The organism is Planotetraspora phitsanulokensis, from assembly GCF_016863295.1.
In the GTDB taxonomy this organism is placed as follows: domain Bacteria; phylum Actinomycetota; class Actinomycetes; order Streptosporangiales; family Streptosporangiaceae; genus Planotetraspora; species Planotetraspora phitsanulokensis.
Genome location: NZ_BOOP01000040.1, coordinates 1 through 56,975 on the forward strand (window position 1 = coordinate 1; position 56,975 = coordinate 56,975).

Here is a 56,975-nt window from a genome sequence, read left to right on the forward strand (position 1 = left end):
GGTCTCGAAAGACTAGCGGTGCCCTGTTCGGACGTGGAAATCGCTCGATGACGATTGGGTTTCGCCTTCGGCCGCACGCCTGTGCCCCGCGGAACGTCCGGCGAATTGTCGTCGTTCTCAAAGATCGCCAGTTAAGGGTGAATGGCGCATTATGTTGCTGCGTGTTCTTACCGAGCGATGCGGGAGCCCCACTTTGCAGCCGGCATGGTCCGATCCGCCGTTCCAACCCCTTGCCGCAGGTGATCCGCGCGAGATCGGCGGCTACCGCGTTCTCGCCCGGCTGGGCGCAGGTGGCATGGGCAGGGTGTACCTGGCCAGCACCCAGAGCGGGCGGCGGCTGGCGATCAAGGTCATCCGGCCCGAATACATGGAGGATCCCGAGTTCCGCCGGCGCTTCCAGCAGGAGATCGATGCGGCGCAACGGGTGCAGAGCATCTACACCGCCCCCGTCGTCGACGCCGACACCCGCGGGGCGCAGCCGTGGCTGGCCACGGCCTGCATCCCCGGCCCCTCGCTCGCCCAGGCGGTGCGGGAACTCGGGCCGTTGCCGGTCGACACCCTGCGCGTGCTGGTCGCTGGCATCGCCGAGGCCTTGCAGGCCATTCACCGAGCCGGAATCGTACACCGCGACCTCAAGCCCGCCAACGTCCTTCTCGCCCCGGACGGGCCCCGGGTCATCGACTTCGGGATCGCTCGCGCGGCCGACAGCACCCCGCTGACCCGCTCCGGGCTGCGCATCGGGTCGCCGCAGTTCATGTCACCTGAGCAGGCCCGGGGAGAAGCGGCGAGTCCCGCCAGCGATCTCTTCGTCCTGGGCGCCACGGCCTATTTCGCGGCCACGGGCCGTACCCCTTTCGGAGAAGGCCCGGACGCCGGGGTGCTCTACCGGATCGTGCACGAGGAACCCACACTCACGGACTGCCCCGAGCCGGTCCTGTCGCTGGTGCGCGGATGCCTCGCGAAGGACCCGGAGAGTCGTCCCTCGGTCAAGCAGGTCATCGAGACGATGACGAGTGACACGGAGTCGACGAGGCCCGACTGGCTGCCACCGACGCTGGCTCACACCCTGCACCTGTACGCCGCCCCGGTGGAGACGCCGCCGGACCCGCCCCGCCGGTCGCGGGTCCGTCGTTTCGCGATCCCCGGGGCCGTCATCGCCGTCGTGCTCGCAGGCGGCGTGGCGACCGTGGTGCGGGTCGCGCAGGAACCGGAGGCCAAGGCCGCCGCGACGAGTTCGCCCGTCCCCCAGAAGGGGTCGCCCGGCGCGAGCCCGGCGGCGAGCCCGTCCGCGTCCCGTACTCCGGTCCAAGCGAAGACGCCGGCTCCCGGCCGGTATCGCATCAATCGACAGTTCTATACCGGGAGCGAATGGATTCTCACCCTGAACTACTTCGACGTGCACAAGGAATCTCTGACGGCGTACGTCGATTACCGCCCGCGGGGCCGGTCGCGACAGCTCACCTGTAAGGACGAACTTCCCACCGCCAGTGTGCTCATGCTCGCCGGCGGCCAGGCCGTCACTTCGAAGGAGACCTTCTGTTCCGCCCATCCGCACCGGAAGGACTGGACGGTGAAGGCCGGCAAGAGGTTCACCGACCACGCGGTCTTCCCGATGCCCGATGATCTCAGCAAACCGTTCACCCTGGAGTGGCAGCCCGGCCTGAGCCTCAGCGGCAAGGTCAAGGGAATACTCCTTCGCCGCCCGTGAAAAGGCGGGACCGGGCGCGGTGGCCGCCACCGCGCCCGGTCCCGTCCCCCGTACGTCAGACCTGGTGCACGGTCCCCGCGTACCGCTGGGCGAAGCGGGTGCCGGTGCTCGCGGTGACGGTGAAGTCGTACCGGCCGTCATCGGTCCGCCACGTCGTCTCGGCGTGCCGTCCGGGTCCGACCCAGATGGTCTGCTCCTTGTCGGCGAAGTCGTTCGGCGTGATCGTGAAGGCGACCTCCGCGCCGCCGTCGTTGACCAGCTTCAGCTCGACCGAGGCCTTCTCCGGGCGGCCCATGTGACGGAGCTTCGCCTCGACGGACGGCACCGCCACGTCGTCCTGACCGGCGCGCACGACCGTGCCGGAGAAGCGGCGGACGAAGCCGTCGGCCCCCTGCACCGTGAAGTCGTAGCGGCCGTCCGTCTTGGTGGTGTCCCACACGTAGGTGTGCGACGACCGCGGGGCGACCGTGAACGGCGTGCCGACGAAGGGCAGCGCGACGTTCGGCAGGACCGTGAAGTGGAAGGCGACCGTGCCGCTGTTGGTCAGCGTGCAGGTGACCTTTCCGCTCTCCCGGTCCACCGAGACGTCCGCCCAGGGCAGGTAGGGCAGCGGACGGTGCGGACGGACCCCGGACTCCTGGGCGGCCATGGACTGCTGGCCGTTCGCCGGCAGCTTCACTCCCGGCAGCGAGTTGTTCGCGTCGGCCTTGGCCATCAGCGCCACCGTGTCGGGCAGCCGCGGGATGCTGTAGTCGGGCTTGGTGAAGTCGAAGCAGCTCGTGAGGTCGCCGCACACCGCGCGCCGCCACTCGGAGATGTTCGGCTCCTTCACGCCGGTCACGTGCTCGAGGAAGCGCACCACCGAGGTGTGGTCGAACACCTGGGAGTCGACCCAGCCGCCGCGCGACCATGGTGAGATCGCCCACAGCGGGACCCGGCTGCCGAGCCCGATCGGCTTGCCGTTCGCGAACTCGTCCGGCGTGCCCGGCTCGGGGATCGGCGGGATCACGTGGTCGAAGTAGCCGTCGTTCTCGTCGTACATCAGCAGGAAGACGGTGTGCTTCCAGACGTCCGGGTTGGAGAACAACGACTGCAGCGCGGTGTTGACCCAGTGGGCGCCGTAGTCCGGGCTGGCCGCCGGGTGCTCGCAGAACAGGTACGGCGCCACGAGCCAGGAGACCGTGGGCAGGGTGCCGTCCTTGCAGTGCTTGTCGAACGCGGTCAGGTCCCACTTCGTCATCGCGTTGACGTAGCGCGGGTCGTCCTTCGGGAACGCGTGGAACTGCTTGAAGTACGACAGGGCGTTGTCGTCGTAGTCGCCGTTGCGGTCGTCCGACCCGTCGGGGTTGTGGTAGACGCGCCAGCTGACGCCGGCCTCCTCCAGCCGCTCGGCGTACGTCGTCCAGTCCGCCACCGGGTTGCCGGTGACCGGCGTGTTGTCGGTCCAGGGGCCGGTGGTGCCGTCGACGCCGGGGCCGGCCGTGCCGGTCCACAGATAGAGGCGGTTGGGGTCGGTGGGCCCGTTCAGGGAACAGAAGTAGCCGTCGCACAGGGTGAAGGCGTCGGCCAGCGCGTACTGGTAGGGGATGTCCTCACGGGTGAAGTAGCCCATGGTCCGCTCGCCCTTGGCGGAGACCCACTTGTCCATGGCGCCGCCGTCGACGGCCGTGTGCCCGGTGTCCCAGTCGTGCGGGAGACCGCCCGCGTTCTGCGCGTTGTACTTGGTGGTGTCCATCCGGAAGGGCAGCAGGTACCCCTCGGCGCGCCCTCGGGCGGGCTGGCGGAACACGGAGTCGCCGTTGGGGAACTCCAGCGCCTGCCGGTCGCCGAATCCCCGCACCCCGTTGAGGGTGCCGAAGTAGTGGTCGAAGCTGCGGTTCTCCTGCATCAGGATCACGACGTGCTTCACGTCGGCGATGCTTCCGCGCCCGTTGTCGTGTCCGTTGTCGGAGGCTTCGGCCGTGCCGCTCATGCCGGCGACGGCCGCCGCCGCTCCGGCCGCCGCGGTTGCGCCGATGAAGGCGCGACGACTGATGTCACTCATGGGTGGAGGTTCCTTAGGTCGGTCAGCCGCGTGCGGCGTTGAGGGAGAAGGTGACGACGGCCGCGGCGTGGTCGGACGGCCAGCCGTTGGCGGCGGTTCCGGGCACGGGCCGCGGCCAGCCGGTGAACAGGGAGTGGGCCTCGACGACCTTGAGCGATCCCCGGTACTGGATCTGGTCGATCCGGTCCTGCGGCTCCGCTTTCCCGTCCTCGCCGGTCGGGCGAACCGGCGACCACGTGACGCCGGGGTCCTTCGCGGGGTTCGCGTTCGCGTCGCGGAAGGCGTCGACGAGGCCCGCCTTCTGCAGGGCGTCGGTGACCGGCCAGCGGAGCCGGCCCACTCCCCCGTGCGCGGTGGCCGTGCGGGACGTCCAGTCCAGGTGGGACGGCGAGGCCAGACCGGCCGCCAGGACCACGGGAACGCCGGACGACAGGTCGTCCTTCATCGCGGCGAGCAGCGCCTGAACCTGCCGGTAGCGCAGCGTCAGCCGCTCCGCCGCCTCCACCTGTGCCGCCGTCCGGCCGGACGCCAGCGCGTACGGGCCGTAGTCGGCCTCGTCGAGCTGGGCCGTCCACAGCCGGATCGTGCGGCGGCCGGGCAGCTCGACCGTGACGGCCGCGGCGGGCAGGGCGGCGGTCGGGGCCACGACGTCGCCGAGCGGGTAGCGGCTGACGACGCCGAGGCTGCCGCCGCTCTGGTAGTGCCGCCAGCCCAGCGCCTTGGCCAGGGCCTGCGCGGCGGTGCCGCCGGTCTCCTGCAGCGCGACGATGTCGAGGCCCTGGGTGAGCACGAGGCGCAGCTGCTTTTCCAGCGTGCCGTCGACGTGCGATCCGCCGTCCCAGAGGTTCAGGGTCGCGATCTTGAACTGGACCTTGTCGCCGGTCCCGCGCACGGGCACCTGGACCGTGAGGGTCTCGCCGCCGATCACGCTGTCCTGAACGCCGACCACGAGTCGGCCCGGCGTCTTCAGCGGGATGACGGGCGCACTGCCGGTGACCTCACCGGCGGTGGTGACGGACAACCAGGAGGGCCCGCTGATGCGGCGGAAGGCGGCCGAGCCGGCCGCGTTCCCCTCCGGCCTGATCCAGAGCCCGCCCAGCTGCACCGAGACGGTCTCGCCGGCCGTGTACGGGGCGGCGGTGACGGAGTCGACCACGGCGTGCGGGCGCGGGATGACGGGCCGGACGGTGAAGCTGAACGGGGCGGTCTTGGCGAGGATGCCGTAACCGTCCTTGGCCAGCAGGTACGCGGTGAACGGGCCGCCGCTCAGGCCGGAGGTGTCCAGGGTGATGTCACCGGAGGCGCCGGGGGTGTACTCCCACACGAGCGAGCCGCCGTTGCCGGGCTGCCTGCCGCCGTCGTAGATCCCGATCCAGTTGGTGGGGTCGGGGGTCTCGGTGGCCCAGTGGAAGGTGAGCTTGTCGCCCTCGAGCGGGGCGGTCGGGGAGGTCAGCGTGATGGAGTCCGTCGACACGCCGGCGAAGCTGAACGGGGCGGTCTGGGCGAGGATGCCGTAGCCGTCCTTGGCCAGCAGGTACGCGGTGTACGGCCCGCCGGCCAGCTTCGAGGTGTCCAGGGTGAGATCGCCGGACTCTCCGGTGACATAGGCCCAGACGATCGCGGTGCCGGTGCCCGGCTTCCGGTCGCCGTCGTAGATCCCGATCCAGTTCTTGGGATCGGGTGCGTCCGTGGTCCAGTGAAAGGTCAGCCGATCGCCCTTCTGGGGGGCGGTCGGCGAGGTGAGCGTGACGGTGCTCCCGGAGGTCACGGCACGTGAGAGGGGTGACACAGGTACGGTCCTCTCTGCCCGGACATCACCTCAGCGATGCCGGGTGTGAGCAAGTTGTCTAGATAACTTGCTCAAGTAAGCCCGCTCTGGACGGCGTGCTCGTGAACGACGAGTGACCATTATCTTGGGAGTGGTGGAAGAGAATCGGGCACGGCGGGTCGTCGACGCGCTTCGCGAGCGCGGCATCAACGGAACCCTCGCGAGAGTCGGCGTCTACCAGTTCGGCGTTCGGGTCACCCTGCCCGACGGGCGCGAGGCGGAATGGGACACCGACGGCACGGCGGGCCTCGAGGCCCAGGTCATGCGCAACGGGATGCTGGTCGGGTTCGTCCCCGTGATCGAAGGGTCGGAGGACTTCGACGAGCAGCAGGTCATCGACGCCATCGCGCGCACCGACTACGACCAGCCCATCGCCAGGCAGCGCCCGGTTGCGCCGCCGCCCGGCGAGCCCCTGCCACGGGTGGGCGGCCTGTTCAGGCGCTTCCTGGACGGCTTCCGCTACCGCTGACGTCGCCCCCTGCCTGCCGGGTCAGGGCAGCAGGGGCAGCCGGCTGCCCTGCAGCCAGGTCCACAGGAACGTGTCGAGCGGCCGCGAGGCGTACCGCTGGACGTGGCCCGCGAACCCGGCGGTGGTCACCACGCCGTGCCGATGTGCGGTCGTCCAGTCGCGCAACATCGGGAAGAACACCGCGTCACCGAGCGTCCTGCGCAGGGCGTGCAGGGTCAGGGCGCCCCGCTTGTAGACGCGGTCATCGAAGATCCGGTCCGGGCCGGGGTCGGTGAGCACCAGGTCCTGCGGCAGGTCCGAGAGCCTGCGGTGCCAGCGTCGGGCGTGCTCGTCCGCGTGGTCGCCGCCCGAGTCCTCCGACCACAACCACTCGGCGTACGCGGCGAAGCCCTCGTGCAGCCAGATGTCGCGCCAGTCGGCCAACGTCAGGCTGTTGCCGTACCACTGGTGCGCCAGTTCGTGCGCGACGAGCCGTTCGTGCCGGCGCCGGCCGTCCACGTGGTTCACCCCGAAGACCGACACTCCCTGCGCCTCGATCGGGATCTCCAGCTCGTCGTCCACGACGACCACGGTGTACGCGCCGAACGGATAGGGCCCGAACCGCTCGGTGAAGGCCGCCAGCATCTGCGCCTGGCGGCCGAAGTCGTGTCTCACCCGGGCGGCCAGCCGGGCCGGGAAGGCCAGGTGCTGCGGAACCGGCCCCGGCAGCTCGACGCGCTGGTAACGCCCGATCTGGATGCTCGCGAGGTACGTCGCCATCGGCTCGTCCTGCTCGTAGACCCAGGTCGTCCCCGAGGCCGCCCTGCGCCTGGAGACCAGACGGCCGTTGGCGACGACCTGATAGGGCGCGCCCGCGGTCACCGAGATCCGGTACGTGGCCTTGTCGCCCGGCCGGTCGTTGCAGGGGAACCACGACGGCGCGCCGGTCGGCTGGCTGGCCACGAGCGCGCCGTCGGTCAGTTCCTCCCACCCCAGCCCGCCCCAGTGACTCCGCACGGGACGGGGGGTGCCGGAGTAGCGGACCTCGACGGTGACCGGTTCGCCCGGGGGCAGCGACCTGCCGGGCGTGATCCGGAGCTTGCCGTCGCGATGGGTGTGTGGCAGGCGCTCCCCGCCGAGCAGGACCTGCGCGACCCGGAAGACGCCCAGATCCAGCGTGAGCCGGTCCAGCGGCTCCACGGGGATCACCGTGAGCCGGGCGATGCCGTCCAGCCGGTTGGAGGCAAGCCGGTAGTCCAGCGTGAGGTCGTAGTGGCCGACCCGGTAGCTCTCGTCGCCGTGGTCGGGGAAGTAGGGGTGGAGCACGCTCACGTTCCGTCGGGATCCCAGCATCAGTCGGAGGGAGCCCACGCCACGATCGGGTTGCCGAACCAGCGGGTCTGGGGCGGCACGGACTCGCCGCGCATCACCAGGGACGCCGGGCCCACCGTGGTGTCCGCCCCGACCGTGGCCGCGGGCAGGACGACCCCGTGCGGGCCGAGCGTCGCTCCCTTGTGCAGGACAACCGTATCGATGCTCATGACCCGATCATGGAACAGATGGGTCTGCAGAACACATCCCCGGTTGACGCACGAGCCGTCGCCCAGCTCGATCAGGTCCGCTTCGGGAAGCCAGTAGGTGTTGCAGGTGACGCCGCGCCCGATGCGGGCGCCCAGCGAGCGGAGCCACAGGTTCAGCGGGGCGGTGCCCAGCCACGGCTCGGCGAACCACGGAGCGGCCAGCACCTCGACGAAGTTGTCGGCCAGCTCGTTGCGCCACACGAACGAGCTCCACAGGGGCCGGTTGCCCGCGGCGATCCGGCCGACGATCACCCACTTGGCCAGGCTCGCGACCACCGCGGCCACGAGTCCCGCGCCGAGGAGGACCACCCCGCCCAGCAGGGCCGCGACGCCGAAGCCGTACGACACCGCGAGCCGTTCGAGAGCAGCGAGGACGAGCACGGCGAGCGCCACCGTGGCCATGGCGGGGACGATCCGGCACAGTTCGACCGCCGCCCGCGCGACCTTCAGCCGCCGCGGCGGATCGTAGGTGCGGCTGCGGTCGCCGCCCTCCACCGTGCGGCGGAGCAGAACAGGCGGCATGCCCAGATAGGACGAGCCGACCTTCGCCTTCTTCGGGGTCGCCGACAACACGCCGACCAGGCCGTCCTTGGGGACCTTCCGGCCGGGAGCGGTCATCCCCGAGTTGCCGAGGAAGGCCCGCTTGCCGATGCGGGCGTTCGCGACCCGCAGGCGGCCGCCTTCCAGCTCGTACGGGGCGACCATGGTGTCGTCGGCGAGGAAGGCGCCGTCGCCGACGGAGGTCATGGACGGCAACGCCAGCACGGTCGACAGCTCGACGTCCCGCCCGACCTTCATGCCGAGGGCGCGCAGCCACGACGGCGTGAGAACACTGGCGTAGAGCGGGAACAGCCAGACGCGTGCCATCGCCATCAGGTGGCCGGTCGCCCACGCCTGCCACGCCTGGCGGCTGTGCACGGGATGGCTTCCCTCGCGCAGGCCGACCGCGAGCAGCCGGACGCAGACGAAGATCGCCAGCGCGAACGCGGCCATCGACACAAGCGTCGCGAGCGGCACGGCGTACATGGCGGAGGCGAGCGGCGACGCGCTGTCCCGCAGGAAGGCGACGAGGACGGCGAGGCCGGGGACGGCCGCGACCACGGGGAGCAGGCTCAGCACCAGCGCGGACACGCCGTAGCCGGCGACCCAGCGCCGCGTGCGCGCCGGACGCTCCTCGGGCTTGCGCGCCTTGCCCTGCCGTACGGCGGGGGCACCCGCCCAGCGCTCACCGGAGGGAACCGTGCCGATCACGGCGGACCCGGGGGCGATCTGGGCGTTCTTCCCGATCTTGACGCCGGGGAGCAGGGTCGAGCGGGAGCCTACGGTCGCGCCGGGGCCGACGCGGATCTCGCCGACGCGGACGAGGTCGCCGTCGTGCCAGTATCCGCTCAGGTCGACCTCGGGCTCGACGGCGGCGTTCGCGCCGAGGCGCAGCAGCCCGGTGATCGGAGGCAGGGAGTGCAGGTCGGCGTCCTTGCCGATCTTCGCGCCGAGCGCCCTGGCGTAGTAGGTGACCCATGGGGCGCCCGACAGGCCGGGGACGCCCAGGCGGGCGGCGAGCTGCTCGGCGAACCAGAGCCGCAGGTGCACGTGGCCGCCGCGCGGGTAGGCCCCCGGCCCCACCCCGCGCAGGAGCAGGCGGGCGCCCCCGGCGGCGATGGCCATGCGCCCCGCGGGTGTGAAGAACAGCAGCCACCCGGCGAGCACCCAGCCCCACGAGACGGCGGGAGCCCAGGGCAGGGAGACGACGTTGTTGATCGTGGCCAGCGCCGTCAGCCAGCGCAGCGCGCCCACGGTGAGGAGCGGCACCATGAGCACCGCCTGCGCGATCGCGGACCTCCTGGGCATCGGCGTGACGACCCGGTCGGTGGTGGCGATCTCCTCGGTGCGCGGCGCCGACAGATGTGCCGCCAGCCCGCCCAGCGTCGGATGATCGTAGATGTCCCCGACGGCCGCGCCCGGATACTCGGCGCGCAGGGCGGAGACCAGCCGCGCAGCCGCCAGGCTGGTGCCGCCCTCGGTGAAGAAGTCGGCCGCGGGGTGATCCGGGGTCACGCCGAGGACCTCGCCCCAGCGCTCGGCCAGCCACAGCTCCGGGCCGGACAGCTCGGCGCCGGGAGCCCGCTCCTCCGACGCGCCGATGGGGAGCGGCCATGGGAGCGCATCACGGTCGATCTTGCCGGAGGTCCGGGTGGGCAGGGCGTCGACGATCGCCAGGCGCGGGACGAGCGCGGCGGGCAGAGTCTCCCTCAGCCGGCTCGTCGCCTGGTCCTGGTCGAAGCCCGCACCGGGAACGAGGTAACCGATCAGGAGCTGGTTGCCCCCGCCGGCGGTGCGGACCGCCGCCGCCGCGCCGGCGACGCCCGGGAGCGCCTGCAGCGCGGCGTCGACCTCGCCGAGCTCGATGCGGCGGCCGCCCAGCTTGATCTGCTCGTCGGCCCGGCCGTTGAAGATGAGTCCCTCGGCCTCGGCGCGGACCAGGTCGCCGCTCCGGTAGGCCCGCGCCCAGCCGAGCGACGGGAGCGGGGCGTATTTCTCCGCGTCCTTGACCGGGTCGAGATAGCGGGCGAGACCCACCCCGCCGATGACCAGCTCGCCGGTCTCCCCCAAGGGCACCGGCTCGCCGTCCCGGTCGACGACGGCCAGATCCCATCCGTCGAGCGGGAGGCCGATCCGGACCGGGCCCTCCCCCGTCATCCGGGCCGCGCAGGCGACCACGGTGGCCTCGGTTGGACCGTAGGTGTTCCAGACCTCCCGCCCGGGCACCGCGAGCCGTTCCGCCAGCTCGGGCGGGCAGGCCTCGCCGCCGAAGATCAGCAGGCGGACGCGGTCGAGCGTCTCGACGGGCCACAGGGCCGCCAGTGTGGGCACCGTGGACACGATCGTGATGCCCCTGTCGACCAGCCACGGCCCGAGGTCCATACCGGTCCGCACGAGCGCACGAGGTGCGGCCACCAGGCAGCCGCCGTGCCGCCACGCCAGCCACATCTCCTCACAGGACGCGTCGAACGCGACCGACAGCCCGGCGAGCACCCGGTCACCCGGCCCGATGGGCCGCCCGGACAGGAACAGCCGCGCCTCCGCGTCCACGAAGGCCGCCGCGCTCCGATGGGTCACCGCGACGCCCTTGGGCTTGCCCGTCGACCCGGAAGTGAAGATCATCCATGCGTCGTCGTCCAGGCCGGGAGGTCCCGTACGGCCCTGCGGGGTCCCGGTGACGTCGAGAGTCTCTCCGAGGACCGCGCAGACGTCCGCCTCGGAGAAGACGAGCTCGGCCCGTTCGTCCGGATCGTCGGCGTCGACGGGGACATAGGCGGCGCCGGCGGCCAGAACGCCGAGGATCGCGATATAGAGCCCAGCCGTGCCGGACGGACGGCGCACTCCGACGCGGTCGCCGGGGCCGATGCCCGCGGCACGCAGCTCGGCGGCCGTCCGGTCGACCTCGGCCCTCAGGCCGAGATAGTCGAGACGGGTGTGGCCGTCGTCGAGCGCCAGCGCGTGGGGGTGACGCCGTACCGTGCCGTCGAGAATGTCGATCAGCGTCCTCGGCCGGGGAGCGGCCCCGCTCGACAGGAAGACGGCGCGGGTGTCCCACAGGAGATCGGCGTCGTGACCGGGCTCGGCGATGAAAGGACGCAAAACAAGTCTCCTTCGATGTCCGCGTACCTGGCAGTGGCTCCCCGAGGGGATCGCGCGTACCGCGCGGGCATCGAGCCCTTCGCCGTGATCGTTCCGTAGTGTCCAGAACGGCCAACGATATGGATCTATTCCATGAACATCAGGCGAATAGCCGGATTCGCCGTGACCGTCGGCCTTCGGAGGGCCCCGCATCGGTCGTGGCGGATGATTGTTGCGAGAGTATCCCTGGACCCCTGAAGCCCCAGGAACCACTGTGGGAGGAACCATGCCGAGGATCTGCGTCACCGGAGCGAGTGGGAAGCTCGGTCGGAGCGTGGTGCGCGACCTGCTCGAACACGGCTTCGAGGTGGTGGCGACCGATGTCAGGCCCGGACCGCCCGATCTCGGTGCCCAGGTTCTCGTCGCGGACCTGACCGAGTACGGCCAGGCCGTCGAGGTTCTGCAGGGCGTGGACGCCGTCGTGCACCTGGCCAATATCCCGGCGCCGGGCCTGCGGACCCCCTCGGAGACCTTCAACGACAACACGGTCATGAACTCGAACGTTTTCCTGGCCGCGGCGCAGCTGAAGATCGGCCGGGTCGTGTGGGCCTCGAGCGAGACGACCCTGGGCCTGCCGTTCGACGTGCCTCCGCGCTACGCCCCCGTCGACGAGGCCCACTACCCGTACCCGACCTCGACCTACGCGTTGTCGAAGGTGGTCACGGAGACCCTGGCCGAGCACGTCTCCGGATGGTCGGGCATCCCCTTCGTGGCGCTGCGCTTTTCGAACGTCCTCGGCCCCGACGACTACCAGGCGTTCCCCGGTTACTGGGACGACGCGCGGCTGCGCCGCTGGAACCTGTGGGGGTACATCGACACCCGGGACGCCGCCGCCTCCTGCCGGCTGGCCCTCGACGCGCCTGTGCAGGGTGCCCGGAGCTTCATCATCGCAGCGGCCGACACCGTGATGAACCGGCCGTCGGCGGACCTGCTGAAGGAGGTCTACCCGGGCGTGGAGCTGACCCGTGAGATCGGGGAGTTCGAGACGCTGCTCGCCATCGACGACGCCAGGGAGGTCCTCGGCTTCGTGCCGCAGCACACCTGGCGCGACCACGTGACGCCGTAGCGCCGGAACTGCGGGCCGCCGGCCCGGGCGACCCGGCCCGGTGGTCACGCTCCTCGGTCGGGATCCCCCGTCAGCAGGCGCGCTCCTTGGGCGAATAGCGGAGCAGGACGACGTCTCCGATCGGCCGCGCCTCGAGGAGTCGCATCCGGGCGAGCGGGCCCCCGGGATAGTCCGCGGGGCCGAGGAACCTCGGCGCCTGCGCCTGGCCCACCAGCAGGGGGGCGACGGCCACGTGCACCTCGTCCGCCAGGTTCGCGGACATGAGCTGTGTGTGGACGGTGCCTCCGCCCTCGACCATGAGGCGCCTGACGCCGCGACGGCCGAGTTCGTCGAGGACGGCCGGCCAGTCGAGCTCCGGACCGGTACTGACCACGTCGGCCAGGGAGCCGATCGTGTCGAGCAGCTTCGCCACCGCCGAGTCGACCGTGAAGACCAGCTTGTCCCCGCCGCAGTGCCACAGCGCGAGGGCGGGGTCCAGGTCGCCGGAGCCGGTGACCACGACCTTCATCGGGTATTCGGGCAGGCCCTTCGCGACCCGCGCGGCCCGGCGCTCGGGTGAGCCGACCAGCAGGCGGGGATTGTCGCGGCGCACGGCCGTGGCCCCGAGGAGGATCGCGTCGACGCCGGCGCGGACGTCGTCGACCCGGTCGAAGTCCAGCGCGTTGGACAGGAGCAGACGCTCGGGGCTCGTGTCGTCCAGATACCCGTCGACGCTCACCGCGGCGGAGAGCAGCACATACGGACGGGGGTTGCCCGCCTGGGGGGTGTTCGCCGTGTTCGCCATGGCTCCGGTGTTCCCCGCTCTCGGCGTCAGCTCGCGAGTCCGGTGAGGGCGATCGTGTGTCCGGTGCGGTCGATCTTGGCACGCAGGTAGCGCATGTTGCTCTCGGTGGCGAACACCCCGGTGGGCACCCGGCGCCGCACCGCGACGCCGAGCCCGGATAACTGGCGTGCCTTGTCGGGGTTGTTGGAGAGCAGGTCGATCGCACCGATGCCCAGCACGCCGAGCATCTGGGCGGCGACGGTGTAGTCCCTGCCGTCCTCGGGCAGCCCGAGGGCCGCGTTGGCCGCGTAGGTGTCCAGTCCCTCATCCTGCAGCGCGTACGCGTCGAGCTTGTTGTACAGGCCGATGCCACGGCCCTCCTGCCGCAGATAGAGCAGGACCCCACCGGCCGCGGAGACGCGCTCGACGGCCTCACGCAACTGCGGTCCGCAATCGCAGCGCGCCGACCCGAACACGTCGCCCGTGAGGCATTCGGAATGCAGGCGGACCAGCGGGATCTCCCCGAGCTCACCGAACACCAGGGCGACGTGCTCGCCGGCGTCGGTCAGACCCCGGAAGGTGACAGCCTCGGCCGTTGCGCTGAAGCCGTCGCCGAACCGCAGGGGGATGCGGACCCTGGTTCGGACGGCGGCTTCCGCGGGCGTGGAGCTCATGCTGGTCTCCGATCGAATGGGTGTTCAAACTCGAACAGGGGTAGAACCGTACTCTTTGCTTCGAATTCGAACAACCCTTTCGGACCCCACCGCATGACAGCCGACAAGTCACCGAATGTGCCACGAGCAGTCAACCCGCGTGGACCGACAGCCGGCCGAGCAGCGCCGACAGTCCCGAGGCCAGACCGGCGAACTCTTCCCGGCTGAGGCCGCTGACGAACACTTCACGGACCAGGGCGGCATGCCCCGGCGCAGCGGCGCGGAGCGCGGCCCACCCCTCATCGGTGAGCGAGGCGATGACTCCCCGGACATCGGTGGGGCAGGCCCGACGCCGCACCAGGCCCGCCTTCTCCAACTGGGCGACCTGATAGGTCAGGCCGCTCTTGGAGGTGAACGCGGCGCCCGCGAGCTCGGTCATCCGCAGCTCTCCGTCCGGCGCGTCCGACAGCCGGACCAGAACCTCGTACTGCGAATGGGACAGGCCCGAGTCGTCCTTGAGCTGCTGCTCGACCAGGCGGTTGATGATGGCGCCCGTCGCGAGAAATGCCTGCCAGGCGCTCAACTCGTGCTCGTCGAGCCACGCGGGTTCGTCCATGTCCTCACGGTACAACCAGTTGTTCAAACCCGAACCAACAGCCCGGCACGAACGGACGGCACAACCGTCCCCTGGGCCCGGCGAGGCCACGGAGCGAACCGGGACGGCGAAGGCGGCCGGCCGTACATGGCCCGGGTGGCGGCCTAGACTCCGGCTGTGAAGAGCGACGACCTCGAGTCGATGAGCGTGCTCGCCGATCCCGTACGGCGGGACCTGTACCGCTTCGTCGCCGCGCAGGGGCGGGACGTCGGGCGGAACGAGGCGGCCGAGGCGACCGGCGTCCAGCGCACGCTCGCCGCCTTCCACCTCGACAAGCTGGTCGACGCCGGTCTGCTGGAGGCGGATTTCCGCCGGCTCAATGAGCGCAGGGGGCCGGGCAGCGGACGGCCGGCGAAGGTCTATCGCAGAAGCGGGCCGGAACGGACGGTGAGCCTTCCGCCCCGGGACTACCGGACCCTCGCCCTCGTCCTGGCCGAAGTGGTCGACCGGCTCGACGGCGACAGCGAGGGGCAGGACGCGGCCCGCCGCACAGGTGAGCGCCTGGCGGCGGCGAGCGAGAACACCACGCTGACGGACGTCCTGGTCGAGCGCGGATACGAGCCGTACGAGGAGGACGGGCGGATCAGACTGCGCAACTGCCCGTTCCACGTACTGGCCGAGACGCACCCCGTGCTCGTCTGCTCGATGAACCTCGCGATGTGCGAGGGCCTGCTTCGCGGTCTGGGCGAGGACCGGCTCACGGCGGCGCTCGACGCCCGCCCCGGCGAGTGCTGCGTCGTGTTCGCCGCGAAGGACGTCTCCGGGTAGGGCCCCGAAAACCCTTCTAAAAACAATCAAGGCTGACATAGAATCCGGCCATGCATCTGGCCCAGCTGAACGTCGCGCACCTCATCGCCCCCATCGACGGTCCCGAGCTGGCGGACTTCGTCGCCGCGCTGGAACCCATCTATGCCATCGCCGACTCGGCGCCCGGGTTCGTCTGGCGCATGAAGCAGAGCGACGACCCCACCGAGGTCATCACCCACGAGTACGGCGACGACCTGCTGGTCAACGTGTCGGTGTGGGAGTCGCGCGAGGCGTTGTGGAATTTCGTCTACCGCAGCCCCCACCTGGAGCTACTACGCCGCCGCCGCGAATGGTTCCTCCGTACGGCTGTGCCGTACACGCTGATGTGGTGGGTGCCCGAAGGACACGTGCCGACGCTCGGCGAGGCCATGGAGCGGCTCGAGTCGCTCCGGACCCGGGGGCCGGGGCCGGAGGCGTTCACGTTCAAGGAGTTCTACGAGCCCGGCGCCGCGGGGGCGTCCCCCTCCCGCGCGGAAATCCCGCAGTGACCTGCCCGTCAATCCCGCAGTGACCTGCCCGTCGTGCGCGCGGCCGGGAGCTCTCGCACGACGGACCCTCAGCAGGAGTCAGGCTGGCGGAACGCCCGGCGCTCAGCCGCCCGGACCGACCTCGTTGTTCGGCGCGCCGTCACCCACTGTCGGGAGGTCGCCCCGCTCGACCGGCGTGCGCGGCGGCTCCGGAGTCCCGGTCCCGTCACCGGCGACGTGCCGCGCACCGGCGACCGCGTCCTTCAGCGTTTCCCGCGTCACCTCGTTCAGCATCCCGTTGAGCAGGATGAAGTGATCGCCCCGGACCACGATGTACTCGTGGCGAGCACCGGCCTTCCGGTACCAGCCCACCTCGTCGTGCTCGCAGGTGACGGGGGCGTCGACGGCGTTGTGAACGGGCCTCTCCACGCACATGTCGTCGCCGAACGCGCCGCGGTCCACCCGCAGCTCCACTGTCCGCCCCTCGGGTGAGGAGTAGAAGGCGCCGAACCCCTCCTCGTTGACGACGCCCAGCGACTGCCCGGCCAGCGTGTAACCCGGCACGTCCACCACATAGATGAGATCCGCGGCGACGCCCTGGGCACGTATCCGCTCGAGATCCGCCGCCGGCAGCGATGCCCCGGAGTCGCGCCCGACGAAGGCGACGAGGCCGAAGACGGCAAGCACGAGGACGACGACGCCCGATGCCACAAGCAAGATCGATCGGATCTGCACCCGGCCATCCTGTCGCATGCTCTGTCCGTATCGCCAGCCGGGCGCCCACTGTCGTGAACCCGCGGTCGGGTGACAGACGCCCCCGATCCCCGGTTACTGTGCCGCGAGTGGGAGCCTTTCACCGCGATAAGCCAGGCAGCCGATCTCGGACGCGCCGACGTCAAGGGAGCGCTGGCGACGAGATACCGGGTGTCGCTACCCGCGTGGGAGGTCTTCGCACACGCGCCGCTGTGGTTGGCCGCCGCCCTGGACGAGCTCAAGGCGGCCGATCGGCAGATATGGGTGGACATCTACCTCGGACTCGACGGGAGACCGCGGCGAATCGAGGCCGGCGTCAGCTTTCCCGCACCGAACGGCACCGCGCAGCGAAGCCTCAAACTGTCGGAGGACCTGACCCAGGTCGGAAAGCCCATCCTCGTGCAGGCTCCACGCCCTGAGGACATCACGGTCACCCCTCCATCAGGACTTTTCCCGGTGACCCCACCTGCGTGAGCGCGCCGGTTCGACTGAACCCGGACGCGGGATCCCTCTGGCCAGGCCTCAGGGGAATGCGACAATCAGCGACATGGCCGCCTTCAAACGACTCACCGTCGAGGAAGCACGGACACTCAGCCGCGACGAACTCCTGCCGCGCGTCGAAGCCGAACAACACCACTGGGACCGGCTCATTTCCCGCGGCCAGATCCGCGTCGGCGAGGACGAGGCCTACAAGACCTTCCTCCGCATCACGCACGTGGTCATCGATCCCATGGCCAGAGACGAACGCCACGACCCGGACTTCTGGACGAAGCCCCTCGGCGAGCTCGGCGAACTCTGACCCGCACGTCCCCATGGGACAGGGGCTCGCATCTCGGCCGCCGCCACCGATAGCGTTAGCCGACACTTACGCTTGGAGGGCTCCATGAAGTACGTGATGTTCTACGACTCCGGTGACGACGTCGCGTCGAAGTCACCCGCCCACTTCGCCGCCCACCGCGCCCGACTCGACGAGTTCCACGACCAGGGCACGCTGCTGATGGTCGGCACCTTCGGCGACCCGCAGAACGAGGGCTCGATGGCCGTGTTCACCACCCGCGAAGCAGCCGAGGAGTTCGCCAGGGAAGACCCCTTTGTCCTGAACGGTGTGGTCCGCAACTGGTACGTCCGTGAATGGAATGAGATCTTCGCATGACCCGATCCCCGGCGAGCCGTACGCCCGGACGTCGCGTCCTCCTGACCTGAGACCGACCGGACTCCTGGCCTGAGACCCGACCGGGTGGAACAGGGCCCTTTCGATTCTCACGGAATCACGAGCGGCTTCCGTGAGAATCGAAACCCCGGTGCCGTACCGCGAGGCCGCCCCGACCGCCGCGGTTCGCGCAGCGGCCGCACCGATCGAGATCTCCTCCACTAGAGTTGATCCGGGTCGTGACTGGCGCTGAGGTGGAGCACCACCGGGGAGCGGCCCGACGGGCATCGTCGAAGCCGTGCGCCTGGGCGAGATCACCTGACGCCTGGGAGAAGCCCGTGCCTCACACTCAGACCGCTCGTCTCATGGACGGCACCGGCCTTGCCCGCAAGATCCTCGATCACAGCGCGGCCATGGCCACTGCCATCACACGACAGACCGGCACGCCCCCCTGCCTGGCGACCGTGCTGGTAGGAGACGACCCCGCATCGGCGACCTATGTCCGGATGAAGCGTGCACGATGCGAGAAGGCCGGCATCGCCTCCAGGCACCTGCACCTGCCTGCGACGACCACGACGGCGGAGCTCGTCGACGCCATCACGTCATTGTCAGAAGACCCCGAGGTGCACGGCATCCTGCTGCAGCACCCAGTGGGTGCTCACATCGACGAACGGGCCGCGTTCGAGGCCATCGCCCCGCACAAGGACGTCGACGGGGTCACGATGCGCTCGTTCGCCGCGATGAGCTTCGGCCTGCCCGGCTTCGTGTCCTGTACCCCGGGTGGCATCATGCGCCTGCTGGACCACTACGACGTCGAACTGGCCGGCAAACGCGCCGTCGTCGTCGGCCGCAGTGCGATCCTCGGGAAGCCCGCCGGGATGCTGCTGCTCGCCCGGGACGCGACCGTCACGTACTGCCACTCGCGCACCCGCGATCTGGAGTCGATCGTTCGGGAGGCCGACGTCCTGGTCGCCGCGGTCGGCCGCCCGGGCTTCATCCGCGGCGAGGACATCAAAGTCGGCGCCGTGGTGATCGACGCCGGTTACAGCCCCGGCAACCTCGGCGACGTGGACTTCGACGGCGCCGTGACCCGCGCCCGCCTCATCACTCCAGTGCCGGGCGGTGTGGGTCCCATGACCATCGCCATGCTGCTTTCCCAGACGGCCGACGCGGCCGCGCTGCAGTCGGGCCTCGCGCCCGCTGAGCTCGTCCCGCCGTCGTCGCCGGAGTGACAGCGCGGCGGCGTCGCCGGAGTGACAGTGCGGCGGCGTGACGGTGTCCCGCGTGCGACAAAGCGCGGCGGCGTCCTACCTGCGACAAGCGCGGCAGGCCACCGATCACCCGCGCCTTTGCCCTCGTCTCACCGTTTCCGTGGCCGTCCTTTCCTGATCATCCCTCCAGGATCCGGTCACGGATCGGCGCGGACCCCTAACGTGGAGTGAGTGAAACGACACCCCTACGTCGCACGCCCTCGGTCGCGCCTCGCCTACCAGTTGACGTACGCGATACGCCATCCGAAGAAGGTCTGGCCGCATCTGAGGCGCCTGGCCCGGGACGCGAAGCTGAGGACCACGACACGGGACCACGTCTCGTACTACCGCGAGGTCATGCGGGCCGACATCCAGGAGATGACAGCGGACGGCGCGATCGGCAGCCACCGTCGGTCGAGCTGGCTGCGAGTCGGCAAGATGCAGTTCGACTACCTGGTCAAGCACGGGCTCACACCGCAGGATCGGGTCCTGGACATCGGCTGCGGCAATCTGCGGCTCGGCTGGCGCCTCATCGAGCATCTCGATACCGGCAACTACTACGGCATCGACATCTCCCCCGAGATCCTGATGGCCGCCGCCGACACGCTCACGGAGCGCGGGCTGCAGTCGAAGCTTCCGCATCTGAGCCTGGTGAAGGACCTCACCTTCGCGTCCCTGCCCGAGGCGCACTTCACCGTGATCCACGCGCACAGCGTGTTCTCACACAACCCGATCGACGTGATCGACGAATGCCTGAGAAATGTCGGCCGGATCCTCCACCCGGACGGGTTCTTCGACTTCACCTTCGACCGAACGGAGAAGGCCGAGCATCATGTGCTTCGCGAGGACTTCTACTACCGGACGGAGACGCTCATCGGCCTCGCCGAGCAGCATGGCCTGAAGGCCGAATTCATGGCCGACTGGGAACGGTCGCGGCACAAGCAGTCCAAGTTGCGGGTCACGCATCCCCGATGATCGGGTGAACCGGGGACACAACCGGCCGCCAAATCCCGCAACGGTGCGTCCTCCGGCCTGAGACCATCGCGGCGGACATGGGCCTCTGTTTCGATTCTCACGGAATCGCGGGCGACTTCCGTGAGAATCGAAAGCCGACGCAGTACTGGTCGCGTACTCCCCTCCCGCTCCGAGAGGCCGTGCGTTCAACGGCTGCGCGAACCGATCGCGATCTGATCAACCTTCTGGTGCGGGACCCTGCGGTCACGGTGCAATGAGACCGTGAGTCGGCGACAAGGCACCTTTTCTCAGACACTTCGGTACGCGAGCGACAATCCGGCAGTCACCCTCTCCGCCGTGGTGGCCGGATCCGGGGCGTTCGGGTTGACGATCGTGGGGGCACTGTCCGCCGACAACCTGACCGTCGTGGCCGGAACAGCCGCCGGCAGCGTATTGCTGATCACCACGCAGTTCCTGTGGGCGTCCCGGAGAAGGCGCAAGGCGCTGGATCAGGCGGGAGAGGATCCGGGTGAGCGGCTGCGCCGTCGGGTCGAGGGCGTGAGCGCGGCGTTCGCCGAAGCGGTCACCCTCATGGACGACCTCCGGCGCGACGTAGAAGCTCAGCAGGCCACCCGCCAGGCGCTGATCACCGAGGCCGAACGCCAGCAGCAACTTCTCGCGGTCAACAGGGGCGAAGCCGAGAGGATCCGCGAAATCCTCCTCGGTGAGACCAAGGAGACCCTCCGCGCCGAGCGGAGGCGCGAATGGATGTTCTTCGTGTTCGGCTTCGCCGCCTCCACCGTCGTGTCCATCCCGATCGGCATCCTGGTCAACCGCATCAGCTGACCGGGCTGGGACCGGCCGTCCCCACCCCTCCTCCCGGCAGAGCACCAGGTGCTCGTGGTGCAGCACGCCGTCCCGGGAGAACAGCTCAACGGACGGAAGGGCCCGTCACAGCGCGGACGAAGATGAGGCGCTGGAAGCCCACTGGCACCCGTTTTCAGGCGTGGCGACAGCCCTGCTTGCCGCTCATGCCGGTCAGGGGATCAGAACGATCTTGCCGATATTGCGGCGTTCAGTGATACGACGATGTGCGTGTGCGGCGTGCGCGAACGGGACGACCGTGTCGATGCGCGGGGTGATGTCTCCCGCGCGTGCCAGGGAGACCAGGGCCTGGAGTCCTTCGCGCAACATCGTCGCCTGATCCCACAGATGACCGAGATTGACGCCGCTGATCGTGTGATTGCGATCCATCAGCCCCAGCGGGGTGACCAGCGGTACGCCGACCGCCTGCCGCAGGAGTCGGCCGAGGCTGCGCCGCTCACCACTGGCCAGATTGGCGAAGCCGTAGGCGACAAGCCGGCCCGCCGGGCGCAGCAGGGACAGCCCTTTCTTCCAGTCGCGGCCGCCCAGGGGATCGAGCACGACATCCACGCCTTGGCCGCCCGTCAATTCGCGGACCCGTCGGACGTAGTCGTCGCTGCGGTAGTCGATCGGATGAGTGCAGCCTTCCGCGCGCAGAACGTCATGCTTGGCAGCGGAGGCGGTGCCGTAGGTGACGACGCCGTGGATTGTCCCGCACAACTGCAGGACGGCGATCCCGACGCCACCGGCCGCCATGTGAACCAGCACTCGCTCGCCCGGCTGTACGGTCGCGACCCGGACCACCATGTGGTACGCGGTGAGGTAGTTGACGGGGATGGCCGCCGCCTGTTCGAAACCCAGTTCGTCGGGGATTTCCACTGCCTGCTCGGCCGGAAGGCAGGCGACGTCGGCATGACCGCCGAAACGCACCAACGCCATGACACGTGTCCCGACCGCAGGTGCGGTCACAGCGGTCATCGCCGGACCGAGCTTGTCGACGACGCCGGCGATCTCATAGCCGACCACACACGGCGGCTTGGGCGCGTCCGGGTACAAGCCCTGGCGGGCCATCACATCGGAGAAGCTCAGTCCAGCGGCCTTCACCCGGACCCGGATCTCACCTGGTCCCGGCTCAGGATCGGCCGTCTCCCGCACCGCCAGCACCTCGGGCGGGCCGACCTTGGTTATCCATACCGCTCGCATCAGGCTCCCTCAGCTCATGCTTGCCGGAGCCCGCCGCCATCCGCACTTGGCAGGATAAACCCCGCTCCCCTGCCGTCCAACACCTTGAGGGAACCCTGGAGATCGACAGCTCGGAGTCGGCTGCGCGTACGTCTACGGCCACTCAGCGAACGGGCAGGCCCGTCACCGCGCGGCCGATGATCAGGCGTTGGATCTCCGAAGTCCCCTCGAAGATCGTGAAGATCTTGCTGTCGCGGTGGAAGCGCTCCACCGGGTGCTCACGGGTGTAGCCGGCGCCGCCCAGGATCTGGATGGCCTGCTCGCTCACCCACACCGCCGTCTCGCTGGCCACGAGCTTGCTCATCGAGCCCTCGGCGTTGTCCAGCGGCCGCCCGTGCCTGGCCATCCAGGCCGCACGCCAGGTCATCAGCCGTGCCGCGTCGATCCGGGTGGCCATGTCGGCGAGGAGGAACGCCACCGCCTGGTTCTCACCGATCTTCCGGCCGAACTGCTCGCGCTCCCTGGCGTAGTCGCGCGCGTACTCGAAGGACGCCCTGGCCAGGCCGACGGCCATGGCCGCGACGAGCGGCCGGGTCGACTCGAACGTGCGCATGGCGGCCTGCTCGCCGCTTTTGGCCCCGGCACGGACTCTGGCCAGGCGGGCGTCCAGCTTCTCCTTGCCGCCGAGCAGGCACGAGCCCGGGACGCGCACGTGGTCCAGGACGACCTCGGCGGTGTGCGAGGCGCGGATGCCGTGCTTCTTGAACTTCTGCCCCTGGGACAGGCCCGGCGTGCCCGGCGGGACCACGAAGGACGCCTGGCCGCGAGTGCCGAGCGACGGGTCGACCGAGGCGACGACCACGTGCACGTTGGCGATGCCTCCGTTGGTGACCCAGGTCTTGACGCCGTTCAGCTCCCATTCGTCCGCCGCCTCGTCGTAGACCGCGCGGGTGCGGATCGAGCCGATGTCGCTGCCCGCGTCGGGCTCGGACGCGCAGAAGGCGCCCAGCTTGATGTCGTCGACGGAGCCGAACATCTGGGGCAGCCACTCCCCCATCTGCTCGGGCGTGCCGTTCGAGGCGAGGGACGCGGCGGCGAGGCCGGTGCCGACGATGGACAGGCCGATGCCCGCGTCGCCCCAGAACAGTTCCTCGAAGGTGGCCGGCAGGCCGAGTCCGGACTCCTCGAACCACTGCGAGGCGAAGAAGTCGAGAGAGTAGAGGCCGATCTTGGCCGCCTCCTGCAGGACCGGCCAGGGAGTCTCCTCCCGCTCGTCCCACTCCGCCCCGGCGGGACGGATGACGTCACGGGCGAACTCACGCGCCCAGTCACGTACCTCGCGAACGTCGTCACTCAGTTCGGGGTTGAAGCCCGTCGTGTTGTCGGTCATCGAGTCCTGCCCATGGAAAGCCGAAAGCGGATCAACGGAGAGGAATGCTACCGACCGGTAACCGGCTCCGAAAATTCACCCCCCGGTTAGGGAGTGGCCGACCCGTCGTCACAACCCCCTGCCGGCGTACTGCGGCACCGTCACCATCGGCGGGCGCTCGGCCACCGTGACGTCTCTGACCAGTGGATCGTGACCGGACAGACCTCGGCGGAACTGGGTCACCCGGGCCGACGGGACATGCAGGGAAACGATCTTTCCCTGCCGTTCGAGACGGGACCACGCGGTGTGCATGATCTGACCGGCCATCCCCCCGAGCGCCTCGGTCGACTGGTGGGAGTGCACCCGCCTGCCCAGGTCGACCTGGGCCAGGGCGTCGAGCCCGGCGAACTCGAGCAGGTCGATCAGTAAGGCCAGCTCGACGCCGTACCCGCTCACGAAGGGCACCCGCTCCAGCGCGCTGCGCCGTCCGGCGTACTCCCCCGACAGCGGCTGGACGAAGCCGGCGAGCAGCGGCCAGTGGAGGTTGAGCAGCGGCCGCGCGACGAGCTCGGTGACCCGCCCGCCCGCGCCCTGCACCCCGGACAGCGGCCTGTCGTAGCAGCCCTTCACGTACGCGACCGAGGGGTCCGTCAGGAGCGGCCCGAGCAGCCCGGTCACGAACGAGGTGCGGAACTCCCGCAGGTCGGCGTCGATGAAGACGACGAGGTCGCCCGTCGTCACCGCGAGCGACTTCCACAGCGCCTCACCCTTGCCGTCGAGGGGTTCCAGCTCGCACAGGATCTCGTCCTGCGCGAAGACCTTCGCCCCGGCCTGTACGGCCTGCGCCGCGGTGTCGTCGGTCGACCGGGAGTCGATGACGACGAGCTCGTCGACCAGGGGCACCGATTCGACGAGGTCACGCCGGATCGCACCGACGATCTCCCCCACCGTCTCGGCCTCGTCGCGCGCCGGGAGCACCACACTGATCCGCGTGGCCCCCTTGGCCGCCATCAGGGTGCCGACCGGCCAGTCGGCGGAGGACGTGGTGCGGCTGCGCAGCCAGGATTCGACCTCAGGCAGCACGCATGATCCTCTCGTCGCCCTGTGAGTCCACGGCCATCACCCTACGGTGCGCCGGTCCGACTCCGGAGCCCCGGGGACCCGGACGAGAGGGTGGTCAGGACGACGCATGGCGGTCGAGGAAGGCGTAGACGTCCGCCTCGTCGACGCCGGGGAACGAACCGGGCGGCAGAGCGGCCAGGATGTGCGAGTTCGCCAGGACCGAGGGCCAGGCGTACCCCTCCCACCGTTGCGCCAGATCAGCGGGCGGCCGCCGGCAGCACTCGCCGTTCGGGCAGTTGGACTTGGTCCTGCTGGTCGTCTCCCTGCCGCGGAACCAGCGCGACTCCCGGTACGGCACGCCGAGCGTGATCGCGAAGTCCTTCTCGTGCGAAGGGTCGACGTGGGCGACGCAGAAGTAGGTCCCCGTGGGGGTGTCCGAGTACTGGTAGTACAGCGAGAACCGGTCGGGCGACTGGAACACCTGCCGGCCGGACCACCTCAGGCAGAGTCGCTGCCCCTCGATGGCCCCCTGCTCGTCGGCGGGGAAGACGATTCCGTCGTTCTCGTAGGCCTTGTAGATGATCCCGCCCGCGTCGTTGCGCACGAAGTGGCACACGAGGTCGAGGTGACGGGTGGCGAGGTTGGTGAACCTGTGGGCCGCCATCTCGTAGGAGACCGCGAAGACGTCCCGGAGGTCCTCGACGGACAGCGCCTTGTCCTGCTTGGCCTCCAGCAGGTACGGCACGGCCGCCGTCTCCGGGACCAGGACGGCCGCCGCGAAGTAGTTCGCCTCGACCCGCTGGCGCAGGAAGTCGGCGAAGTCGCGGGGCTTGTGGTGCTGAAGCGCGAAGTGGCCGAGGGTCTGCAGCAGGATCGTCCGGGGCGTGTGCATTCCGAGCTGTTCGCGCTTGAGGTAGATCCGCCGGTTCCTGAGGTCGGTCACCGACCGGGCGGAGCGCGGCAGGTCCTGCGCCTGGTGGACGGTGAACCCGAAGTGCGAGACCAGCGCCTGGACGGTGCTCTCCGACAGCGCGCCCATCCGGTAGCCCACCGCCGCGAGGGCCTCGGCGGCGGCCTGCTCGATGTCCTCGAAGTAGTTGCCCAGCTCCCGCTGCTCGCGGCGCAGGTCGGCGTTGGCCGCACGCGCCTCCTCCGGGGTGGCCGTGCCCTTCGCCTCGCGCGCCTTGAGCTCGTCGAACAGGCCGAGGATGTGCTCCAGCACGTCGTTCGGCACCCGGGCGGAGACCTTGAGCCGGCTCAGTCCGAGGCTCGTGTAGAGCGGATCGCGCTGGGCCTCCTCCAGGGCGATCTCCAGCTGGGCCCGCCGGTTGGGCGCCTGCCTGCGGAGCAGTTCCTCGACGGGGACGCTCAGCGCGGCGGCCAGGGCCTTCAGCAGCGACAACTTCGGCTCGCGCTTGCCGTTCTCCAGGAGGGAGAGCTGGCTGGGCGCGCGCCCCACGCGCTCACCCAGCTCGGAGAGGGTGAGCCCACGTTGCCTGCGCAGGTGCTTCAGGCGTTGACCGAAGGCCAGAAGGTCCAGCTCCTGCGTCAAAGACAGTGGTTCTTCACCCAGCAAGGACGGCATGGCTCGATCCTAGGCGGAATTTCCTCCATTTTTCCAGCCTCTCCCGTGCCTCTGTGCTCAGATTGGTCTAGTCCATGCGGAAAGACTTGCGATTCTTCTCCTTGAAATACCGGCAGGTATTCGATTTAGGGGAATTCTTTTCGTTCTTTCGACACATCTCGCCTTGTTGATCTCTATCGCCGGGAAGAAACTCGGAACAAGCACCCAGGTGACGGCAGAGCACGCAACGAGGGAGTGACGGACATGTCGGACCGCATCGCCGCAGAGGCCGAGCAACTACGCCATGAATGGGAGACCGACCCCCGCTGGAAGGACGTGGAGCGCACCTACACGGCCGAGGACGTGGTCCGGCTCCGCGGCTCCGTGCAGGAGGAGCACACGCTCGCCCGGCTCGGCGCCGACCGGCTCTGGCGCCTGCTCACCTCCGAGGAGTACGTCCACACCCTCGGCGCGCTGACCGGAAACCAGGCGGTCCAGCAGGTGAAGGCGGGCCTGAAGGCCATCTACCTGTCCGGCTGGCAGGTCGCCGCCGACGCCAACCTCGGCGGGCAGACGTACCCGGACCAGAGCCTCTACCCCGCCAACTCGGTGCCCGCCGTGGTCCGCCGCATCAACAACGCGCTCCTGCGCGCCGACCAGATCACGTGGTCGGAGGGTGACGACGACGCCCCGCACTGGCTGGCGCCCATCGTGGCCGACGCCGAGGCCGGCTTCGGCGGCGTGCTCAACGCGTTCGAGCTGATGAAGGGCATGATCGCCGCCGGTGCGGCGGGTGTGCACTGGGAGGATCAGCTCGCCTCGGAGAAGAAGTGCGGCCACCTGGGCGGCAAGGTGCTGATCCCGACCGGTCAGCACATCAAGACCCTCAACGCGGCGCGCCTCGCGGCCGACGTCTGCGGAGTCCCCACGCTGGTCATCGCGCGGACCGACGCCCAGGCCGCGACGCTGATCACCAGCGACGTCGACCCCCGCGACCGCCTGTTCACGACGGGCGAGCGCACGGCCGAGGGTTTCTACCGGGTCCGCAACGGCGTCGACGCCTGCATCGCGCGGGGCCTGGCCTACGCGCCCTACTCCGATCTCCTCTGGATGGAGACCTCCACGCCGGACCTCGACGTGGCGCGCGAGTTCGCCGAGGCGATCAAGGCGCAGCACCCGGACCAGATGCTGGCCTACAACTGCTCGCCGTCGTTCAACTGGAAGAAGCACCTCGACGACTCGACCATCGCCAAGTTCCAGCGCGAGCTCGGCCACATGGGGTACAAGTTCCAGTTCATCACCCTGGCCGGCTTCCACTCGCTGAACTACTCGATGTTCGACCTCGCCCGCGGTTACGCCGAAGAGGGCATGACCGCCTACGTCGGGCTTCAGGAGGCCGAGTTCGCCGCCGAAGGACGTGGTTACACCGCCACCCGCCACCAGCGCGAGGTCGGCACCGGATACTTCGACCTGGTCAGCACGGCCATCGCGCCGGACTCCTCGACCACCGCCCTCAAGGGCTCCACCGAGGAGGAGCAGTTCGCCGAGGCCCACTGATCACTGATCAACTCGGGCACAGTGATCGATGAGGCTCACTGACCCCGGCGACGGCACTGCCGGTCGGAAACCCAGGCCCCGTCACGGAGCCGCAGGTCACCCCTCGGGATCTGACGGCCACCGGCGGGGCCTGACCGTGCCCGGACGCGCACGCCCGGGCCGGCGCAGGGTGACGCGCGTCAGGCCCGTTCGGCCCGGGCGTACCAGCGGCCGTCGACCGAGTCGAGCCGGAGCGGCCGGCCGAAGCAGTCCGACAGAGCGGGACCGGTGAGGACCTCCTCCACCGGACCTGCCGCGAGCACACGCGTGTCCTTCATCAGCAGCGCATGGGTGGTGGTGGCGGGCACCTCCTCCAGGTGATGCGTGACCAGGACGGTCGTCAGCCCGTCACGCGTGCTCGCGAGGTCTTCCAGCGCCTCGATCAGGTCCTCCCGCGCGGGCAGGTCGAGGCCGGCGAACGGCTCGTCGAGAAGCAGGATCGCCGGGTCGGCCATCAGCGCCCTCGCCACCCGGATCCGCGCCTTCTCCCCCTGGGAGCAGACCAGAAAAGGGCGGTCGGCCAGCTCCTTGCAGCCGAGATCGGCCAGCATCCGGTGGGCCCGCTCCCTCTCGGCGTCCCCGTACCGGTCCCAGAGCGGCGCGCTGGTCCCGGTGTGCCCGGTGAGGACCACCGTCAGCGCCGTCGCGGCCTCCTCCTCGAGGAGTGCCTCGTCGACCAGCCGCTGGCTGGCGGCCACCAGCCCGATGTCCCGCCGCAGCTCCCGCAGGTCGGTCCGGCCGAGCCGCCGCCCCAGCACCGTGGCGCTTCCCGAGCTCGGGTGGCGTACGGCCGCGGCCACCGAGAGCATCGTCGTCTTGCCGGCGCCGTTGGGTCCCAGCAGAACCCAGTGCTGCCCGTGATCCACCCTCCAGTTCACCTCGGACACCAGGGTGCGGCCGACCACGCGGACGGTCATGTCGTTCAGTTCGAGCGCTGCCTCCATGCGCCCAAGGATGCACCACGCCCGTGTGCGGTCAGCCTCACGGGGGGACGGGGGTCGGGCTCGGAGTGGGGCTCGGCTCTGGGCTGGGCACGGGCGAGGGGCTCGGCTGTGGTGGAACGCCGCTGTCGTCGGGGGACGGCTGGGGGCCGGCGGGAGACGACGGCGCGGGCGTCGGCGGTCGCGACGGGCCGCAGTCCTTCGCCCGGCCCGCCCGGGAGAAACACGGGTCCACCGGCGGGAGCGACGGCCACGGCGCCTCCACCCTCACGACGGGAACGGCCGCCGTCGCGGTGACGGTCGTGCGGATGACCGGGTTCGGCTCGGTCGCCGACGGACGCGGAGGCGGCGGCGTCTGCTGGGGAACCGACGCGCCCTCGTCCCCCGGCATCACCACGGGGGCGGGGGGCGGCGGCTCGGTGTCGCCTCTGAGGCGCGCCACCCCGGACCCCGTGGCCACCACGGTCATCGCGGCGATCGTGACCGTCGCCAGGGCCGCGAACCCGGCGTGGGTGACGTGGCCGCCCGCCCTGCGGCGCGACGTCCGGCCGGCCGGACGCTCGGCCGTGTCCTGCTCGTCGTTCTCCGGGTACGGCACCGCCTGCCAGATCTCCGCCATGATGCGGCCGACGGCGTGGCGGACGTCTCCCGGCATGGCGATCCCGCCCACCGCGAGCAGCGCGGACAGCAGTTCCCCGGCGTCGGGGCGTTCGGCGGGCTCCTTGCGCAGCGCCGCGGAGACGCTGTCCCAGAGCAGCCTGGGCACGCCCGCGATGCGCGGCTCCTCCACCAGGATCCGCCGGCTGACCACGTCGAGCTCCCCCGTGCCGAACGGATGGAGTCCGGTGGCGGCGAAGGCGACGAGGCAGCCCCACGAGAAGACGTCCGAGGCCGGGATGGCGGGGCCGCCGGTCAGCCGTTCGGGGGCGACCCAGCCGGGGCTGCCCATGATCTGGCCCGCCTGGGTGTGGGCGGTGGCGGTGTCCACGTCGCGGGCGATTCCGAAGTCGATGACGTAGGGACCGCGGGGAGAAAGCAGCACGTTCGCCGGCTTGAGGTCGCGGTGGACCAGGCCGGCTTCGTGGGTGGCGAGCAGGGCGGCCGCCGCGCCGAGCGCCACGCCGTACGCGAGATCGGGGGTGAGCGGTCCGCCGTCGACGACCACCTGGGAGAGCGCGGGCCCGGGGATGTACTCCGTGACCAGGTAGGGCCGGTCGCGGTCGAAGCCGTCCTCGATCACGGTCGCGGTGTGGAAGGGCACCACGCGCCGGGAGAACTCGGCCTCCTCGGCGAACCTCGCGCGGAGCGTGGGGTCCGACAGGTGCATCGAGTGGGGGGTCTTCACCGCCACCAGGCCGCCCTCGGGACGCTCGGCCAGGTAGACCACGCCCATGCCGCCGCTGCCGAGACGGCCGAGAAGCAGGTACCGCCCGATGATCACCGGATCGCCCACCGTCAGCGGCCGCACGCCCCGGGGCATGCCGTTCTGGGGGCCGTTTCCGCCACGCGCCATCCGGAAGCTGCCTCTCTCACGGAAGTACCGCACAGCACACTGTGCTCTCTTGGAACGCGCCAGGGGCGGTACTGACCGGAAGCGGCATGCGAGGTAAGGCCAATGGCACCTTTAGGTAAGGGGAATACGGGAAACCGCAGGTCACAAGCGTCTCATTGGTTACAAATGGCTACATCACGCGGCTTCCTGCCCCGGTTGCGCGGACCGCGCCTCGACCGCTCCGATGAAGCGGGAGATGTGCTGGAAGACCAGTCGCGCCTCGGGGACGACGTCGGCGAGGATCGCGAAGACGTGGGGCATGCGGTTCCACTCTTCGTAGGTCACCGGGACGCCGTTCTCCCTGGCGCTGAGCGCGACCCGGCGGCCGTCGTCACGAAGGATCTCCGTGGAACCCGTCACGATCATGAGCGGGGGGATGCCGGTGTAGTCGCCGAACACGGGCGACACCAGGGGGTCGCGGCAGTCGAGGCCGTCGGTCCAGCGCCGGGCCAGCCAGTCCACCCGGCCCGCGGGCAACAGGGGGTCGGCCCAGCAGTTGACCCGCCTGCGCACGTCACTGAGGTCGGTCCAGGGCGACATGCAGATCGCGGCGGCGGGCAGCGGGCGCCCCTGGTCACGCAGGGAGAGCAGGGTGGCGAGGGCCAGGTGGCCGCCGGCCGAGTCGCCGGCGAACAGGATGTCCTTGGGGGCGTGCCCCCGGTCGAGCAGGAACTGGTAGGCCTCGAGGGCGTCGGTCAGCGAGTGGGCGAGGGTGTGGATCGGTCCCTGCCGGTAGTCGATCGCCAGCACCGGCCGCTTGGCGACCGCCGACAGCCTCCAGGTGATCGGGCGATGCGTGGCGGCGGAGCAGATGAAGTAGGCGCCGCCGTGAAAGTACAGCAGCACCTTGCTCTCATCTACGTCGTCCCCGCCCCTCACCCACTCGCCCGCGCAGGACTCGAATCGCTCCTGTCGTATCGTGACGTGCTTGGGGAGGATCCCGGGAACCCGCTCGCCGAGACAGATCAACCGGCTGGCCACCGCCATGCCGGTCGTGTTGCGGAGGAGGATGGTGGAGATCGGTTTCATCGTGCCGCGCAGGACCCCGTTGAGCGCTGCCGCCTGCCAGCTGACCGGATATTCCGGATGAATGTCCGTGTCGATCTCATCCGACATGCAAACCTCCCAAAAGGGACATACCCGGCTAGGCAATCGTTCTACCGGTTGGTACGTTTCTCCCGCCTTACAGAGTTGTTACAGAGCGGTAACGTTCACAGTGCGAGGATCCCCCCGATATGAGCGAATATGCCGGAATCCCGCTGGTGAGGAAGCTCGGGATCAGGCCGGGGCATCTCGTCCGGCTCTTCGGGACCCCGCCCGATCCTTCGGAACTGGGCATCGAGGGCGACGACGGCCCCGGGCCGTACGACGTGATCCTGCTCTTCTGCCGCGACGAGGCGGCGCTGGCGCGGTGGTTCCCGGCGGCACTGGAGACGCTCGCACGCGACGGCGGGCTCTGGGTCTGCTGGCCGAAGAAGTCGAGCAGGGTGGCGACCGACCTGTCCGACGACAGAGTCAGGACCTTCGGCCTCGGCCAGGGCCTGGTCGACAACAAGGTCTGCGCCGTCGACGCCGTCTGGTCGGGGCTGCGTTTCGTCTATCGCCTGGCCGACCGATGACTTAAGATCAGCGGGTTCCCCGGCCTTGGAGGTGCCCGCTCTTCACCCTCTATGTGCGGCTGATCGGTTTCGGCTTCCGCAGGCACGCGACCTACTGGGCGGCCGCGGCGGCGGGCGCGTTCACCAACACCGTCTTCGGGATCCTCCGCGCGTACGTGCTGATCGCCCTCTGGCAGGCGCGGCCCGGCCTCGGCGGATACGGGGTCGTCGAGGCGGTGACCTTCTGCTTCCTGACCCAGTCGTACATCGGGCCGATGCAGGTTTTCGGCGGAGGCCTGGACCTCCCCCAGCGGATCCGCACCGGAGACGTCGCCCTCGATCTCGTGCGCCCCGCGTCGCTCCAGCTCTGGAGCCTTTCCGAGGACCTCGGGCGGGCCGCCTACCTCTTCGTCGCCCGCAGCGTCCCGCCCACCCTGGTCGGCGCCCTGCTGTTCGGCATCGTGCTCCCCGCGGGCCTGGCCACATGGGCCGCGTTCATGGTCAGCTTCGTCCTCGGCGTCGTCGTCAGCTTCGGCTGGCGTTACCTGGTCGCGCTCGCCACCTGCTGGGTGATCGACGACCGCGGGCTCTCGGTCCTCTCGATGATCCTGACCACGTTCTTCAGCGGTCTCATGCTGCCGCTGGTGATCTTCCCCGGCTGGCTGGGCACGCTCGCGCGGGCGCTGCCCTGGGCGGCCATGGTCCAGGTGCCCGCCGACGTGTACCTCGGGAAGACCCCGGTCGCCGGCTCCCTCGCCTTCCAGGCGTTCTGGGCGGCCGTCCTGCTCGGCGCCGGCGCCCTGGCCACGGCCGCCGCCCGCCGCAAGGTGGTGATCCAGGGTGGTTAGGACGTACCTGCTCCTGGTGTGGGCCTGGACCCGCGCCGCCGCCCAGTACCCCGTCTCCTTCGCCCTCATGACCGTCGGCGGCTTCGTCACCAGCGGCCTCGACATCGCCGTGATCTGGGTGATCTTCACCAACACCACCAGCCTCGGGGGCTTCGACCTCAGCGAGGTCATGTTCCTGTACGGCACGGCCGCCCTGTCCTTCGCCCTCGCCGACCTGTTGTTCAGCAACGTCGAGCGGATCAGCCAGCACATCAGGGCCGGCACGTTCGACGTGATACTCATCCGGCCGGTGAGCCCGTTCGTGCAGATCGCGACCGAACGGTTCGTGCCGCACCGGATCGGCAAGGTGATCCAGGGCGCCGCGGTCCTCGTGTTCGCGCTGGCCCGCCTCGACGTCCCCCTCGAACGCGGCTGGATGATCCCCGTCATGGTCGCCTCCGGCACGGTGATCTTCACGGCGCTCTGGGCGCTGGGCGGCGCGGCGCAGTTCCTGCTCACCAACGCTCCCGAGGTGGCCAACGCCTTCACCTACGGAGGCGCGACCCTCACGCAGTACCCCCTCAGCGTCTACGGGGGAGAACTCGTCCGCGGCGTCACCTACGTGCTGCCGCTGGCGTTCGTGAACTGGCAGCCGGGACTCTACGTGCTCGACCGGGACGATCCGCTCGGCCTGCCGTACTGGCTGCGTTTCCTCTCGCCGGTCGCCGCCGCCGCGATGGCGCTCGTCGCGGTCCTCGCATGGCGCGCCGGCGTCCGCCACTACCGATCGACAGGGAGCTAGATGATCGAGGTCGACCGCCTCGGGCGGACGTTCAAGGTGCGCGGGACGGTCGTGCACGCCGTCCGGGACCTGTCCTTCGCTGTCGAGGCAGGAGAGTTCGTCGGCTACCTGGGCCCGAACGGGGCGGGGAAGTCGACGACGATCAAGATGCTCACGGGCATCCTCGCGCCCACCTCCGGCCGCCTGCGGGTGGCCGGGCTGGACCCCTCACGCCGCCGTACGGCTCTCGCGCGCAAGATCGGCGTTGTCTTCGGCCAGCGGACGACGTTGTGGTGGGACCTGCCGCTCAAGGACAGCTTCGAACTGGTCCGACTCCTTTACAAAGTAGATCGCGCGGTGTTCCGCAGGAGACTGGACGAGCTGTGCTCGCTCCTCGACCTCGGGGACTTCCTCACCACTCCGGTGCGCCAACTCAGCCTCGGGCAGCGCATGCGGGGCGACATCACCGCGGCGCTGCTCCACGACCCGCCGATCCTGGTCCTCGACGAACCCACCATCGGGCTGGACTTGGTCAGCAAGGCGGGCGTGCGCGACTTCCTGCGGCGGCTCAACGCCGAGCACGGCACGACGATCCTGCTCACGACCCACGACCTGGGCGACATCGAGCAACTGTGCCGCAGGGTGATGCTCATCGACCACGGCCGGCTGGCCTTCGACGGGACGGTCGCCGGCCTTCGGGCGATCGTGCCGGGCGAGGCCTCCATCGAGGAGGCCGTCACCCACCTCTACCTCAGTAGCCGACGGTCTCCTCGTACTCCTCCTCATCGTCCCGCACCGGACCCGCCCAGCGTGACGGCATGAGCACGGGAACGAACAGGGCCACACCGAGCATGCCCAGAATGCCGGTGGACAGCAGGGTCAGCATGCCCCGGCCGGCCTCCGCGACCTCCACCTGGACGGACGGGCCCGTCGGGGCGAGCCCGGTGGCCCGGGAGACATCGAGGATGTAGACCACGGTCCAGGCCAGCAGCACCAGGGACGGGACGAACGCGGCCAGCGGCGAGACCCTGGTGACGAGCACGACGGCAAGCAGGAGGCCGACCAGGGCCATCACGCCGATGGCGGTCAGAATCCGCCAGTCCCTGGACGGATCGAGGTTCTGAGCCGCGCCTCGGATCACCTCCTGAGACGCCCAGCCGGCGCCGAGGAGAACGGCCGCGGTCATGAAGACGCCCAGCAGCAACCCGAAGAAGTGCCGCATGCACACCACCTTGTCCAGAGGTTCGCGGCAACCATAGCGACAAAGCGCTACAAAGAGCACCCCACTTGAAGAGTTCGGTCAGACTGGTCCCAACCTGGAGTCCTGCCGAGGAACCGGACCCCTTCGCCTACTCCGCGAGTCCCGTTAGCATCCTCGTGACGCGAGGAGATCGACATGCTTCCCGAGCACGGCAGGACCGCGCAGGACCTGCTCGCCGAACTGTCCGCACTGAAGGCCGCCGATCTCCCGGTCCGCGGCGGCAAGGTGACGGCGTACGTCTACGACACGGGACGGCCGGAGGTCCACGAGACCGCCCACCGCGCCTACGCCGAGATGCTCGAGGTCAACATGCTCGACCCGACGGCGTTCCCCAGCATGGTGGCGATCGAGAAACAGGTCGTCGGCGCGGTCGCCGAACTCCTCGGACGGCCGGGCGCGCCCGGGATCTTCACCAGCGGCGGCACCGAGTCGATCATGCTGGCGGTGAAGGCTGCCCGCGACCACGGCCCGGGCGGCGGGGAGATCGTCCTGCCGGTCACCGCCCATCCCGCGTTCCACAAGGCGGCCCACTACCTCGGCCTGGACGTGGTGCCGGTGCCGGTGGACCCGGTCACGTTCACGGTCTCCCCCGCGGCGGTCGAGGCGGCGATCACCGGCAGGACCGTGCTGGTGGTGGCGTCGGCGCCGTCCTACCCGCAAGGTGTGATCGACCCCGTCGAGGAGATCGCCGCGCTGGCCTCGGCGAGGGGGGTGCTCTGCCACGTGGACGCCTGTGTGGGCGGCTGGCTGCTCCCCTGGCTCCGGGAGGCGGGCGCCGCCGTCCCGCCGTTCGACCTGAGCGTGCCCGGCGTGACGTCGATCTCGTGCGACCTGCACAAGTTCGGCTACGCCCCCAAGGGCGCCTCGGTGCTGCTGTTCCGCGACGCCGAGCTGCGCCGGAGGGCCTACTTCGCCTCGGCGGCCTGGCCGGGCTACACGATCATCAACGCGACGGTGCAGAGCTCCCGGTCGGCCGGCCCGCTCGGCGGCGCATGGGGGACGCTCCAGGCCCTCGGGGCCGAGGGCTATCGGGAGCTGGGCCGTACGACCCTGGAGGCGACCCGGCGGCTGGTCAAAGGAGTGGCGGCGATCCCGGGCCTGCGCGTGCTGGGCGAGCCGGAGGCGTCACTGGTCGCGATCGCGGGATCCGACGACGTCGACGTCTTCGTGGTCTCCGACGAGGCCAGGCGACTCGGCTGGTTCCTCCAGCCGCAGCTGTCGTACGCGGGGATCCCCGCCAATCTGCACATCACCGTCACCGGGGTCACGCTCGCGGGCGTCGACGCCCTGCTCGAGGTGATCGCCGCCGCCACCGAGGCCGCGCGGACCCGGGGGCCGGCCGTGGTCCCCGACGGCCTTCCCGAGCTGATCTCCGGGCTCGACCTCGACGCCCTCGACGACGCGACCTTCGCCGAGCTCGCCGCGTCCGTGGGCGTCGACCTGCGGGGTTCCGGTTCGGACGGCGCCGCACAGCCCGAGATGGCCGTGGTGAACGCGGTTCTCGACGCCCTGCCCGCCGCGACCCGCGAGGCGATCCTGGTCCGCTTCCTGTCGGTCATGTACTCCTGACGCCCGGACTGGAAGCGCCCGACCTCACGCGTCCCTGAGCCGCCCAACGGCGGCGAGTGCGGCACGGGCGCCGGCGGCGTCGTGGACGCGGAAGACCCGTGCTCCCTGCACGGCCGAGACGGCGAGGGTCGCCAGCGTCCCCTCATGCCGTCTCTCGACGGGCAGCCCGCCGAGCGCCTCCCCCACGAAGTCCTTGTTGGACACGGCCACCAGTACGGGCCAGCCCGTCGCGACCAGTTCCCCGAGCCGCCGGGAGACCTCCAGCGAGTGCCAGGTGTTCTTGCCGAAGTCGTGGGCGGGGTCGATGAGCACCGCGTCCCTGCGGACCCCCAGGGAGACCGCCCGCTCGGCCAGGGCGGTGGTGTAGCCGATCACGTCGGCCACCACGTCGGCGTAGCCGATCCGGTGCGGCCTGGTCCGCGGCTCCACCCGGCCGGCGTGGGCGCACACCAGCCCGATGCCGTACGCGCCGGCGACCTCCGCCAGCCCGGGGTCGACCCCGCCCCAGGTGTCGTTCAACAGGTCGGCGCCGGCGTCCGCGACCACCTTCGCCACCTCGGACCGCCAGGTGTCGACGCTGATGATCACATCGGGATGGCGGGCGCGGACGGCCGCGACCACGCCGGCTACCCGGTCGATCTCCTCCGCGGGGCCGACCACGTCGCCGGGCCCGGCCTTCACCCCGCCGATGTCGACGATGTCGGCGCCCTCGTCGATCAGGCGCGTGGCCGCGTCCACCGCGGCGGTGAAGCCGAACGTCGCCCCCCTGTCGTAGAAGGAGTCGGGTGTCCGGTTGACGACAGCCATGACGGCGAAGTCGCCCGGCCCGAACGTGCGGCCCCGAAGACGCAGAGCAGAGGGAGTAGACATCGTGGCCACACTACTCACTCGGCGCCGACCGCGCGTTCCGGTGGTGGAACGGTCCAATCATCGTGCCGCGGATCAGGCGGCCGAACCGCCCTCGGCCATGGTCAGGAAGTCCTGCGCCACCGCGGTCAGCCGCTTGCGGGCGTGCACCACAGCGATGATCTTCTTGAGCTGGGGATCGAGGGATCGGACCACCAGGCCCGTCCGGGCCGCCTGGTCCGCCATGCCGCGGTACCACAACAGGGACGCCTTGCCGTCCCGGACCGCGCGCAGCCAGCCGCCGCGCTCGTCCGACTCCACCGCCGGGATGGGGCGTACGCCGTAGGTCGCGAAGATGTGGTCGAACTCCCGCCGCCGGGGGCTTCCCGGCGCGGGCAGGACCAGCCTGAGGCCGTTCAGCCGGGTCAGCGGGACCGGATCGGGCAGGTCCGCGCCGGGGGGCGAGATCAGCACGATCTCCTGGCGTTCGACCGGATGGCTGACGAGGTCGGTCGGCACCGGGAGGTCGGTCAGGCCGAGGTCGGCGCGCTGCTCGCGCACGGCGTTCACCACGGCGTCACGCCCCTCGCACCGCACGATGTGCACCCGGACGTCCGGATGCTCGGCCACGTACGCGGGCAGCAGGCGCCCCGCGAGGCCGGGCTCGAGACTCGGGGTCGAGGCGACCCGGAGCTCCGCACCCGACGACGGGGTGTTCGTCGCCAGCGCCTCGATCTCATGGACGGCGTCGAGCGCCTCGCGCGCGAGCTTGACGACGCGGCGGCCCTGGGCCGTCACCACCACGCCCCTGCCCGAGCGCGCGAAGAGCGTCATTCCGAGCTCCCGCTCAAGGTCCCGAATCGCGCGGGAAAGGGCGGGCTGCGCGATGTAAAGCGATCTTGCGGCATCGGTCATGGTGCGGTGCTCCGCGGTGGCGACCACATAACGGAGCTGCTGCAGATTCATACGAAAAACGCTAGGGCAGACGAGCCCGGCGATTCCGGAACATCGCAGAGATCACCTCGGACGATTACGCATTGTGCCCGGTTGCTGCTACTTCCGTGACGGGTGAGAAATCAGTGACATTTGTCGTACATTCGGCGCACTTGGGCGGGGTGTCGCCGGACAGCGCACCCGAAGATCCACACATGCCTCACTTCTTGTCGAAACCCGGAAAATGGCTTCTTTTCGATAACTATCGAGAGGGATGAAGAATAACGCCGGACTTGTCCGAATTTATGGCTACAATCCCGTGCCAAGCTTTTACGGGAGGGGAGCCAGTGGTGAGTCAAGCCTCACGGGGGACGGCTGACAAGACCGGAGGCAAGCAGGGACCACGTCCCACCGGCGGAAGACCTCGATTCGTGCGCCCGGTGACGACCGGCTCCTTGATCGGGTGGACGGCTCTGTCCGCGGTGATCCCCGGAGCGGCGCACCTGAGAGCGGGCAAACGGACGGCGGGGTTCGTCCTGCTCGTCGTCTTCGGCGCCGTGCTCGCCGGCCTCGTGGTCTTCGGCCTGCAACTCACCCAGAACGCGGGCGTCGCGCTCAGGGACAGCACCCTCAACGCCGTCATGATCGGCGCGGCGGTGTGCGCGCTCGCCTGGTTCGCGCTGATCCTGTTCTCGTTCATGGCGCTTCGCCCCAGCCGTCTCCCCCGGGGCGGCCAGGTGGTAGCGGGCATCATGGTCGGCGTCCTGTGCATCGCGGTGACGGCCCCCTTCGCCTTCACCGCCAGCACGGTCAAGACCGCGAACGACCTCCTCGACGCCGTCACCGCGCCCGACATCGCCTCACCCGGTGTGACCGCCTCCCCCATCAGGGCCGAGGACCCGTGGAACGGGCGCAAGCGGGTGAACTTCCTGCTGCTCGGCGGTGACGCGGCGGGCAACAGGATCGGCGTGCGGACCGACTCCATGACCGTCGCGAGCGTCGACATCGCCAGCGGCAACACCGTCCTGATCAGCCTCCCGCGCAACCTGCAGTACGTGCGCTTCCCCCCGTCGAGCCCGCTCCACAAGCAGTTCCCCAACGGGTTCGACGCGGAGGGCCAGGGCCTGCTCAACTCGGTCTGGTACTACGCGGACAACAACCCCCAGGTCATGGGTGGGAAGAACCGCGGCGCCCAGGCGCTGCGCGACGCGATCAGCTACACGCTCGGCCTGCACATCGACTACTACGCGATCGTCGACATGTTCGGCTTCGCGGCGCTGATCGACGCCGTCGGCGGCCTGAAGATCCGGGTCGAGCGCGACGTCAAGTGGGGCGGGCACTTCGGCACGGCGGGCACGATCAAGGCGGGCTACCGGCAGCTGGACGGCGAGCAGGTGCTCTGGTACGGCCGGTCCCGCGTGGACAGCGACGACTACTCCCGGATGGCCCGTCAGCGCTGCGTGATCGGGGCGATGGCGCAGCAGATCACTCCGGCCACCTTCCTCGCCAACTTCACCAAGATCGCCGCGGCGGCCCGGCACATGTTCCGCACCGACATCCCCCGCGACCTGCTGGAACACCTGGTCCCCCTCGGCCTGAAGGTGAAGGCCGCCAAGATCACCAGCCTCCAGTTCGTGCCCCCGCTGATCTACAGCGGCGACCCGGACTGGAAGAAGATCCGCACCCTCACCACGGAGGCGATCCGGGAGTCGACGGCCGACACGGGAACCGTCGCCGCCGACGCGACGGCGGGGGCGACCCCCAGCGCGACGAAGACGAAGAAGCCGCGCGCGACGCCCACGTCCAACCAGGACGCGGCCAAGAGCCTCGACGAGTTGTGCGGCTTCTAGCCAGGCGACTTCCAGACGGGCGACTTACAAGACGACTTCCAGACAGGCCACCCGGTGTCCCCGCCCCGGCGGGGCACCATGACAGGGGCGGAAGGAATCGGGGAGGCGGGGATGGCGGCACCCCTGTGGGTCGTGTCGGGGCCGCCCGGCTCGGGTAAGTCGACAGTCTGCTCGATCCTCCTGCGCAGGCTCCGTCCCGTGCCCGCGCTCCTGGACAAGGACACCGTCTACGGCGGATTCGTCGCGGCCACACTCGCGGCCAACGGCCGGCCGCAGGGCGAGCGCGAGGGCGCCTGGTACGACGAGTACGTCAAGCGGCACGAGTACGCCGGGCTGACCACGACCGCCCGGGAGATCCGCTCGCACGGCTGCCCGGTCATGCTCAGCGGGCCGTTCACCGGCCAGGTGCACGACGCCGCACGCTGGCGCGAATGGGCGGCGGAACTCGGCGGCCCCGACATCCATCTCCTCTGGATCCGGTCCGACGGTCCCACCCTGCGTGACCGGCTCGAAAGACGGGGCTGGCCGAGGGACGCGGGAAAGCTCGAGCGGTTCGAGGAGTACCTGAGGGCGATCCGCGTGGACGAGCCGCCCGCCGTGCCGTACATCGAGGTCGACAACCGCCTCGGCGCACCGGCACTCGAAGACCGGCTTCGTGACCTGACTCCCTAGCGCGGCGGCGTTCGCCCTGATGCACCGTGACGCCGCCGCGGGCATGTCACCCGATGATCCTCGTGATCGTGGGGACGGACGGCGCCGTCGAGCGCGGTCCGCGAGCCCGTGCGGCTCGAGGACGACGGCCTCCTCGCCGTCCTCGGCTGACCCGCCGCCGGCCTACCGCGAGTAGTGCTCGACGACGAGCTGCTCGTCGACGGGAAGCACGATGTGCTCGCGGACGGGCCGTTCGACCAGCGTGAACCGCAGCTCCTTGTGGTCCACCGAGAGGTAAGGAGCGATGCGGTCGTCGGCGTAGACGCCCTCGGAGGCGGCGACGAACGGCTGCATCGCGCGGGACCGGGCCCGGACGGCCACGACCTGGCCCGGCTTGACGAGGTAGCTGGGGACGTCGACCTTGCGGCCGTCGACCGTGATGTGACCGTGGTTGACGTACTGCCGGGCGGCGTAGATGGACGGGGCGAGCCCGGCGCGCAGCACGAGGGAGGCGAGCCGGGTCTCGAGGATGACCAGCAGCTCCTCCCCGGACCGGCCCGGCCTGCGGACCGCGAGGTCCCAGTACCGGCGCAGCTGCTTCTCCGAGACGTCGTAGTACCAGCGCAGCTTCTGCTTCTCCAGCAGCCGCATCCCGTAGTCGCCGCCGTTGCGCCGGTTGGTCTTGCGACCGTGCTCTCCAGGCGGGTACGGCCGGGCCTCGAAGTACTTGACCGCCTTGCGGGTCAACGGAACGCCCGCCCGGCGCGACAACCGCACCTTCGGCCCTGTGTAACGCATGTACGCCGCCTTCCCAAGTTAGCTAATCCTTACTAAGGTAAGCCTAACCTAATCGTCTGACGGCACTCAAGGAGAGTCATGCAGCACCCCGTCGCGGCGGCCCCGATCCCCGAGCGGGTCAGGACCCTCGCCGCCATGGCCGCTCCGACCCACGTGTCCATCGCGGAGGCCGACCTGCCCGCCTGCCAGGCCCGCGGGGGCGTCGACGCGCAGGGCAGGCCCGTGCTGCTGGTCAAACCCGGCGAGGCCCTGTACGGCTCGGCGCCGGAGACCGTGGTGACCGTCGACCTCGTGGCGACACGCGTCGTGGCGGGCGGCGAGAAGGCCCGCGGCCTGCTGAAGGTGCGGGGATGGACCCAGACCGTGCCCGAGGACGAACTCCGCGACACCGCGATCGCGATCGCCGAGAGCTGCCCGGACGAGGACCTGTTCACGGCGCTGGAGGGCGGCGCCCCCCGGCTCGTGCGCGTCGACGTGGCCCACGTCGTCTACCTGACCGGGCAGGAGTCCGGACTGCTCGACGCCGAAGAGTACCTGGACGCCCGGCCCGACCCCTTCCTGCACGCCGCGGAGCGCATGATCCGTCACATCAACGAGGCCCACCGGGACCAGCTGGCCCAGGCGACCGCCGTCCTGATGGGAGAGCCCGCGGCCGACGCCTGGCTCTGGGAGCTCGACCGTTACGGCGCCACGATCAAGTCGGCCGCACCGGGGGCGGAGCCCGCCGCGGCTGAGGACCGGTTCGTCCGCCTCCCCTGGCCGATTCCCGCGGCCAGCCCGCAGGCACTCGAGTACGCCCTGCGCTGCCTGCTGTTCCCTCGTCCGCACGACCACGCGCGGGGCCGCTGAGACGGTCGGCGACCACACTGCTGCGACGTCGGCCCCGCTGCTGAGACTGTCGGCCTCGCCGTTGAGGCGGCCGGCGGCCCCGCGCTCAGGCGGTCAGCCGCCGGCCGCGTCCACCGCGTCGGCCGACAGGACGTGGTCGAGGACCATGAGCGCGCACCCGGTCAGGCCCGCGCCGGGGCCGAGGGTGCTGCGCTCGATCCTGAGGCTGCGGGTCGCGAGCTGGGTCGAGCGCTGGTAGATGACCTCACGGACGCCTGACACCAGCGGCTGGAACATCTCCGCGATGTCGCCCCCGAGCACCACGACGGCCGGATTGAGCAGGTTCACCGCGCCCGAGATCACCTCGCCCAGCCAGCGCCCGGCCTGCCGTACGACCGCCATGGTCTCCGCGTCGCCCGCGCGGACCAGCGCGGTCACGTCGGCCATGGTGAGGACCTCGCGGCCCTTGGCACGCAGGTCACGCAGGATGGCGGTGCCACTGGCGACCGAGTCGACGCAGTCGAGGTTGCCGCACCGGCACAACACTCCCCCGCCGTCCCTGACCGGGATGTGACCGATCTCGCCGGCCGCGCCCAGGGCGCCGCGCAGGATGCTTCCCCCGGAGATGACACCCGCACCGATCCGGGTGGAGATCTTCACGAAGAGCAGGTCGTCGAGCTCCGAGGCGTAGACGACGCGGTGCTCCCCCATCGCGATGACGTTCACGTCGTTGTCGACGAGCACGCGGACGGGAAATCGCTCGGCGATGATCGGCGGAATGACCACACCGGTCCAGCTCGCCATCACCCGGGCGCTCTCGGTGCGCCCGGCGGCGAACTCCACGGTCGCGGGCACGCCGAGGCCGACTCCCACGACCGGCGCCTGCCCGTCGAGCAGTTTCTCCCACGTGTCCATGAGCAGGGGCAGCACGACGTCGGGCCCCTCCTCGACGTCGATGTCGAGATCGGTGCGCAGCAGCACGTCACCGGCGAGATCGCAGATCGCGATCTGGGTACGGCTTGCGCCGAGCGAGGCCACCGGGACCACGCCGCCCGCCGCGTTGAAGCGCAGCCGGACCGGCGGGCGCCCTCCGGTCGAGGGCCCCTCCGCGTCCTCCACGATCAGGCCGCGGCCGAGAAGCTCCGACACCCGCAACGCAACGGCGGGCCGCGACAGCCCCGTCACGCGCCCGATGTCGGCGCGCGTGAGGGCCTCCCCGCTCCTGATGAGCTGGAGGACTTCCCCGGTGGTTGCAAGTCGTGACATCTACGGAAGTGAAGCACAGCGACACACCTAAGTGCAATGACTTATTCATCTTCAGTTACAAAAGTCGGCTTGAAAGACAACATATCTGCCGCTAATGTCCCGAACATGCCCGTTCAACCCTCTGCCGGCAGGCAAGCCGTCGACCTGATCATCTTCGGCGGCACCGGGGACCTGTCCATGCGGAAGCTCCTCCCGGCGCTCTACCACTGCGACCGCGACGGGCGGCTCGCCGAGGAGACCCGCATCATCGCCATGTCGCGCGGCGGGCTGGACGACGCCGACTTCCGCGGCAAGGTGGACGCGGAGGTGCGCCCCGCACTCGGCGCCGCCGAGGGCTGGGACCGGTTCGTGAACCGGCTCCACCACGTCTCCGTCGACGTCGGCGGGCCGGCCGAGCAGGCCGGCTGGGACGCGCTGACCACCATGCTCGCGGGCCGCGAAGACCACGATCGTGTCTTCTACCTGGCCAGCCCGCCCATGACGTTCGGCCCCTTCTGCCGCAGCGCGTACGAGGCCGGGCTGGTGACGCCGCTTTCCCGGGTCGTCCTGGAAAAGCCCCTCGGCCGTGACCTGGCCAGTGCCCAGGCCATCAACGACGAGGTCGGCGAGATCTTCGACGAGCGGCAGATCTTCCGCATCGACCACTACCTGGGCAAGGAGACGGTCCAGAACCTGCTCGTGCTGCGGTTCGCCAACGCGTTCCTCGAGCCGATCTGGAACTCGTTGTGGATCGACCACGTCCAGATCACGGCGGCGGAGACCGTCGGCACGCCCGGCCGCCGCGGCTACTACGACCACGCGGGCGCGCTGCGCGACATGGTCCAGAACCACCTGCTCCAGCTGCTCTGCCTGGTCGCCATGGAACCGCCCTCGAAGAACGACCGCGAGGCCGTCCGTGACGAGAAGGTCAAGGTGCTGCAGTCGCTGCGGCCCATCGTCGGCTCGGAGGTCGACCGGTTCACCGTCCGGGGCCAGTACACCTCGGGCCGCCTCGGCGACGAGACCGTCCCCGGTTACCTGGACGAGCCCGACAGCACCCGGCCCACCGCCGCGTCGCACCGGGTGGAGACCTTCGCGGCCGTCCGCGCCGAAGTGAAGAACTGGCGCTGGGCCGGCGTGCCTTTCTACCTGCGCACCGGCAAGCGACTGCCGGCCCGTCGGTCGGAGATCGTCGTCCAGTTCAAGGACGTGCCGCACGCGATCTTCACGGGTGCGGCGCCGAACCGGCTCGTCCTGCGACTGCAGCCCGACGAGGGCATCCACCTGCGGCTGATGGCCAAGGAGCCCGGCGCGGGCGAGGTGACGCTCCGCCCGGTGCCGCTCAGCCTCAGCTTCGCCGACACGTTCACGGCCCGAGTCCCGGACGCGTACGAGCGGCTTCTCACCGACGTGCTGGCCGGCAACCCCACCTTGTTCATGCGGCGTGACGAGGTCGAGGCCGCCTGGCGCTGGATCGACCCGATCATCGCGCACTGGGAGACGTCGGGGATGACGCCCGAGCCCTACCCCGCCGGCACCACCGGCCCCGCCGGTGCGCACGAACTGCTGGCCCGCAGCGACCGCACGTGGCACGAGGAGGCATTCGAGTGACGAACCGCGTGATCGACCAGGTCACCGACCGGATCCGCAGGCGGAGCGGCGACAGCCGTGCCGCCTACCTGGAGCGCGTCGGGCTCGCGGGACGCGAACTGCGCGAACGCGGGCCCGCCCGCGGCCATCTCGGCTGCGCCAACCTCGCGCACGGGTTCGCCGGCGCTCCGGAGGGGGACAAGCGCGACCTGCGCGGCTCTGCCAAGCCCGGCGTGGCCATCGTCACGTCGTACAACGACATGTTGTCCGCGCACCAGCCGTACGAGACCTACCCGCCGGAGTTGAAGCGCGCGGTGCGTGCCGCGGGCGGCGTCGCGCAGGTCGCGGGCGGCGTCCCGGCGATGTGCGACGGCATCACCCAGGGCCGGGCCGGCATGGAGCTGTCCCTGTACAGCCGCGACGTCATCGCGATGGCGACCGCGATCGCGCTGTCGCACGACATGTTCGACGCCTCGCTGCTCCTGGGAGTCTGCGACAAGATCGTGCCGGGGCTGCTCATCGGCGCCCTGCACTTCGGCCACCTGCCCGCGATATTCGTGCCCGCCGGGCCGATGACCTCGGGCCTGCCGAACAAGGTCAAGGCGAGGGCCAGGCAGCGGTTCGCCGAAGGCCTGATCGACCGGGCGGAGATGCTGGACGCCGAGGCGAAGTCGTACCACTCGCCCGGGACGTGCACGTTCTACGGCACCGCGAACTCCAACCAGCTGCTCATGGAGGTCATGGGCCTCCACCTGCCGGGCGCGACCTTCGTCAACCCGCACACCGAACTGCGGCACGCCCTCACGGAGGCCGCCGGCCGCCGCGCGGTCGAGATCACCGCGCACGGTGACGAGTACACGCCGGTCGGGGAGGTCGTCGACGAGCGCGCCATCGTCAACGCGGTGGTCGCGCTGCTCGCCTCCGGCGGGTCGACCAACCACACGATGCACCTGGTGGCCATGGCCGCCGCCGCGGGCATCGAGCTGACCTGGGACGACATGGCCGACCTGTCCAAGGTGGTGCCGCTGCTCACGCGCATGTACCCGAACGGGCAGGCCGACGTGAACCACTTCCAGGCCGCGGGCGGCATGCCGGTGCTCATCGGTGACCTGCTCGACGGCGGCTTCCTCCACGAGGACGTCCTCACCGTCGCGGGACGCGGGCTCGGCCACTACCGCTCCGCACCGGCGCTCAAGGAGGGCACGCTCGTCTGGGAGGAGCGCGCCGAGGGCAGCACCGACCACGACGTGCTGCGGCCGGTCGCAGAGCCGTTCTCGGCCGACGGTGGCATCCACATGTTGTCGGGCAACCTCGGCCGCGCGGTGAGCAAGGTGTCGGCCGTCAAGCCGGAGCACCTCGTCATCGAGGCGCCTGCCCGGGTGTTCGACGACCAGCGCGACCTGCTCGCCGCGTTCGAGTCGGGCGCGCTCGACGGACAGGACTTCGTCGCCGTCGTCCGCTACCAGGGCCCGCGCGCGAACGGCATGCCGGAGTTGCACAAGCTCACGCCTCCGCTGGCCGTCCTGCTCGACCGCGGCCAGAAGGTGGCCATCGTCACCGACGGCCGCATGTCGGGCGCCTCGGGCAAGGTGCCCGCGGCGATCCACCTGTCCCCCGAGGCCGCCGACGGCGGGCCCATCTCGCTGATCCGCGACGGGGACGTCATCCGGCTCGACTCGGCCGCCGGGACCCTGGTCGTCCAGGCGGACCTGTCGGACCGCACACCCGAAGGCGCTCCGCTCAGCGACGCGGAGTGGGCGGGCACCGGCCGGGAGCTCTTCTCGTCCTTCCGCCGCATGGTCGGACCGCCCGACCGGGGGGCGAGCGTGTTCGCGGGAGGTGCCCGATGACGTTGCCGTGGCTGGTCGCCGACGTCGGGGGGACGAACGCGCGATTCGGCCTGGTGACGCGCCGCGGCGGGCCGCCCGAGCACGTCGCCGTACTGAACGTTGCCGAGTACAGGAGCCTCTCCGATGCCGTAGCCGCCTATATCGCAGATCATGCGGGCGGAGTTCGGCCGGGGGCAGCGTGCCTGGCGATCGCCGGTCCGGTCGAGGACGACCGGTACCGGCTGACGAACGCGGAATGGTCGGGCTCCGTCGACGACCTGCACATCCCGCACGTCGACCTGCTCAACGACTTCGAGGCGCTCGCGGTGTCCCTCCCGCGCCTCGCAGGCGACGATCTCGTGTCGCTCGGCGGGCCTCCCCCCGCCGCCGGCGACACCAAGGCGGTCCTCGGGCCGGGCACCGGTCTCGGAGTGAGCGGGCTGGTGCCGGTGCGCGGAGGCTGGGTGCCGGTTCCCGGCGAAGGGGGCCACGTCTCCGTCCCCGCCGTGACCGACCTCGAGATGGAGATCGTGCGGGCGCTGCGGGCGGACGGCCTGCCGTACGTGGACGCCGAGCACCTGCTGTCCGGCACAGGGCTGCCCCGACTCCACCGGGGTCTGGCGCTCGTGCGCGGAGTCGCGCCGATCGCGACCACCGCGGCGGAGGTCGTCGAGTCCGCCGACCCGCTCTGCGTCGAGACGGTCGACATCTTCCTCGCCCTGCTCGGCGGATTCGCCGGGAACGTCGCCCTGATGCTCGGCGCACGCGGCGGGGTCTACATCGGGGGCGGCGTGCTGCCGCGGATCGCCGAACGCGCCCGCCGAAGCGACTTCCGTGCACGGTTCGAGACGACCGCGCCCGCCCTGACCGACTACATCACCGCGATCGCGACCTCGCTGATCGTCGCCGAGCAGCCCGCACTGGTGGGAGCCGCAGCATGGCTCGCCCAGCGGTCGTCTACCGTGGAGCTGATATGAGCCTTCTCGATCTCGCCCCCGTCGTCCCGGTCGTCGTGATCGACGACCCCGAGACCGCCGTGCCCCTCGCCCGGGCCCTCGTCTCCGGCGGCCTGCCGGTCATCGAGATCACCCTGCGTACGGCCACCGCGCTCGAGTCCATCCGGCGGATCGCCGCCGAGGTCCCGGACGCCGTGGTCGGAGCGGGCACGATCAGGTCGTCGGCCGACGTCGACGCCGCGGTCGCGGCGGGCTCGCGATTCCTGGTCTCCCCCGGGACCACGCCCGGCCTGCTCGACGCCCTGCTCGCGTCCGGTGTGCCGTTCCTCCCCGGCGCGGCCACCGCGTCCGAGGCGATGGCACTGTTCGAGCGCGGTATCGGCGAGATGAAGTTCTTCCCCGCCGAGGCGGCGGGCGGCGTGCCGTACCTGAAGTCGCTGGGCGGGCCACTGCCCGACGTGCGGTTCTGCCCCACGGGAGGGATCACTCTGTCGAGCGCGCCCTCCTACCTGGCCCTGTCCAACGTCGCCACCGTCGGCGGAAGCTGGCTGACGCCGGCCGACGCCCTGGCCACCGGCGACTACGACCGCATCGAGAAGCTCGCGGCCGAGGCGGCGGCGCTGCGCTCCTGAAAAGCCTTGTCAGCCGAGTCTTTCTCCCTCGGCGAGGCTGACGGCCATGCTCGTGTCCGTGATCCGGAACCACGTCCATGGTGCTGGCCCGTGACCTTCCGACCGGTGGTCACGGGCCTTCGCCGTCCACGCCCGCGACCGTGCACGCACGGGCGCCGGCCAGCGCGCCCAATCGAGCGCATTCCTCCAATGGGCGACCGGTCAGGCGGCCGTGGAGAAACCCGGAGACGAACGCGTCTCCGGCCCCGACGCTGTCCACGACCGGGCCCGGCGGCGGCTCCGCCGGGAAGTGCCGGATGTCTCCGCCGTCCGACAGGACGTGACACCCGTCGGCGCCGTCCGTGCAGACCACGACACGTGCACGGCCACGGGCGGCGATGTCGCGCATGACCGCCTCCCGGCGTTCCCCGAGTGCGGTCGCGGACATGAAGACGAGGTCGGAGGAGTAGGCGAAGTCACGGTGGTAGTCGTTCTCCCCGTCCCAGTCGTGCAGGTCGGTCGACGTCGGCGTCCCGCGGGGGACGTCGGCGTAGACGTGCCGGGAGAAGTCGACGATCGACAGGTGCACGTGCCGTGCGGCGCGAACCGCCGGCAGGTAGAGGTCCCGCGGCAGCCGCTGGCCGTCGACGGGTCGCGGGTCGTGCAGCGACAGCCGGCGGCCGCCCGGGTCGACGAGCACGACGCTGCGCCGCGTGCCCGCCGCGGAGGGCGCCCAGGCGAAGTCGACGCCGCGCCCGGCGAGATGACCGCGGACCAGCGCGCCCTGCGCGTCCTCTCCGATGAGGTCGACGAGTTTGACGCGCAACCCCATGGCGTGGCAGCCCAACGCGACGCCGGATCCCGTGTTGCCTATCCGGTCGACGACGGGCGGGACCGGATAGGTGTCGGCGTACGGCAACGGCAGTTCCGGGACCTGGACGGTCGTGTCCACCCCGGTGCCGCCGACGACGAGCACGTCCAGTGCATGATCACGATGGGGGTTGTGCGAGGTCACGATGTGTGGTCGCGGTTGACGAGGGGCCCTGAACTGGTGGAGCCGCGGACCACGAGTTCGGGCTGATAGACCAGCTCGACGTGCTTGGCCGGGGTGCCGCCGATCTCGTCGAGCAACGTCTGGACCGCGGCCGTGGCCATCGCGCCGATCGGCTTGCGGACGGTGGTGAGCGGCGGGTCGGTGAAGGCCATCAGCGGCGAGTCGTCGAACCCGACGATCGACACGTCCCCCGGCACCGACAGCCCCCGCTCCCTGGCGGCCCGGATCGCGCCGAGCGCCATGAGGTCGCTGGCACAGAATATTCCGGTGCAGCCGCGTTCGATCAGGGCGGCCGCCGCCGCCTGGCCGCCCTCCACGGAGAAGAGCGAGTGCTGGATCAGGTCGCCGAACTCCGTAACACCGAGCAGGTTCGTCATCGCCTGACGGAAACCCTCGATCTTCCGGATCACCGGGACGAACCGCCCCTGGCCGAGGGCGAGGCCGATGCGCTCGTGCCCGAGGTCCACCAGATGTTGTACGGCCAGGCGTGCGGCCAGCCGGTCGTCCGGCGAGATGAACGGCGCGGCGATGGCCTCGTTGTAGCCGTCGACGAGCACGATCGGCAGACCGCGGTCGGTGAGCCGGGCGTAGCGGTCCATCCGCGCCGTCGTGTCGGCGTGCAGACCGGACGCGAACACGATGCCGGAGACGCCCCGGTCGAGGAGCATGTCGGTGAACTCGTCCTCGGTCGCGCCGCCGGGCTCCTGGGTGCACAGGATGGGCGTGTACCCGTGCTGGGTGAGCGCCTTCTCCACCGCCTGGGCGAACGCCGGGAAGATCGGGTTGCCCAGCTCCGGGATGACCAGGCCGATGAGGCCGTTGCTGCGCTCGCGCAACCGCTGCGGGCGCTCGTACCCCATCAGGTCGAGCGCGGTGAGCACGGCCTGGCGGGTGGCGGAGGAGACCCCCGCCTTCCCGTTGAGCACGCGGCTCACCGTCGCTTCGCTGACCCCTGCCTGAGCCGCGATGTCGGCGAGCCGCGTGGTACTCATGGGCATTACTTTAGACATCGTCCGCGTGCCGGACGGCGTCCCCGAGATCGCCGGACCACCAGGTGACCGAGTCGGGCGCCAGCCTGACGACGTCTCCCGCAACGGCCGGGCCCGAGCTCGCCAGGAGCAGCTCGCCGGGGCCCGCCTCGATCTCGACCCAGTCCCCGGTCAGGTTGGCCACGCAGGTGAAGTCATCACCGCGGGAGAACACGAGCGTGCCCGCCGGACCGTCCCGCCAGATGAGCGTGCCGTCCCCGAGCGAGGGGTGCTCACGCCTCATCGTGAGCGCGGTGCGGTAGAGGCTCAGCATGGACGCGCCGTCGCGCGTCTGCGCCTCCACGCTGAGGTCGCGCCATTGCGGAGGCATCGGCAGCCAGCTCTCGACGGAGCCGGGAGGGGCGAAGCCGTGCGGCGGCTCCCCCGACGCCGTCCACGGGAGCGGCACGCGGCAGCCGTCCCGCCCGCTGTCGGGGTCGCGCAGCCGCTGCGGATCGCGCAGATAACGCTCGGGCAGGTCGAGCACCTCCGGCAGGCCGAGCTCCTCCCCCTGGTAGACGTAGGCCGAGCCGGGCAGCGCCAGCATGAGCAGCGCCGCCGCCCGCGCTCTGCGCAGGCCCCGCTCGCCCCCGCCGTACCGGGTGACGTGCCGCTTGACGTCGTGGTTGGACAACACCCAGGTGGACGGCGCCCCGACGAGGGCGGCGGTCAGGAGCGACTCCTCGATGACCGCGCGGAAGGCGGCGGCCTCCCACGGCGTCTTGAGGAAGTGGAAGTTGAAGGCCTGGTGCAGTTCGTCGGGCCGGACGTACCGGGCCAGCCTCTCGGCCGAGGGCGCCCACGCCTCGGCCACGCCGATGCGCTCGCCTTCGTAGGAGTCGAGGATCCGCCGCCAGGCACGGTGGATATCGTGCACGCCCTCCTGGTCGAAGAACGGCACCTCGGCGACGCCGATCATCTCCACGTGCCCCGGGCGTCCCACGTCGGGCAGGCCGGGCGCCTTCACCATGCCGTGCGCCACGTCGATGCGGAAGCCGTCCACGCCGAGGTCGAGCCAGAAGCGGAGCACGTCGGCGAACTCGGCGTGGACCTCCGGGTTGTCCCAGTTGAGGTCGGGCTGCTCGGGGGCGAACAGGTGGAGGTACCACTGCCCGTCCTCGACCCGCGTCCACGCCGGCCCGCCGAACACGGACTCCCAGTCGTTGGGCGGCAGCTCCCCCGCCTCTCCCCTGCCGTCCCTGAAGACGTACCGGTCGCGTTCGGGTCCGCCACGAGCGCCCGTGAGGGCTGCGGCGAACCACGTGTGCCGGTCGGAGGTGTGGTTGGGGACCACGTCCACGATGATCCGCAGCCCCAGGGCGTGGGCGTCCTCGATCAGGGCGCGCGCGTCGGCCAGCGACCCGAAGATGGGGTCGACGTCCCGGTAGTCGGCGACGTCGTAGCCGAAGTCGGCCATGGGCGAGGTGTAGAACGGCGTCAGCCAGACGGCGTCGACGCCCAGTTCTGCGAGGTACGGCAACCTGCTGCGCACTCCCGGCAGGTCGCCGACGCCGTCGCCGTTGCCGTCCGCGAAACTGCGGACGTACACCTGATAGATCACCGCGTCGCGCCACCAGCGGGTGGCCACCGCGGACGGCGGGACGGCGAGCTCGGTCATTGGGATCCCCCGGTTCTCACTATGGTCATGCCTTCGTCGCACCGGCGGTCAGGCCGGTGACGAGATGGCGCTGGACAAGAAGGAAGACGGCCGCCGCCGGGATGGCGATCAGCACGGACGCGGCGGTGAGCAGTCCCCACTCCGCCTTGTGCTGCCCGACGAACTGGCTGAGCCCGACGGCGAGGGTGTATCTCTCGTCGCCGGTCATGAACGCGGTCGCGTACGCGACCTCCGCCCACGCGGTGAGGAAGGAGTAGAAGGCGGCCACCGCGAGCCCCGGCTTGGCCAGCGGCAGGATCAGTCGCCAGAAGGTGCCGAACGGCGTGAGCCCGTCGACCCGTCCCGCCTCGTCGATCGTCACGGGAACGGTGTCGAAGTAGCCCTTCATCATCCAGGCGCAGAACGGCACGGTGGACGTCAGGTACGCGACGACCAGTCCCGGGAACTGGTTGATGAGGCCGAGGCCGGCCATCAGGTTGTAGATCGGCACGATGAGGATCGCCACGGGGAACATCTGCGTGATCAGCAGCATCCACATGACGGAGCGGAAGCCGGGAAAGCGGAACCGGCTGACGGCGTATCCCGTGGTGGCCGACAGCAGGACGCCGAGCACGGCCGTCGCGAGCGACACGATGACCGAGTTGGCGGCCCACGTGAGGAACTTCGTCTGCCCGAGGACCTGCGTGTAGTTGGCGAGCGTCGGCTGCTCGAAGATGCCGACGGACGCCGTCTCGATGACCTGCCGCGGCTTGAGCGACGTCAGGACCAGCCAGGCGACGGGGAAGACGGAGACGATGCTCGCCGCGATGAGAGTGAGGTGCAACGCCACGGACCTCGCCGGCGACCGCGAGTCCCTGGTCCTGGAGGCGACGCGGCTCACCAGGCTTCTCCTTGCCGCTTGAGGGCGCGCCGGTACACGCCGGCCAGCACGACGAGCAGGGCGAGGATCACCATGCCCCACGCCGCCGAGCCGGAGTAGTCCCGGATGCCCTCGAACGCCTGGCGGTAGGCGTATGTCACGAGGATCTCGGTGGCACCGCCCGGCCCTCCCTTGGTCAGCAGGAAGATGACCGGGAACTGGTTGAACGTCCAGATCGTGCCGAGCAGCACGACGGTGCTCGACACCGGGCGCAGCCCGGGAAGGGTGATGTGCCGGAATCGCTGCCACGGCGTCGCGCCGTCCACCTCGGCGGCCTCGTGGAGCTCGCGCGGGATGGCCTGCAGGCCGCCCAGCAGCGCCAGCATCATGAACGGCACGCCGAGCCACACGTTGCAGGCGATCACCGACACCTTGGCCCAGAGCGGGTCGTCGAGCCAGCTGATCCCGCCGAAGCCGGCTGCCCGGAGCATGGCGTTGACCACGCCGAACTCGCCGTTCAGCAGGTAGCGCCAGATGAACGCCGACACGAAGGCGGGGACGGCCCAGGGCAGCACGAGCAGCACGCGGTACAGGGACCGCAGCCGCATCGGCCGGTTGAGCAACATCGCCATGCCCAACCCGATGCCCACATGGAGCGCCACGCACACGATCGTCCACACGACGGTCCAGGTCAGACGGGAGACGAACGTGCTGGACGTCAGGATGTCCGCGTAGTTGGCCAGGCCGACGAACTCGTAGGTCGAGGGGATGACGTTCATCCCGATCGTGCGGCCCATGTTGGCCTCGGTCGCGTCCGTGAGCGAGAGGTAGACGCCGCGGAGCAGCGGATAGCCGACGAGCACCAGCGTCACGACGACGACCGGCGCGGTCATCGCCCACGCGTACCAGTGACGGGACAGGAAGCGCCGCGCCCCGGAGTGGGGCGCGGCCCTTCGCCGCCCGACGACGTCAGTCGTCATGTGTCACAGGCTCCAGCCCTTGAGGATGCCCTGGTAGGCCGTGGCGACGTCCTTCAGCATCGGCTCCGTGGCGGTCTGGCCGCCGGCCAGCTTCTGGTAGCCCTCGACGAGGGGCTGGAACAGGGAGGCCGCCTCGGGGATCCACGGACGCTCGACGGCGGACTCCATCGGCTTCTGCCACTGGGCGATCTTGGGGTTCGCCGTGGCCTCCGGCGCGGTGTACGCGGGGGTGCGGGTGGGCAGCAGTCCGAGCTTGCCGGCGATGGCGGCCTGGCTCTCGGTCGAGGCCATGAACTGGATGAACAGGTAGGACGCGGCCAGGTTCTTGGAACCGGCGTAGACCGTGTAGTCGTGACCGCCCACCGGCGAACCCGCCTTCACGGTTCCGGCCGGGACGGGGGCGACACCGAAGTTGTCCGGGTCGTCCTTGAAGACCTTGCCGCCGAGGTTGTCCGCGTTCGACCAGGGGCCGTTGAAGATCATCGCGACCTTGCCTTCCTTGAAGGCGGTCTCTGCGTTGGTGTAGCTGTCCTGGAGCGCGGGCTTGGCGGTCGCGCCGGACGTGATCAGGTCCTCGACGATCTTCACACCCGCGGTCGTCTGCGGCGAGGAGATGGTGATCTTCTTGTTCGGCACGTCGACGAAGTCACCGCCCTCGCCGTAGATGAAGGGCAGCAGGAAGTACGCGTCGACGTTCAGCGCGAGGCCGTCGGCGCCGGCCTTGGACTTCACGTCGAGCGCGACCTTCTTCAGGTCCGCCATCGTCGCCGGAGGAGCGTCGTAGCCGGCCTTCTTCAGCAACTCCTTGTTGTAGAGGAGTCCGAGGGTGTCGGTGACCTGCGGGACGCCGTACGTCTTGCCGCCGTACTTGCCGCTGGCCGCCGGGGACGGGAGGAACTCCTCCGGATTCACCAGCGCGGTCGTGCCGTCGAGCGGCGCGAGGTAGCCCAGGGAGGCGAACTCGGCGACCCAGCCGACGTCGGTGCGCAGCACGTCGGGGGCGCCGGAACCGGACTGGGCGGCGGTCTTGAACTTGTCGCGCGCCTCGGCGAACGGCACGTTCACGTAGTTGACCTTGATCTTCGGGTACTTGGCCTCGAAGTTCTTGATGAGCTCCTGGAACGCGGGCGCCTCCGTGGTGGCGTCGGAGGTGTCCCACCAGGTGACCTCGCCGGACGCGTCGCCCGGCGCGACGCTCTGCTGGGGGGTGCCGGTGTCGCTGCCGCCGCAGGCGGAGGCCGCCAGGGCGAGCGCCGCGACGACCGCCACGGCGCAGATGACTCGCCGCATGATGTCGTACTCCTCAGGCTCGGGGGGATTTGCCCGGAACGTAACAGGGGTCCGCACACCCTTGAAAGGCCTTGCTGAAACTTTCAGCAAAGTCGTTACATTTGACCGGCGCCCGGCGGTCACCCCAGGTCATGAATAAGCCCTGACAAACAGCCTTAACGATGGGAAACGTATCAGTAACGCCAGGTTTCACAGTGATGCCGGATTTCTCACAACATGTATGGACACAAGGCGTCAGACGCGATGTACTACCTCATCAATCACACCGATGGCTGGGGATCCGGGCTCGTGTGCCCGGGAGGAACGAGCTTGCATGAGCACCGTCGTCCTCGACAACGTGACCAAGGTCTACCCGGGTGGGCACCTCGCGGTCGACCGCATGAACCTCCGGGCGGCCGAAGGTGAGCTGCTCGTCCTGCTGGGGCCGTCGGGCTGCGGGAAGTCGACGCTGCTGCGCATGATCGCGGGCCTCGAGGAGATCACCAAGGGCGATCTGTGGCTGGGCGGCCAGCTCGCCAACCACCTCGCGCCCCGCGACCGCGACGTGGCGATGGTCTTCCAGAACGGCGCCCTCTACCCGCACCGCACCGTGCGCGGCAACATCGCGTTCCCGCTCGAGATCGCCAAGACGGACCCGGCGACGGTGAAGGAGCGGGTGGTGGAGTTGTCCCGCGCCCTGCACATCGACGAGACCCTGGACCGGCGGCCGTCGACCCTCTCCGGCGGGCAGCGCCAGCGCGTCGCCATGGGCCGGGCGATCGTGCGCCGGCCGTCCCTGTTCCTCATGGACGAGCCCCTGTCGAACCTGGACGCGGGCATGCGGACGGAACTGCGGATGGAGATCTCCTCACTCGTCCGCTCGCTCGGCGTGACGACGATCTACGTGACGCACGACCAGGTCGAGGCGCTGACGCTGGCCGACCACATCGCCATCATGAACAGGGGCGTGCTGCAGGACATCGGCACTCCCGGACAGGTCTACAACGATCCCGCGACGGCGTTCACCGCGGCGTTCCTGAGCTCCCAGCAGCTCAACCTGCTGGCCGCCAACGTGCGCACGCCGCAGAACCAGTACATACTCCTGGACTTCGGCCCGCACCAGATCACGATGCAGTGGACCGATCCACGGGCTTACGCGGTGTCGCGGCACGCGGGGACGCAGATCATCGTCGGCATCCGGCCGGACGCGCTCGTGCCCGTGCCCGAGCACACCGAGGGCCCGACCTTCTTCGGGCGGGTCCGCACGCTCGAGTACCACGGCCACGAATGGCTGGCCTATCTGGAGGCGGGAATCCCCGCGGTCGTCGTCCCCGAGCCGCCCGACCCGCGGCACACGAACGGCGGCGGCCAGGCCGGAGCCAGATCACGATCGGTCATGCGCCGCCTTCTCAGCAACGGCGCGCAGGACGACGAGCAGGACACGCCCCCTGTGGGCGCCGGCAGCGGGACCCACCGCCGCGCCGACCTGATCGTCCGCCTCGGCAGCCGGCCGGTGTGGAGGGCCGGAGAACACGGCCGCGTCGCCGTCGACGTCTCCCGGCTCATGCTGTTCACCCAGGCCGGCGACCGCATCGATCCCCCGCGCCGCTGACCCCGCGGCCCGGCCGTCCTAGACCGTACGGCTGACGCCCGCCCGGGCGAGCACGGCGACGATGCCGACGAGACGAGCGATCTTGTCGAGCTCCGCCCGGTGGAAGGCCGGCCCCTGCGAGCGGGCCACCACGAGATGGGTGTCGTCCATGGGCACGCACGCCAGGTGCAGGGTCCCCTCGCTCACGGTGGACGGCCGCAGCGGCGTCAGCTCGGACACCGGCACCACTTCGGGAGCCTGCCAGCTGCCGTGCACGACCTTGCCGTTCCCCGAGTCGACGGCCACCGCCCAGTCGGCGCTGACCACGTCGGGCACCGCGTCGACCAGCGTGACGACGGCCCGGTCCGGCTCTCCCGCGACATGGCCGAGCAGATCGTAGTCCGGGCTCGTCCCCGGGGCCTCCCTGGTCGGCCAGACCGCCTCCACCCGGGTGCCCGGCACCACGCCG

The 56,975-nt window shown here is 70.2% G+C and carries 52 protein-coding genes and 1 riboswitch (1 of these 53 running past the window's edge); of the genes, 25 read left to right on the plus strand and 27 right to left on the minus strand.

What is annotated here, in order from left to right:
• Positions 1-193 precede the first annotated feature (193 nt).
• A complete protein-coding gene (locus Pph01_RS35205; RefSeq protein WP_204077544.1) occupies positions 194-1,708 on the plus strand; it encodes a serine/threonine-protein kinase in 1,515 nt (504 codons plus the stop codon).
• Between the two features lie 55 nt (positions 1,709-1,763).
• Here Pph01_RS35205 and Pph01_RS35210 read toward each other — a convergent pair whose 3' ends face one another.
• Together Pph01_RS35210 and Pph01_RS35215 are read right to left on the minus strand one after the other, a co-directional pair.
• On the minus strand, positions 1,764-3,752 hold the full coding sequence (locus Pph01_RS35210) for a phosphocholine-specific phospholipase C (RefSeq protein WP_204077545.1): 1,989 nt from the start codon (positions 3,750-3,752) through the stop codon (positions 1,764-1,766).
• Between the two features lie 22 nt (positions 3,753-3,774).
• Positions 3,775-5,541 (minus strand): endonuclease/exonuclease/phosphatase family protein, encoded by a 1,767-nt coding sequence (locus Pph01_RS35215; RefSeq protein ID WP_204077546.1) that lies wholly within the window; start codon positions 5,539-5,541, stop codon positions 3,775-3,777.
• Positions 5,542-5,674: 133 nt separating this feature from the next.
• Between Pph01_RS35215 and Pph01_RS35220 the strand changes: the two genes are divergently transcribed.
• A complete protein-coding gene (locus tag Pph01_RS35220; RefSeq protein ID WP_204077547.1) occupies positions 5,675-6,049 on the plus strand; it encodes a hypothetical protein in 375 nt (124 codons plus the stop codon).
• A 21-nt stretch (positions 6,050-6,070) separates the two neighbouring features.
• Here the strand turns inward: Pph01_RS35220 and Pph01_RS35225 are convergent, their stop codons facing one another.
• Together Pph01_RS35225 and Pph01_RS35230 are read right to left on the minus strand one after the other, a co-directional pair.
• Positions 6,071-7,381, minus strand: coding sequence for a M1 family metallopeptidase (locus Pph01_RS35225; RefSeq protein WP_204077548.1), 1,311 nt, complete (start codon positions 7,379-7,381; stop codon positions 6,071-6,073).
• Positions 7,381-11,247: a Pls/PosA family non-ribosomal peptide synthetase gene (locus Pph01_RS35230; protein WP_239117244.1), complete on the minus strand. Its 3,867-nt coding sequence runs from the start codon at positions 11,245-11,247 to the stop codon at positions 7,381-7,383. The genes Pph01_RS35225 and Pph01_RS35230 overlap by 1 nt, the downstream gene beginning before the upstream one ends.
• Positions 11,248-11,512: 265 nt before the next feature.
• Here Pph01_RS35230 and Pph01_RS35235 point away from each other — a divergent pair, with 265 nt between their 5' ends.
• On the plus strand, positions 11,513-12,352 hold the full coding sequence (locus Pph01_RS35235; protein WP_204077550.1) for an NAD-dependent epimerase/dehydratase family protein: 840 nt from the start codon (positions 11,513-11,515) through the stop codon (positions 12,350-12,352).
• Between the two features lie 70 nt (positions 12,353-12,422).
• Here Pph01_RS35235 and Pph01_RS35240 read toward each other — a convergent pair whose 3' ends face one another.
• The 3 genes from Pph01_RS35240 to Pph01_RS35250 all read right to left on the minus strand — a co-directional run bounded on the left by Pph01_RS35240 (position 12,423) and on the right by Pph01_RS35250 (position 14,384).
• Positions 12,423-13,136 carry a RibD family protein gene (locus Pph01_RS35240; protein ID WP_204077551.1) on the minus strand — a complete coding sequence of 238 codons (714 nt, stop codon included), beginning with the start codon at positions 13,134-13,136 and terminating at the stop codon, positions 12,423-12,425.
• A 26-nt stretch (positions 13,137-13,162) separates the two neighbouring features.
• On the minus strand, positions 13,163-13,789 hold the full coding sequence (locus Pph01_RS35245) for a GTP cyclohydrolase II (RefSeq protein ID WP_204077552.1): 627 nt from the start codon (positions 13,787-13,789) through the stop codon (positions 13,163-13,165).
• Between the two features lie 130 nt (positions 13,790-13,919).
• Positions 13,920-14,384 (minus strand): MarR family winged helix-turn-helix transcriptional regulator, encoded by a 465-nt coding sequence (locus Pph01_RS35250; RefSeq protein WP_204077553.1) that lies wholly within the window; start codon positions 14,382-14,384, stop codon positions 13,920-13,922.
• A gap of 156 nt (positions 14,385-14,540) precedes the next feature.
• On the opposite strand from Pph01_RS35250, the gene Pph01_RS35255 reads away from it, so the two are divergent.
• Together Pph01_RS35255 and Pph01_RS35260 are read left to right on the plus strand one after the other, a co-directional pair.
• Complete coding sequence (locus Pph01_RS35255; protein ID WP_239117245.1) at positions 14,541-15,191, plus strand: helix-turn-helix transcriptional regulator; 651 nt, start codon at positions 14,541-14,543, stop codon at positions 15,189-15,191.
• 50 nt (positions 15,192-15,241) lie between these two features.
• Positions 15,242-15,718 carry a DUF3291 domain-containing protein gene (locus Pph01_RS35260; RefSeq protein ID WP_204077554.1) on the plus strand — a complete coding sequence of 159 codons (477 nt, stop codon included), beginning with the start codon at positions 15,242-15,244 and terminating at the stop codon, positions 15,716-15,718.
• A 102-nt stretch (positions 15,719-15,820) separates the two neighbouring features.
• Here the strand turns inward: Pph01_RS35260 and Pph01_RS35265 are convergent, their stop codons facing one another.
• Positions 15,821-16,432: a hypothetical protein gene (locus tag Pph01_RS35265; protein WP_204077555.1), complete on the minus strand. Its 612-nt coding sequence runs from the start codon at positions 16,430-16,432 to the stop codon at positions 15,821-15,823.
• 69 nt (positions 16,433-16,501) lie between these two features.
• Here Pph01_RS35265 and Pph01_RS35270 point away from each other — a divergent pair, with 69 nt between their 5' ends.
• The 6 genes from Pph01_RS35270 (at position 16,502) to Pph01_RS35295 (ending at position 20,650) form a co-directional block, all read left to right on the plus strand.
• Entirely contained in the window at positions 16,502-16,924 is a 423-nt protein-coding gene (locus Pph01_RS35270) for a hypothetical protein (protein WP_204077556.1), read from the plus strand.
• Positions 16,925-16,997: 73 nt separating this feature from the next.
• Positions 16,998-17,249 (plus strand): hypothetical protein, encoded by a 252-nt coding sequence (locus Pph01_RS35275; RefSeq protein ID WP_204077557.1) that lies wholly within the window; start codon positions 16,998-17,000, stop codon positions 17,247-17,249.
• Between the two features lie 84 nt (positions 17,250-17,333).
• Positions 17,334-17,603 carry a YciI family protein gene (locus tag Pph01_RS35280; protein ID WP_204077558.1) on the plus strand — a complete coding sequence of 90 codons (270 nt, stop codon included), beginning with the start codon at positions 17,334-17,336 and terminating at the stop codon, positions 17,601-17,603.
• A gap of 226 nt (positions 17,604-17,829) precedes the next feature.
• A riboswitch (ZMP/ZTP riboswitch) is annotated at positions 17,830-17,917 on the plus strand.
• 21 nt (positions 17,918-17,938) lie between these two features.
• Positions 17,939-18,832 (plus strand): bifunctional 5,10-methylenetetrahydrofolate dehydrogenase/5,10-methenyltetrahydrofolate cyclohydrolase, encoded by an 894-nt coding sequence (locus tag Pph01_RS35285; protein ID WP_239117246.1) that lies wholly within the window; start codon positions 17,939-17,941, stop codon positions 18,830-18,832.
• A 210-nt stretch (positions 18,833-19,042) separates the two neighbouring features.
• Positions 19,043-19,825, plus strand: coding sequence for a class I SAM-dependent methyltransferase (locus tag Pph01_RS35290; RefSeq protein ID WP_204077559.1), 783 nt, complete (start codon positions 19,043-19,045; stop codon positions 19,823-19,825).
• A gap of 336 nt (positions 19,826-20,161) precedes the next feature.
• Positions 20,162-20,650, plus strand: coding sequence for a hypothetical protein (locus Pph01_RS35295; RefSeq protein ID WP_204077560.1), 489 nt, complete (start codon positions 20,162-20,164; stop codon positions 20,648-20,650).
• A gap of 192 nt (positions 20,651-20,842) precedes the next feature.
• Here Pph01_RS35295 and Pph01_RS35300 read toward each other — a convergent pair whose 3' ends face one another.
• The 4 genes from Pph01_RS35300 to Pph01_RS35315 all read right to left on the minus strand — a co-directional run bounded on the left by Pph01_RS35300 (position 20,843) and on the right by Pph01_RS35315 (position 25,866).
• Positions 20,843-21,823: a synaptic vesicle VAT-1 family membrane protein gene (locus tag Pph01_RS35300; protein WP_204077561.1), complete on the minus strand. Its 981-nt coding sequence runs from the start codon at positions 21,821-21,823 to the stop codon at positions 20,843-20,845.
• A gap of 190 nt (positions 21,824-22,013) precedes the next feature.
• Complete coding sequence (locus tag Pph01_RS35305; RefSeq protein WP_204077562.1) at positions 22,014-23,240, minus strand: acyl-CoA dehydrogenase family protein; 1,227 nt, start codon at positions 23,238-23,240, stop codon at positions 22,014-22,016.
• A 108-nt stretch (positions 23,241-23,348) separates the two neighbouring features.
• A complete protein-coding gene (locus tag Pph01_RS35310) occupies positions 23,349-24,302 on the minus strand; it encodes a glucosyl-3-phosphoglycerate synthase (RefSeq protein ID WP_204077563.1) in 954 nt (317 codons plus the stop codon).
• A gap of 94 nt (positions 24,303-24,396) precedes the next feature.
• The gene (locus tag Pph01_RS35315; RefSeq protein WP_239117247.1) at positions 24,397-25,866 is read right to left on the minus strand and encodes an XRE family transcriptional regulator; all 1,470 of its coding nucleotides are present in this window, start codon (positions 25,864-25,866) and stop codon (positions 24,397-24,399) included.
• 243 nt (positions 25,867-26,109) lie between these two features.
• Between Pph01_RS35315 and aceA the strand changes: the two genes are divergently transcribed.
• Complete coding sequence (aceA, locus tag Pph01_RS35320) at positions 26,110-27,402, plus strand: isocitrate lyase (RefSeq protein WP_204077564.1); 1,293 nt, start codon at positions 26,110-26,112, stop codon at positions 27,400-27,402.
• Between the two features lie 179 nt (positions 27,403-27,581).
• Here aceA and Pph01_RS35325 read toward each other — a convergent pair whose 3' ends face one another.
• From Pph01_RS35325 to Pph01_RS35335, 3 genes are all read right to left on the minus strand, one after another.
• On the minus strand, positions 27,582-28,385 hold the full coding sequence (locus Pph01_RS35325; RefSeq protein ID WP_204077565.1) for an ABC transporter ATP-binding protein: 804 nt from the start codon (positions 28,383-28,385) through the stop codon (positions 27,582-27,584).
• Between the two features lie 37 nt (positions 28,386-28,422).
• The gene (locus tag Pph01_RS35330) at positions 28,423-29,895 is read right to left on the minus strand and encodes a serine/threonine-protein kinase (protein WP_204077566.1); all 1,473 of its coding nucleotides are present in this window, start codon (positions 29,893-29,895) and stop codon (positions 28,423-28,425) included.
• Between the two features lie 174 nt (positions 29,896-30,069).
• Positions 30,070-31,050: an alpha/beta hydrolase gene (locus Pph01_RS35335; RefSeq protein WP_204077567.1), complete on the minus strand. Its 981-nt coding sequence runs from the start codon at positions 31,048-31,050 to the stop codon at positions 30,070-30,072.
• A 119-nt stretch (positions 31,051-31,169) separates the two neighbouring features.
• Here Pph01_RS35335 and Pph01_RS35340 point away from each other — a divergent pair, with 119 nt between their 5' ends.
• The 4 genes from Pph01_RS35340 to Pph01_RS35355 are packed head-to-tail and all read left to right on the plus strand — an operon-like array spanning position 31,170 to position 33,962.
• The gene (locus Pph01_RS35340) at positions 31,170-31,553 is read left to right on the plus strand and encodes a DUF3052 family protein (RefSeq protein WP_204077568.1); all 384 of its coding nucleotides are present in this window, start codon (positions 31,170-31,172) and stop codon (positions 31,551-31,553) included.
• Between the two features lie 53 nt (positions 31,554-31,606).
• Positions 31,607-32,380, plus strand: a complete 774-nt coding sequence (locus Pph01_RS35345; protein ID WP_204077569.1) for an ABC transporter permease — start codon at positions 31,607-31,609, stop codon at positions 32,378-32,380.
• Complete coding sequence (locus tag Pph01_RS35350) at positions 32,373-33,161, plus strand: ABC transporter permease (RefSeq protein WP_239117248.1); 789 nt, start codon at positions 32,373-32,375, stop codon at positions 33,159-33,161. Before Pph01_RS35345 ends, Pph01_RS35350 begins: the two co-directional genes overlap by 8 nt.
• Positions 33,162-33,962: an ABC transporter ATP-binding protein gene (locus Pph01_RS35355; RefSeq protein ID WP_204077570.1), complete on the plus strand. Its 801-nt coding sequence runs from the start codon at positions 33,162-33,164 to the stop codon at positions 33,960-33,962.
• Here Pph01_RS35355 and Pph01_RS35360 read toward each other — a convergent pair.
• Positions 33,892-34,362, minus strand: coding sequence for a hypothetical protein (locus tag Pph01_RS35360; protein WP_204077571.1), 471 nt, complete (start codon positions 34,360-34,362; stop codon positions 33,892-33,894). The genes Pph01_RS35355 and Pph01_RS35360 overlap by 71 nt on opposite strands.
• 174 nt (positions 34,363-34,536) lie before the next feature.
• Here Pph01_RS35360 and Pph01_RS35365 point away from each other — a divergent pair, with 174 nt between their 5' ends.
• Positions 34,537-35,970 carry a pyridoxal phosphate-dependent decarboxylase family protein gene (locus Pph01_RS35365; protein WP_204077572.1) on the plus strand — a complete coding sequence of 478 codons (1,434 nt, stop codon included), beginning with the start codon at positions 34,537-34,539 and terminating at the stop codon, positions 35,968-35,970.
• A 24-nt stretch (positions 35,971-35,994) separates the two neighbouring features.
• On the opposite strand, the gene folP is transcribed toward Pph01_RS35365, so the two are convergent.
• A complete protein-coding gene (folP, locus tag Pph01_RS35370) occupies positions 35,995-36,840 on the minus strand; it encodes a dihydropteroate synthase (protein WP_204077573.1) in 846 nt (281 codons plus the stop codon).
• A gap of 72 nt (positions 36,841-36,912) precedes the next feature.
• Positions 36,913-37,782 carry a LysR family transcriptional regulator gene (locus tag Pph01_RS35375; RefSeq protein ID WP_204077574.1) on the minus strand — a complete coding sequence of 290 codons (870 nt, stop codon included), beginning with the start codon at positions 37,780-37,782 and terminating at the stop codon, positions 36,913-36,915.
• A gap of 398 nt (positions 37,783-38,180) precedes the next feature.
• On the opposite strand from Pph01_RS35375, the gene Pph01_RS35380 reads away from it, so the two are divergent.
• A complete protein-coding gene (locus Pph01_RS35380) occupies positions 38,181-39,599 on the plus strand; it encodes an LCP family protein (protein WP_239117249.1) in 1,419 nt (472 codons plus the stop codon).
• Positions 39,600-39,710: 111 nt separating this feature from the next.
• On the plus strand, positions 39,711-40,271 hold the full coding sequence (locus Pph01_RS35385; protein WP_204077576.1) for a P-loop nucleotide/nucleoside kinase family protein: 561 nt from the start codon (positions 39,711-39,713) through the stop codon (positions 40,269-40,271).
• A 162-nt stretch (positions 40,272-40,433) separates the two neighbouring features.
• Here Pph01_RS35385 and rpsD read toward each other — a convergent pair whose 3' ends face one another.
• Positions 40,434-41,048, minus strand: coding sequence for a 30S ribosomal protein S4 (gene rpsD, locus Pph01_RS35390; protein ID WP_204077577.1), 615 nt, complete (start codon positions 41,046-41,048; stop codon positions 40,434-40,436).
• A 78-nt stretch (positions 41,049-41,126) separates the two neighbouring features.
• On the opposite strand from rpsD, the gene Pph01_RS35395 reads away from it, so the two are divergent.
• A complete protein-coding gene (locus tag Pph01_RS35395) occupies positions 41,127-41,897 on the plus strand; it encodes a DUF2470 domain-containing protein (RefSeq protein WP_204077578.1) in 771 nt (256 codons plus the stop codon).
• A 93-nt stretch (positions 41,898-41,990) separates the two neighbouring features.
• Here Pph01_RS35395 and Pph01_RS35400 read toward each other — a convergent pair whose 3' ends face one another.
• Positions 41,991-43,142: an ROK family transcriptional regulator gene (locus Pph01_RS35400; RefSeq protein WP_204077579.1), complete on the minus strand. Its 1,152-nt coding sequence runs from the start codon at positions 43,140-43,142 to the stop codon at positions 41,991-41,993.
• A gap of 105 nt (positions 43,143-43,247) precedes the next feature.
• Here Pph01_RS35400 and zwf point away from each other — a divergent pair, with 105 nt between their 5' ends.
• From zwf to eda, 4 genes are read left to right on the plus strand one after another with little or no spacing between them, the layout of a single operon-like run.
• Positions 43,248-44,732 (plus strand): glucose-6-phosphate dehydrogenase, encoded by a 1,485-nt coding sequence (zwf, locus tag Pph01_RS35405; RefSeq protein ID WP_204077580.1) that lies wholly within the window; start codon positions 43,248-43,250, stop codon positions 44,730-44,732.
• Positions 44,729-46,561 carry a phosphogluconate dehydratase gene (edd, locus tag Pph01_RS35410; protein WP_373315706.1) on the plus strand — a complete coding sequence of 611 codons (1,833 nt, stop codon included), beginning with the start codon at positions 44,729-44,731 and terminating at the stop codon, positions 46,559-46,561. The genes zwf and edd overlap by 4 nt, the downstream gene beginning before the upstream one ends.
• On the plus strand, positions 46,558-47,517 hold the full coding sequence (gene glk, locus Pph01_RS35415) for a glucokinase (RefSeq protein WP_204077581.1): 960 nt from the start codon (positions 46,558-46,560) through the stop codon (positions 47,515-47,517). Before edd ends, glk begins: the two co-directional genes overlap by 4 nt.
• Positions 47,514-48,128 carry a bifunctional 4-hydroxy-2-oxoglutarate aldolase/2-dehydro-3-deoxy-phosphogluconate aldolase gene (eda, locus tag Pph01_RS35420; RefSeq protein WP_204077582.1) on the plus strand — a complete coding sequence of 205 codons (615 nt, stop codon included), beginning with the start codon at positions 47,514-47,516 and terminating at the stop codon, positions 48,126-48,128. The genes glk and eda overlap by 4 nt, the downstream gene beginning before the upstream one ends.
• 109 nt (positions 48,129-48,237) lie before the next feature.
• On the opposite strand, the gene Pph01_RS35425 is transcribed toward eda, so the two are convergent.
• Genes Pph01_RS35425 through Pph01_RS35450 form a run of 6 tightly spaced genes read right to left on the minus strand, consistent with a single transcriptional unit; the run spans position 48,238 to position 54,936 of the window.
• The gene (locus tag Pph01_RS35425) at positions 48,238-49,122 is read right to left on the minus strand and encodes a carbohydrate kinase family protein (protein WP_239117250.1); all 885 of its coding nucleotides are present in this window, start codon (positions 49,120-49,122) and stop codon (positions 48,238-48,240) included.
• Entirely contained in the window at positions 49,119-50,153 is a 1,035-nt protein-coding gene (locus Pph01_RS35430) for a LacI family DNA-binding transcriptional regulator (protein ID WP_204077583.1), read from the minus strand. The genes Pph01_RS35425 and Pph01_RS35430 overlap by 4 nt, the downstream gene beginning before the upstream one ends.
• 10 nt (positions 50,154-50,163) lie before the next feature.
• Complete coding sequence (locus Pph01_RS35435) at positions 50,164-51,807, minus strand: glycoside hydrolase family 13 protein (RefSeq protein ID WP_204077584.1); 1,644 nt, start codon at positions 51,805-51,807, stop codon at positions 50,164-50,166.
• 25 nt (positions 51,808-51,832) lie between these two features.
• Positions 51,833-52,687, minus strand: a complete 855-nt coding sequence (locus Pph01_RS35440) for a sugar ABC transporter permease (RefSeq protein WP_239117251.1) — start codon at positions 52,685-52,687, stop codon at positions 51,833-51,835.
• A complete protein-coding gene (locus Pph01_RS35445) occupies positions 52,684-53,646 on the minus strand; it encodes a carbohydrate ABC transporter permease (RefSeq protein ID WP_204077585.1) in 963 nt (320 codons plus the stop codon). Before Pph01_RS35445 ends, Pph01_RS35440 begins: the two co-directional genes overlap by 4 nt.
• Before the next feature lie 3 nt (positions 53,647-53,649).
• Entirely contained in the window at positions 53,650-54,936 is a 1,287-nt protein-coding gene (locus tag Pph01_RS35450; protein ID WP_204077586.1) for an extracellular solute-binding protein, read from the minus strand.
• A gap of 313 nt (positions 54,937-55,249) precedes the next feature.
• On the opposite strand from Pph01_RS35450, the gene Pph01_RS35455 reads away from it, so the two are divergent.
• The gene (locus Pph01_RS35455; RefSeq protein ID WP_204077587.1) at positions 55,250-56,527 is read left to right on the plus strand and encodes an ABC transporter ATP-binding protein; all 1,278 of its coding nucleotides are present in this window, start codon (positions 55,250-55,252) and stop codon (positions 56,525-56,527) included.
• Between the two features lie 18 nt (positions 56,528-56,545).
• Here the strand turns inward: Pph01_RS35455 and Pph01_RS35460 are convergent, their stop codons facing one another.
• A protein-coding gene (locus tag Pph01_RS35460; protein WP_204077588.1) for an ACT domain-containing protein crosses the window boundary here: on the minus strand, positions 56,546-56,975 show its 3' portion. The gene runs 191 nt beyond the window's last position; only the last 430 of its 621 coding nucleotides appear in the window; its start codon lies off the right edge, out of view; it ends in the stop codon at positions 56,546-56,548.

Coding starts and splice junctions, on each gene's coding strand:
- Pph01_RS35210 (WP_204077545.1), bottom strand. CDS start 3,752: ATGAGTGACATCAGTCGTCGCGCCTTCATCGGCGCAACCGCGGCGGCC.
- Pph01_RS35225 (WP_204077548.1), bottom strand. CDS start 7,381: ATGCTGGGATCCCGACGGAACGTGAGCGTGCTCCACCCCTACTTCCCC.
- Pph01_RS35235 (WP_204077550.1), top strand. CDS start 11,513: ATGCCGAGGATCTGCGTCACCGGAGCGAGTGGGAAGCTCGGTCGGAGC.
- Pph01_RS35240 (WP_204077551.1), bottom strand. CDS start 13,136: ATGGCGAACACGGCGAACACCCCCCAGGCGGGCAACCCCCGTCCGTAT.
- Pph01_RS35245 (WP_204077552.1), bottom strand. CDS start 13,789: ATGAGCTCCACGCCCGCGGAAGCCGCCGTCCGAACCAGGGTCCGCATC.
- Pph01_RS35250 (WP_204077553.1), bottom strand. CDS start 14,384: ATGGACGAACCCGCGTGGCTCGACGAGCACGAGTTGAGCGCCTGGCAG.
- Pph01_RS35260 (WP_204077554.1), top strand. CDS start 15,242: ATGCATCTGGCCCAGCTGAACGTCGCGCACCTCATCGCCCCCATCGAC.
- Pph01_RS35275 (WP_204077557.1), top strand. CDS start 16,998: ATGGCCGCCTTCAAACGACTCACCGTCGAGGAAGCACGGACACTCAGC.
- Pph01_RS35280 (WP_204077558.1), top strand. CDS start 17,334: ATGAAGTACGTGATGTTCTACGACTCCGGTGACGACGTCGCGTCGAAG.
- Pph01_RS35305 (WP_204077562.1), bottom strand. CDS start 23,240: ATGACCGACAACACGACGGGCTTCAACCCCGAACTGAGTGACGACGTT.
- Pph01_RS35315 (WP_239117247.1), bottom strand. CDS start 25,866: ATGCCGTCCTTGCTGGGTGAAGAACCACTGTCTTTGACGCAGGAGCTG.
- aceA (WP_204077564.1), top strand. CDS start 26,110: ATGTCGGACCGCATCGCCGCAGAGGCCGAGCAACTACGCCATGAATGG.
- Pph01_RS35325 (WP_204077565.1), bottom strand. CDS start 28,385: ATGGAGGCAGCGCTCGAACTGAACGACATGACCGTCCGCGTGGTCGGC.
- Pph01_RS35330 (WP_204077566.1), bottom strand. CDS start 29,895: ATGGCGCGTGGCGGAAACGGCCCCCAGAACGGCATGCCCCGGGGCGTG.
- Pph01_RS35335 (WP_204077567.1), bottom strand. CDS start 31,050: ATGTCGGATGAGATCGACACGGACATTCATCCGGAATATCCGGTCAGC.
- Pph01_RS35340 (WP_204077568.1), top strand. CDS start 31,170: ATGAGCGAATATGCCGGAATCCCGCTGGTGAGGAAGCTCGGGATCAGG.
- Pph01_RS35355 (WP_204077570.1), top strand. CDS start 33,162: ATGATCGAGGTCGACCGCCTCGGGCGGACGTTCAAGGTGCGCGGGACG.
- Pph01_RS35360 (WP_204077571.1), bottom strand. CDS start 34,362: ATGCGGCACTTCTTCGGGTTGCTGCTGGGCGTCTTCATGACCGCGGCC.
- Pph01_RS35365 (WP_204077572.1), top strand. CDS start 34,537: ATGCTTCCCGAGCACGGCAGGACCGCGCAGGACCTGCTCGCCGAACTG.
- folP (WP_204077573.1), bottom strand. CDS start 36,840: ATGTCTACTCCCTCTGCTCTGCGTCTTCGGGGCCGCACGTTCGGGCCG.
- Pph01_RS35375 (WP_204077574.1), bottom strand. CDS start 37,782: ATGAATCTGCAGCAGCTCCGTTATGTGGTCGCCACCGCGGAGCACCGC.
- Pph01_RS35385 (WP_204077576.1), top strand. CDS start 39,711: ATGGCGGCACCCCTGTGGGTCGTGTCGGGGCCGCCCGGCTCGGGTAAG.
- rpsD (WP_204077577.1), bottom strand. CDS start 41,048: ATGCGTTACACAGGGCCGAAGGTGCGGTTGTCGCGCCGGGCGGGCGTT.
- Pph01_RS35395 (WP_204077578.1), top strand. CDS start 41,127: ATGCAGCACCCCGTCGCGGCGGCCCCGATCCCCGAGCGGGTCAGGACC.
- Pph01_RS35400 (WP_204077579.1), bottom strand. CDS start 43,142: ATGTCACGACTTGCAACCACCGGGGAAGTCCTCCAGCTCATCAGGAGC.
- zwf (WP_204077580.1), top strand. CDS start 43,248: ATGCCCGTTCAACCCTCTGCCGGCAGGCAAGCCGTCGACCTGATCATC.
- glk (WP_204077581.1), top strand. CDS start 46,558: ATGACGTTGCCGTGGCTGGTCGCCGACGTCGGGGGGACGAACGCGCGA.
- eda (WP_204077582.1), top strand. CDS start 47,514: ATGAGCCTTCTCGATCTCGCCCCCGTCGTCCCGGTCGTCGTGATCGAC.
- Pph01_RS35430 (WP_204077583.1), bottom strand. CDS start 50,153: ATGAGTACCACGCGGCTCGCCGACATCGCGGCTCAGGCAGGGGTCAGC.
- Pph01_RS35435 (WP_204077584.1), bottom strand. CDS start 51,807: ATGACCGAGCTCGCCGTCCCGCCGTCCGCGGTGGCCACCCGCTGGTGG.
- Pph01_RS35445 (WP_204077585.1), bottom strand. CDS start 53,646: ATGACGACTGACGTCGTCGGGCGGCGAAGGGCCGCGCCCCACTCCGGG.
- Pph01_RS35450 (WP_204077586.1), bottom strand. CDS start 54,936: ATGCGGCGAGTCATCTGCGCCGTGGCGGTCGTCGCGGCGCTCGCCCTG.
- Pph01_RS35455 (WP_204077587.1), top strand. CDS start 55,250: ATGAGCACCGTCGTCCTCGACAACGTGACCAAGGTCTACCCGGGTGGG.